The organism is Pseudomonas sp. NFPP24 (assembly GCF_900112095.1).
Classification (GTDB): Bacteria; Pseudomonadota; Gammaproteobacteria; order Pseudomonadales; family Pseudomonadaceae; genus Aquipseudomonas; species Aquipseudomonas extremorientalis.
The window spans coordinates 57,531-111,920 of sequence record NZ_FOKD01000015.1; the positions used below are offsets into that span (position 1 = coordinate 57,531).

Sequence of the window (54,390 nt, forward strand, 5' to 3'; positions counted from 1 at the left end):
GCCGATAGGGCGATCAGACTGAACAGGGCGGCGGATGGAGCGAGCTTGGAAAGACGCATGGCAAACCTCAATGTTTTATTGTCTGCACGCGCGTGGCTCCCGAGCTGGTGCAGAGCAATATCCGTATAAGGTGTGTGCTCGGTTGCGGCAAAATATTATTTGGTCAAATTTTGAGCTTCAATATCCAGTGTCAATAAATGTGAATTCTTTCACGTTGTTCGTCGGCTGCGCGCCATTGGGGTATGCCTCCTGTGATTACAGGATTTCAGACCTGGCGATGCGCTGGTCTTTCACCTCACCTGCATACGCGTGAAGCCTTTCCTGTTGCGCTGCCAGCAACGCGCAGATCTTCATCAGCGCCACGGCCTCATCCGGCGTCCGACCGCTGGCGGCTAAAGCCGTCAATTCAACCACCGACCAGCCAATCACAGCGGCGGCGTCCTCCAGGTCGTAGAACAATTCCTGCTGTGCCGTTCTGGGGCCGTCGAGCCCCTGGATCAGTTCTTTCATTTATTGCCCCTCCCACTTCAGGTCAAACCCCATGATATCCATCCCGATCTCCGCCAGATCGGTCTTGAATGGAATTTCTCCCATCAAACGCCTGATGTGTCACAACGTCCAGCCCAGCCCCAATGCCTTGTGCAGCGAAGCAAAATCCTTGAGCAGTTCCGCATCCCCGGAAATCCGGCTCTCCTGGGCCTGGTAGCGGGTGCGCTCCGCATCCAGCCAATCCAGGGTGCTGGCGGTGCCCGCACGGTAGCGTTGGCGGGTCAGGTCTGCCGCACGCACTGCCGAGGCTTCCACGCTGCGCAACAGCATCACGTTCTGGCGTTGATGGCCGTACCGCGCCAGGGCCACATCGGCGTCGCGCAGCGCACTCAGTACCACACTTTTGTACTGCGCGAGCGCTTCGGCGCGACCGGCTTCGGCACCTTTGACGCTGGCGGCCACGCGGCCGAAGTCCAGCGCGTTCCAGGTCAGGCGCGGCAGGATCAGCCAGGTACCGTTGTCCTTGCGGGCGAGGTGGCCGGGGTCACCGGCGGAGAATGACAGGTCGCCCATCAGGCTGAGCTTGGGAAACCAGTCGGCAGTTTTCTCGCCGATCTGCGCGTTGCTGGAGGCCAGTTTGCGTTCGGCGACGCGGATGTCTGGGCGGGCCTTGAGCAGGGCGGCGGGGTCTGCCACGGGTACCACACCGGGGATGGCGGGCAGGGCTTTGGCGGTGACGAGGCGGCCATCCAGTTCGCCGGGCTCTCGGCCGCAGAGCAGGCCGAGTTGATCCAGGGATTCAACGATGGCGGCTTGCAACGGCAGGCGCTGGGCCTGGGTGTTTTCTGCCTGGGTGAGGACTTGTTCCAGTTGCAGCTGTGAGGCCACGCCACGGCTGCGACGTTGCTGGGTCAGGTCGAGAGCCTGGTTTTCGATGTCGACACTCGCGTCTACCAACGCCAGGCGTGCCTGTTGGTCGCGCAGGTCGGTGTAGGCCTGCACCACTTCGGCGGCCAGTTGCACCTGGGCGTCGGCCAGTTGCGCCTGGGCAGCGTCGGCTTCGGCTTGCGCGGCTTCGACGGCGCGACGTGTGCCGCCGAACAGGTCGGCCTCCCAACTGGCATCGAAGCCGGCCAGGTAGAGCGTCAACGGCCCGCGACCGGCACCGCCGCCACCCAGTGCGGAGGTGTCGGGCGAGCGCAGTTTGAGCATCGCGGCGTCACCGGTGACCTTGGGCAGGGCGTCGGCCCGCGCACCGCTGAGGCTGGCGCGGGAGTGTTTCAAGCGGGCCTGGGCGGTGGCGATGTCGGGGCTGTTGTTCAGCGCCATCTCGACCAGCTCATTGAGCTGCGGGTCATTCAACGTTCGCCACCACTGCGCCACAGCCGGGGCGCTTGGCGCTTGGCGGTCGGCATGGGGCAAATGCCCGGCGGCCAGGGTTTTCGGCGCGGCGTCGGGTGCGCCTGAGTAGTCCGGGCCTACGGTGCAGGCCGACAGCAGGCCAACGGTCAGGAGCAGAGGAAACGAGCGAGCAATCATGGCTGTACCGTGCGCTTTTTCAGGATGAAGATCAGGGGCAGGCACGCCAGCATTGCGAGTCCCAATACGTAGAACGAATCGTTATAGGCCATCACCGAGGCTTGGCGGGCGATGTCGTTGGCTAGTTGGGCCATGGCTTGCAACGAGGCGGTGGAGGCGTCGCCGGTTTGTGCCAGGTAGCTGGCGGTGTTGCTGGCCATGTGGTCCTGGGTCAATTGGCTGTTGGCCAGGATGCCTTCGCGCAGCCGGTCGTCATGGAAGTGGCTGCGCCGGTCCATCAACACGCCGAGCAACGCCAGGCCAATGGTGCCGCCGAGGTTGCGCGACATGTTGTAGAGTCCGGCCGCGTCGCCGGCGTCCTTGGTCTCGACCGAACGCATGGACAGTTGGCTGAGGGGCATCATCACCAGGATCTGCCCGAAGCCGCGCAGCAACTGCGACCACACAAAATCATGGCCGACGCTGTCGGCGGTCAACAGGGTGTCTACAAAGCAACTGGCCCAGTACAGCAGCAGGCCGGCGCCGACCATCCAGCGCAGGTCGTAGCGGCCGAGCATTCGCGGCAGGATCGGCATCAGCAAAAATGCCGGAATCCCCGACAACAGCATGATCGCGCCGGACTGCTGCGCGTTGTAGCCGGACAGAATCCCGAGAAATTGCGGCACCAGATACGCCGTGCCATACAGCCCCGCACCCACCGCCGTACCGATCAGCAACACGCTGCCAAAGCTTTTGTTGAGCACCAGTGGCAGGCGCAGGATCGGCGTACTGGAGCGCAATTGCCCCACGGCAATCAGGAAAAAACCAGTGACCGTGGCAATGCTCAGCCACACGATCAGCAGCGAGTCGAACCAGTGCTCGCGCTGGCCTTCTTCCAGCACCACGGTCAGCGAACTCAAGCCCATGGCCAGGCCCAGAATGCCCAGCCAATCGGCGCTGATAAAGCGCTGCAGGTTCATGCGCTCGCTGGGCAGGCCGGTGATCAGCAGGGTGATCAGCGCGATGCTGATGGGCAGGTTGAGAAAGAAGCACCAGCGCCAGTTGATGTTCTCCGTCAGCCAGCCGCCGATCACCGGGCCGAGCAAGGGGCCGAGGATCACGGTCATGCCGAACATCGTGGTGCCGATGGCCAGTTGGTGGGGCGGCAGGCGCGTGCGCACGATGGTCTGCGCGGTCGGGATCATCGCGCCGCCGGCGAAGCCCTGGCCGATGCGTCCGGCGATCATCGCGCCAAGGCTGGTGGACAAGCCGCAGAACATCGAGAACAGGGTGAAGGTGAGTGCGGTGCCGATCAGAAACCGGCGCAGGCCGAAGACTCGGGTCAGCCAGGCCGCGAGCGGGATCATCACGATTTCCGACATCAGGTAGCCGGTGGCGATCCAGGTGCCTTCGGTGCCGGTGGCGCCGATCTGGCCCTGGATCTGCGGCAGCGCCGAGTTGGTGATCGACACATCCAGGGTCGCCAGCAGGGCGCCCAGTGCGCCGGCGGCGACGGCAATCCAGTCGGTCAGCGAGGCGTTGCGCGGTTTCTCGGCGGCCACCCCGGCCATGCTCGCCTCAGCCATGGTTCGCGTCTGCGGTGTGGGTGTGGGTGTGGGTGTCGACTTCCACGGTGGCCGACAGGCCTGGCATCAATGCGGCACGCAGGTCATCCGGTATGTCCAGGGCAATGCGCACCGGTACCCGTTGCACGATCTTGGTGAAGTTACCGGTGGCATTCGACGGCGGCAGCAGGGCGAACTGCGCGCCGGTGCCGGGCGCCAGGCTGTCGATGTGGCCTTGCAGGTCGCGGCCGGGCAGGGCGTCGACGTGCACGGTGACGGTCTGGCCGGGGCGCATGCCACCGATCTGGGTTTCCTTGTAGTTGGCGGTGAGGTAGATCGCGCTGATCGGCACCACGGTCAGCAAACGCGTACCAGGTTGCACGTACTGCCCCACGCGTACGCCACGGTCAGCCACACGGCCGTCCAGCGGGCTGCGGATGACCGCGTCGTCGACGTCCAGTTGGCTTTGCGCCTCGCTGGCCTTGGCGACGCCCAGTTGCGCCTGGGCCTGCTTGAGCTGGGCCTGCAACGTGCCGTAGCGAGTCTGGCTGGACCGCAGCGCCGCCTGTTTGGCCGCCACGGTGCTGCGGGCCTGTGCCAGTTGGTTGTTCAGTTGGGCCAGGCGCTCTTCCGGTTCGGCGCCCGAGCGGGCCAGCGGCGCGTAGCGGGCGACTTCGGTCTGCGCATGCCGGGCATCGGCCTCGGCGCCCTGCAATTGGGCGCGGGCTTCGGCGATGGTGGAATCCTGTTGCACCAGGTCGGCCTGGGCCTTGGCAAAGTCGGCATTGCGTGCGGCGATGGTCGCGGAGGCTTCGTCGCTCACGGCCTGGTACTTGCGCGCATCCAGGCGCACCAGCACGTCGCCACGCTTGACGTTCTGGTTGTCGCTCACCAGAACGTCGGCCACGTAGCCGTTGATCTTTGGTGCCACGCTGATGCTGTCGGCTTGCAGGTAGGCGTCGTCGGTGGTCTCGATAAACCGCCCGGTGATCCACCACCAGGCGCCCCATGACACGCCCGCCAGCACGGCGACGCCGGCCACGCTGAGCAGGATGCGCCGGGCCTTGCCACGTTGACCGTTGCCGGTTTCTTCAGGCATGACCTGAGGGGAGGGAGGTGCAGCCGACATCGAGGTCACTCCAGATTTATAACGAGTGGAATAAATTCCTTTTTTCGCGAATTTTTGTCAACTGGTATATTTTGGTCCGGTATTCGAAGGGAGCTGCACATGGCACGACACAAACCTGCCGCCGAGGGTGGTTACCAGCGCGGCGAAGAAACCCGCGCCCGCATTATCGAGGCGGCTGTCGAGGTATTCGGCGCGCGTGGCTACGATGGGGCGTCCACGCGTGATATCGCCACGGCTGCCGGCGTCAACGCACCTGCGATCCAGTACTACTTCGATGGCAAGGAAGGCGTGTACCTGGCGTGCGTCGAGCACTTGATCACGCTGCTGTGGCGCAAGATGTCGCCGCCGGTGGAGGCGGCGGAAAGCGTGCTGGCCGATGCCGATTCCGGCGACAACGCGCTGATCGACGCCTCGCTGGGCATCCTGGGCACCGTGGTTTCAACCATCCAGGACAGCCCGCAAACCACGGCCTGGCGTGCGTTCATGGATCGCCACCAGGCCGGCTTGTGCCCGCAAAGCGCAACGATGGCTTTCGAGGAGCGTTTCAAGGCGCGTATTGCGCGGGTCATCCGCCAACTGATCGCACGCGTGGCCGGCCTGGCGCTGGAGGATGAGCGCACAGTGATCCATTCCATGGCGCTGTTTACCCAGGGCCTGGCGTTCCGCATCCAGAAGCCCAAGCTGCTGGAGGCGTTGCAGTGGAGCGAAGTGAACCAGAAGGAAATGGAACAGGTGCGGGAGGTGGTGCTGATGCAGGCGCGGTTCACTTTGGAAGGGCTGGCCCGGCACCGGGACCAGCACGCCTCCCGTTAATCGGCGGTTGCCGCCTACTTGCCGCCTGTCACGTCCAGAAAGGTCCCGGTGATGAACGACGCTTCCTTACCGGCCAGCCACAGGATAGCGCGGGCCACCTCTTCGGGTTCGCCGCCACGGCCCATGGGAATGCTGTCCTTGACCCGATCCACACGCCCCGGTTCGCCGCCGCTGGCGTGCATGTCGGTGTAGATATGCCCAGGCCGTACGCAGTTGACGCGTATGCCTTCGCGCGCGACTTCCTTGGACAGCCCGGTGGTGAATGTCTCCAGGGCACCCTTGGAGGCAGCGTAATCGACATACTCGTTGGGGCTGCCTAGCCGGGCGGAGGCGGAGGACACGTTGATCACGCTGCCACCCGTGCCATTGTGGCGCAGCGACATGCGTTTCACCGCGTGCTGCGCGCACAGCATCGGGCCGATGGCATTGATCGCGAAGATGCGCTGCATGCGGGCAAAGTCGAGGTCTTCAAAGCGTGACTGCAGGGCAATGATCGCGGCGTTGTTGACCAGCACATCGATACGGCCAAACGTCTGGTCAATGGCTGCGAACAGCTGCGCGACCTGAGCAGGGTCCGCACTGTCGGCGCGGATGGCCAAGGCACGGTGCCCCAACGCTTGCACATCCGCCACCACGCCGAGCGCCGCCGCCTCGTTGCTGACGTAGCTGATCGCGACATCGTAGCCTTGCGCCGCTGCAAGGCGCGCGGTTGCCGCGCCGACACCGCGGCTGCCGCCGGTAATCAGAATCAGCGGTGTCGAAGACACAGTACTCATTGCTTGGACCTCCTTTGAGGGGTTAAGGATCAGCCTATCAGCATCGTGCCGGTCGCAATGACCACGCACGCCAGGACTTTGCGGACAGTCAGCGACTCGCCCAAAAACAAATAACCGATCAAGGCCGCGAACAGCACGCTGGTTTCGCGCAGGGCCGAAACGGCGCCCATCGGCGCGTGGGACATGGCGTAAATGACGATGCCGTAGGCCAGGAGGGACACAAGCCCCCCGATCAAGGCCGTGATGACGCCGGGGCGTGGTGCGAAGAGGCTGCGTGTATCGCGCAGGCCGATGTACACCAGGGGCATCAATACGCCCCAGAGCGCACACATCCATACGGTGTAGGCCATCGGTGCGCCGGACAGCCTCGCGCCAATACCGTCCGTGACGCTGTAGGCCGCGATGAAAAAACCCGTGCCCAGGGCGTAGGGCAGGCTGGGCACCGCCCGTCTGCGCTGTCTGAAGGCTAGAGAAATAATGCCGCCGGATACCAGCACGATGCCGATCAGAGCGCTCGTGCTGAGCGTTTCACCGGCAAACACCAAGGCGCAAAGCGTGATCAGAATGGGCGAGGAACCGCGTGCGATCGGGTACGTCTGCCCCAGGTCGCCCACCTTGTAGCTTCGCACCAGGAACAGGTTATAGCCCACGTGCAACACGCCAGACAGCACGGCGTAGGGCCAACTGGCTGGCGCGGGAGGGGCGAGAAACACGGCGATGACACTGCTGGCGATGGCGACCGCCACGCACATCATGGTCATTGACCACAGCCGGTCGGCGCCGACACGCAACAATGCGTTCCAGCTGGCATGCAAGAGGGCGGCGAAGAGGATGAGTAGAACGATGGGTAAAGGCATGCGCCATGGTAAACACCACAAGGGCGTGTTTAACAGCGAAGTCCTTTCATCCTGTCATGAATGAATGTTCATGCATCACTGATAATTTTGCTGTGCCTGCATCGACTCGGCCAACAGCCAGTTACGAAAGCTGATGATGTGTGGCTGGGTTTCGATCCCTTTGGGGCAGACAAAGTAGTAGCCGACCGGCGACGCGAACGGCAGCTCAAACAGCCTGATCAGGCGGCCGTCGTTGATTTCAGCTTCAACATGGCCGCTTCGCGCCAGCGCAATACCTTGGCCCAGCAGCGCCGCCTCGATGGTCATGTTGGTGTCAGCGAACCTGACGCTTTCCTTGAGGGGTGCAATGCTGACGCCGATATGCTCGAACCAGGCGTCCCACTTGGGCACCAGGTCTGCGCCGTCGCGCGTCAGCAACGGGTAACGCAGCAGCTCAGCGGGCTCGTGGGGCGCGCCGAAACGGTTGAGCAGATCCGGGCTCGCCACCGGGAAGATCTGCTCGCGGAGCATGAATTCCGAGTGCAGGCCGGGATAATTGCCGTTGCCCAGCCGGATGGCCACATCCGGGTCTGAGCTGGAGAACTTGATGGCCTTGTCGCTGGTCTCCAGCGTGATCAGGATTTCCGGATGTTGCTGCGACAGGCTGGGCAACCTGGGCAGCAGCCATTTCAAGGCAAACGAATACGTGGTGCTGACCTTAAGGCGAACCCGGCCTTTTTGTTCCCGCAAGTCAGCCAGGGTGGCCTCAAGGTTCATGAAAAACTCGCGCACGATGGGCGCCAGTGCGGCCCCGGCCGGAGTCAGCCGCAACGCCTTGCCGCGCTGGAACAGCTGCAGGCCCCACAGGTCTTCGAGGTGCTTGAGTTGGTGGCTGACGGCGCTCTGGGTCACATGCAACTCTTCTGAAGCCGATGTGAACGTCGCATGCCGGGTCGCTACTTCGAAAGCTCGCAGCGTGGCGGTGGGCGGTAGATCTCTCATGACTGGGTCCGGGTCGGGTGCTGGCGATTAATCGGCATGAATACAGGTTCATGGTAATGGATTGGCAGGCTTTCACAGAAGCCGCAGACCATGGCCTTGTGAATTGTTGTGAAGCACAGATTAATGGCCCATTGCCCATGCTAACGTCTGCTCCTGGCTATCGTCAGCACGACGATTTCATTCGTACCATCAGGGGAGCAGCGCCGATGTCTACCACCGTAACGCCCGCCGGCAGCGGGGCAAACACGCCTAAAGCGTCACCGTCGGTGTTCGATGACAAGTTGAACATCGCCAAGTCCAGCAAAGTGATTGCCGACTACATGCGCCAGACCGGCAAGTCGGCCATTACCAAGCAGGAACTGACCCAACTGGCCAACAACGCCTCGGGCAAGGTGCCGGCCGAAGTCTGCGATGCGGCCAAGTACATGGAGCGTCATCCTGACGTCTTCACTGCCATCGAAACCCACGATGTGCCGGGCGCCGATAACCTCTCCGGCGTGTGGAACTTCGATTGGGCCGCCAACGGTGGATTGAACGGTACGTCGACCGACGCGATTGCGAAGATGCAAGACACGTTCGATTTCGCGATTGCCAAGTCTGCGCAGATCACCGAGATTTCCACGGGTAAAAAAGCCGAGCTGGATTCGACCAAACAACGGCCGCAGAACTAAAACAGTGCGTTGTACTGTCCCTTGCCAACGGGTTACACGATAGCCCAGGCAAAGAAAAGCCCGCGTGGGGAGCGCGGGCTAAAGGGATGTTCATTAGGAGCTGAGGCCACCCTAGGCGCTTGTCTGTGAAAGGTTTGTGAAAACCACGGCAAAAAAGTGTATGCCTCAATCCCGCCATGGCTGTACGGGGCAGGGCGGTCGATAACCCTCTACTGTCGCAGGCATACCACTGCCGTTTGGATGCCGCGTCATGTTCATGTCTACCAGCCTGTTGTCCGCCTTTGTGCTGTTTGCCTTCGTGTCCTCGATCACGCCCGGGCCCAATAACACCATGCTGCTCGCCTCGGGGGTGAACTTCGGCTTTCGCCGCTCGATGCCCCATGCATTGGGGATCAGCATCGGTTTCATGCTGCTGGTGATTTCGGTGGGGCTGGGGCTGGGCGAAGTGTTCAAGGTGTTCCCGTGGGCCTACACGGTGTTGCGCTACGTGGGGGCTGCGTACTTGCTGTACCTGGCGTGGAAGATCGCGACGGCGGACGGCATGTCCGACAGCCCTGATGAACAGGGCAAACCCATGACTTTCCTCGGCGCGGCGGCGTTCCAGTGGGTGAACCCCAAGGCCTGGATCATGGCGCTGGGCGCAATCACCACCTACACGCCGGCCGAAGGTTACGTCACCAATGTGCTGGTGATCGCGCTGGTGTTCGCCGTGGTCAACCTGCCCAGTGTGTGTGTATGGGTCGGATGTGGCAGCGGCTTGCGCAACGTGCTGCGTGAGCCGCGCTGGTTGCGCCTGTTCAACTGGACGATGGCCGGGTTGCTGATGCTGTCGCTGTACCCGATGCTGTTTGCCGGCTGAGCGTCAGACCGGCGAGATGGTCGCGAGCAGGCCGATGCCGATGGTCAGTACCAAAAAGCCGAACAGGAAAAGTGCCATCTTGGTCATAAGGCCTCCGAAGGGAAGGGAGTGGGGATGGGGCCATTGTCCGCCCAGACGGCGTTTCGATACAGACGCAGATAGCAAAGAAAAAACCGTATCAGATGCGCTTGCCGCTGTTCAGCCGGGGGCTTTCAGCGCGTGTGGCTGTTTCAGGATCAGCGCCGGACATCAAACGATAAGTACGCTGTGGCGAGCGGGCTTGTCCCGCGTTGGCCTGTGAAACAGCCCCAAAACCAGCGGCCAGAGAGTGCCTGACTCAGCGCATTCCTCAATCCAGGCTCGCTTCGCAACCCAACGCGGGACAAGCCCGCTCGCCACAGCTACAGTGTTCGCCCTTAATGGCCGGTTTTTCAAAGACCTCAACAATAAGAGTGGGCCAACCCTCGATGCAAAGACGTCAATTCAGCGGTGGCATGAAAGGCAAGAACCTGCGCTACCTCAACGAAACCCAACAGCCGGCGTCGGTCACCTGCGTCGGCTTCCTGTTGCTTGAACATTTCTCCCTGCCGGCGTTCACCCAGACCCTCGACACCTTCGTTACCGCCAACCTGCTGCGCCCCGACCTGTTCGCCTCACGCACCTTCGGCTGTGAGGATGGCGAAGTCATCAGCGACCTGGGCCTGGTGATACGCCCCGATGCGCGCCTGGATGCCGGAGCATTGCACGACTTGGACCTGCTGGTGATCTGTGGCGGTTTCCGTACCGAACTCAAGGCCGGCGTAGCCTTCATCCAGTTGCTGCACACCGCCGCCGAACAGGGCATCAGCCTTGCGGGGCTGTGGAACGGCGCCTGGTTCCTCGGCCGTGCCGGCCTGTTGCAAGGCTATCGCTGCGCCATCCACCCCGAACACCGTCCGGCGCTGGCGGAAGTCTCCAAGGCGACCCACGTCACCAGCGAACCCTACGTGATCGACCGCGACCGCCTCACCGCTTCCAGCCCGTCCGGGGCCTTCCATATGGCGCTGGACTGGATCAAGGGCCTGCATGACAAGGCACTCGTCGAAGGCATCGAAGACATCCTGGCCTTCGAAGAGTCCCGCTACCGCCGCATCAAACCCACCGAAAACGTCAGCGTCAGTGCGCCGTTGCGTGAAGTGGTGAAACTGATGGACGCCAACCTCGAAGAACCTTTGGAGCTGGACCAACTGGCGGTCTACGCCGGCCGCTCGCGGCGCCAGTTGGAGCGCTTGTTCAAGGAACAACTGGGCACCACCCCGCAGCGGTACTACATGGAACTGCGCGTGACCGAGGCGCGGCGGCTGTTGCAGCACACCGAGTTGTCGCAGGTGGAGGTGCTGGTGGCATGTGGGTTCGTGTCGCCGAGCCATTTCAGCAAGTGCTATAGCTCGTACTTCGGATATCGCCCCTCGAAGGAGAAGCGGTTGGTCAAGTAAAGTGCTGACTGACTCACTCTCTTTCAAGGATGACAAATGTCTCTCACGCTTTTGGATCGTTACCGCGGCAGCCTGCTGGGCTTGGCCTGTGGCGACGCAGTGGGTACCACTGTTGAATTCATGCCTCGCGGCACATTCACACCGGTCACCGACATGGTTGGAGGAGGACCGTTCAACCTGAAAGCGGGCCAATGGACGGACGACACCTCGATGGCGTTGTGCCTTGCGGAAAGCTTGTTGCGTAAAGGTGGTTTTGATGCAGCTGATCAGATGGGGCGATACCTGAACTGGTGGAAGTGGGGCTACCTGAGCTCTACCGGTGACTGCTTTGATATAGGCATGACCGTGCGCACGGCGCTCACGGCGTTTGAGTCGCAAGGTGATCCCTTTGCAGGTTCAACAGAGCCTTTTTCCGCAGGCAACGGTTCGATGATGCGCCTCGCGCCGCTGGTGCTGTTTTACTTTCCAAACCTGAAAAGCGTTGATGACTTTTCCCGAGAAAGCTCCCGTACGACTCACGGAGCCCAAGAGGCAATCGAGTGTTGCGTGGTGTTGGCGAGAGCCATCGGTATCGCGTTGAGTGGAGCAACAAAGGTGCACCTGTTGAATATCTCTTGCGCGGGTCTTTCTGCGCCCAAAGTCGTCGCGATTGCCCAGGGGGAGTATTGCAACAAGACCCGTGCGCAGATAACGGGTTCCGGTTACGCCGTGGCGTCATTGGAGGCGGCGCTGTGGTGCGTAAAACATACTGACAGCTTCGCCGACGCTGTGTTGGCTGCCGCGAACCTGGGTGACGACGCTGACACTACTGCCGCCATCGTTGGTCAGTTGGCGGGTGCATATTACGGCGTGCAAGGCATCCCGACGGGTTGGCTGGACAAGCTTTGTATGCGTGATGAAATTGAGGAAATGGCTGACGCACTCTACAGCACGGCTGCTCAAACCCCATGATTAAGCCCCCCGCTTGTGTGACCAGCGGACTAGCTGTGGCGAGCGGGCTTGCCCCGCGTTGGGCTGCGCAGCAGCCCTAAAAACGAACACCGCGTGCTGTCTGACAGGCCGCGGTGTTTTCTATTGGGGCCGCTGCGCAGCCCAACGCGGGGCAAGCCCGCTCGCCACAACAGGCAACTCACCGCAAAAAACGCGTTGGTCAGAATCGGTCCAGACGATAAGGCGTGAATAACGGAGTTTGACCCTTGCTCGCCAACTCCCCAATCATCTCCGCCGTCACCGCCGCCTGCGTCAACCCCAGATGCTGGTGCCCGAACGCAAGCAGCACCTTCCCGTCACACACCCGGTCAATCACCGGCAACGAGTCCGGCAGCGACGGCCGAAACCCCATCCACGGTGTCGCACCCTCTGCGCTGAGGTCATCGTGAAACAACCCCTTGCTCAACCGATGCAACTGCCAGGCACGCTGCATATTCGCCGGGCGGTCAAGGCCGGCGAATTCCACTGTACCGGCCAGGCGCAGGCCGTCGGTCATGGGGGTCATGATGAATTTTCGTTCCAGGGAAGTGACGGCAAACGGCAGGCGATGCGGCTCGTGGGGCAGCATCAGGTGATAGCCGCGTTCCGTGTCCAGCGGGACTTTTTTGCCGGTCAGGGCAGCGGTCAATCTGGCTGAGTGGGCGCCGCAGGCAATCAGCACCTGGCGTGCGCTCAGGGGGCCCTGAGCGGTGGTGAGGGAGACGCCGTGTTGGTCAAGCCGCCCATCCAGTACCTGGCGCTTGAGGAACTGCACGCCACTGGCCTTGGCGGCCTCGACCAGTTCGCACACCACCTGGAACGGGTCGAGGAAGTGCCCGGTGCCCGGAAAAAACAACCCGCCCTGGATGTGCTCGCTCAACTGCGGCGCAGCCTGGCGTATGGCATCGGCGGTCCAGAACGTCACGGGCACCTGCTGCGCTTGCATGCGCTGCTGCAAGGCCCGGAGCGCGTCGCGTGAGTCCGCTCGTTCGTACACCAACAATGACCCGTCTTCACGCAGCAGGTGCGCACGTCCGATGCTGGTCAGCAGGCGCTGCCAGGCGCCCAGGCTGCCTTCGTTAAGCGCACGAATACCCGCGACGGTACGCTGATAGCGCGCCGGACGCAGGTTCAACAGCAGCCGCGCAAACCAGGGCAGGGCGCGCGGCAGGTATTTCCAATCCAGGCGCAGCGGGCCCATGGGGTCCAGCAGCATGCCGGGCAAGCGCTTGAGGATCGACACGTCGGCAATCGGGAACACCTGTTCGGTCGCCAGGTGCCCGGCGTTGCCATAGGACGCGCCCATGCCGGGTTCCTGTTGATCGACCACCACCACGTGCCGGCCCTGACGCGCCAGTTGCAGGGCGCAGGCGACGCCGATAATGCCGGCGCCGACTACGACGATATCGGGATCGGACATGGCCTATGCCTCTCTCTGGCCGTCAAGCAAACGCCGCAGCCGCAACGGATTGCCCTGTTGGAGCGCATCCGGCAACAACGCGTCGGGGAAGTCCTGATAGCACACGGGGCGCAAGAACCGCTGGATGGCCGCCGTGCCCACCGAAGTGCTGCGCGAATCCGAGGTGGCGGGGAAGGCGCCGCCGTGGACCATGGCGTCACACACCTCAACGCCAGTCGGCCAGCCATTGACCAGCAGGCGGCCAGCCTTGCGCTCCAGCACTGGCAGCAGGGCCCTGGCGCTTGGCACATCGTCGTCATCCATGTGCAGCGTGGCGGTGAGTTGGCCTTCGAGATGTTCGGATACCCGGCGCACTTCTTCGTTATTCGCGCACACCACAACCAATGAAGCCGCACCGAAGACTTCGGCTTGCAGGTGTTCGTTGCTCAAGAACGCAGTTGCCTGGGTCACGAACAGGTGGGCCTGGCCCTGGTTGGGACCTTCAGTCGCCGAACCCTGTGCGACGACCTCGGCGTGTCCCGTCAGTGTGTCTATGCCTGACGTGTAGGCACTGGCGATGCCGGGTGTCAGCATTGTTTGCGCCGCACAGTTCGGCAGTAACCCACTGGCGGCACTGATGAAGCGATCCAGGGCAGGCCCTTGTACTGCAATCACTAACCCTGGGTTGGTACAGAACTGCCCCGCGCCCTGGGTCAACGACGCCACAAAACCCTGGGCCAATGCTTCAGCCCTGGCTGCCAACGCTGCCGGAAACAGGTACACCGGGTTGATCGAACTCATCTCCGCGTAGACCGGAATAGGCTCCGGCCGTGCCTGCGCTGCCTGGATCAACGCAAGGCCACCGCTGCGCGAGCCGGTAAACCCGACGGCCTTGATGCGCGGATCGGTCACCAACGCAATGCCCACCTCACGGCCCGAACCGTACAACAGTGAAAACACACCTTCCGGCAGACCGCACGCCTTGACCGCCTGCGCCACCGCACGCCCCACCAGTTCACTGGTGCCCGGGTGCGCGCCGTGGGCTTTGACGACGACCGGGCAACCGGCAGCCAGCGCAGAGGCGGTGTCCCCACCGGCCACGGAAAACGCCAGTGGAAAGTTGCTGGCGCCAAACACCGCGACCGGGCCCACCGCTATATGGCGTTGGCGCAGGTCTGGGCGAGGCAGGGGTTGGCGTTGCGGTTGTGCGTGATCGACCCGCACATCCAGCCATTCCCCGGCACGCACGGTGCGGGCGAAGGTGCGCAGTTGGCCGCAGGTGCGCCCTCGTTCGCCCTGGATGCGGGGGCGAGGCAGGCCGGTTTCGGCGACGGCGCGGTCGATCAACTCATCGCCCAGGGCCTCGATGTGCGCGGCGATGGTCTCAAGGAATGTGGCGCGCACTTCCAAAGAGGTTTCGCGATAGACATCGAATGCCGCCCACGCCAAGGCGCAGGCCTGCGCGACATGCTCACCGTTGCCGCCGAGGTAGGCCGGTTCCAAGGCGGAATCGGTGGCGGGGTTGATCGCCTGGATTGCTTCGCGATTGCCGGCAGTGGCGTGCTGACCGATCAGCATCTTGCCCGTCAGAGTCATGGGGATTTCCTGGATAAAAGAAGGTTGGCCGCTGCGAGCGTCGCAGCGGCGCGCGAAGGGTCAGGCGACGTTCTGTTCCGCCGACCAGTTGGCGTACCACTGGCGGAACAGGGCGTACTGGTGCTCTGCGTAACGACGCTGGGCATCGCTGAGGGCGTCGGTTTCGTTGAAGTGCAGGGCGTAGCCTTGGTCACCGTTCAGCACCATCAAGTGCTTGTAATACAGCACCAGGTCGCAGCCCTCGTCGAAGGACGACAGCACCGCCAGCGCGGCCTCCAGCTCACGCGCCTGGCGACGGGCCTTGGCATCGCCCTTGGCAGCTTTTTTACTCAGGGCCACCAGTTGCAGCACTTCCCGAGGCAGCGCGTTGCCGATGCCGGTGATGGCGCCGGTGGCATTGCAGTTGACGAAACCGTGCACCACCTGGGTGTCGACACCCACCATGAGGGTCACGTTGTCGTCCTGGGAGGTGATGTGTTCGGCGGCGTAGCGCAGGTCGGCACCGCCGCCGAATTCCTTGAAACCGATCAGATTCGGGTGCTCGCGGCGCAGTTCGAAGAACAGCTCGGCGCGGGTCGCGAAGCCGTAGTAGGGGCTGTTGTAGATCACCGCCGGCAGGTTGGGCGCGGCCTTGAGGATCGCCGAGAAGTGCGCCTTTTGTGCAGTGGCGGAGGCACCCCGGGACAGCACACGCGGAATCACCATCAAGCCATGGGCACCGACCTTGGCGGCGTGGGCCGCATGGGCCACGGCTTCACGGCTGTTCACCGCGCCGGTGCCGACGATGGTCGGCACACCGGCCGCCACCAGCCGTGCCACGCCTTCCTGGCGTTCGGCTTCGGTGAGCAACGGCCAGTCACCCATGGAGCCGCAGTACACCACGGCGCTCATGCCGATATCGATCAGCTCGCGGCCCTTGGCGACCAGGGCGTCGAAGTCCGGCTTGCGTTCCGCGGTGCACGGGGTCATCAGGGCAGGGATGCAGCCGGTGAAGATGTTGTCGCTCATTTTTATCACTCCAGTTTCCAGTCGGGGGAGGGCTCAGATGCCCCAGGCAAAAGGGTCTTGCGGGTCGATCAGCAAGGTGCTGTCGGCGGTCATGTGGGCACGGCCGGTGATGAAGGGGCGCACGCGTTCGCCGTCCCATTCGTAGCGACCTTCGAATTGGCTGCCGGTAATGCTGGCTTGCACCCAGGTTTCGCCGGGCGCGAGTTTTTCATCGGCGGCCAGGCAGGCCAGCTTGGCGCTGGTGCCGGTGCCGCAGGGCGAGCGGTCGTAGGCTTTGCCGGGGCACATCACGAAATTGCGGCTGTCGGCGTGGTCGTCGTCGGCGAACAGTTCGACGTGGTCGATCAGTGCACCGTCGGCGCCGTGGATGCCCTGGTCTTCAAGGGCCTTGAGCATTGCCCAGGTGTAGTCGGTGAGGGCGTCGACGTTGTCCATCTGCAGGCGCTGGCCATGCTCCGACACCAGGAAAAACCAGTTGCCGCCCCAGGCGATATCGCCATGGACTATGCCGTGACCGGGCACGAGCACTGCGATCTGCTCGCGATAGCGGTAGGCAGGAACATTGCGCAAGGTCACCGCGCCGTCTTCATGCAGGGTAGCCGCGACCGGCCCGACGGGGGTATCGATCGTGTGCACGCCTGGCGCGATGCGACCCAAGTGATGCAGGGACGCGACCAGGCCAATGGTGCCGTGGCCACACATGCCCAGGTAGCCAGCGTTGTTGAAGAAGATCACTCCGCAGATGGCGCCCGGCGTGACCGGCGCGCAGTACAGCGCACCGACCAGCACATCATTGCCACGTGGCTCCAGGATGCAGGCGCGGCGCCATTGGTCGTGCTCGGTGCGCAGGTGGTGCAGCTGATCGGCAATCGTGACGCCCTCCAGCGCCGGAAAACCGCTCATGACCAGCCGCGTCGGTTCGCCGCCGGTGTGGGAGTCGATCACATGCAGTCGCTTCATAAAACGCTCCTGAATCAGTAGGTCGCGGGCATCAGCGGGGCGCGAGGCTCGTCAACCGCTTCGCTTTCATCGGCTTCGTGTTCCAGCCGAACCAAGTGAGCTGGCACGCCAGTGGCGGCGCCCCAGTAGTAAATGCCGAGTGCGCAAGCCGCGACCACAATGGTGTCGAGCGGATGGCCGATCGCACCGATGCCACCAAAACTGCCGAGTTTGGACAGCAGGATGGTCACTGCGTAGAAGCCGATCAGCCAGGCAGACGAGCGCACCTGTTGCTTGAGGTTGAGGTGCGCGGTCGGTACCCAGCGCGCGCACAGCAGGTACACCACGAACATCAGGATTTGCAGGCCGAGCAGCCAGGACACCGTGCCCCAGCCGGACCAGTACACGATCAGCGCAGCGATGATGAACGACAGCGGACCGAGCACGGCCATGCCCTTGACCCGGAACGGCCGCGTCATCTGCGGTGCGTTACGGCGCAGTGCGGCGACGGTCACCGGGGCCACTGCGTAGCTGAGGATCAACGCGGCGGACACCACATTGATCAACGCTTCCCAGGACGGGAATGGCAGGGTCCAGAACACCGACAAGCCAAACGTCAGCCACAGCGCCGGACGCGGAATGCCGGACTTCTCATCGATGCGCGTGAAAATCTTGAAGAACGTGCCGGTCTGCGCCCAGCCATACACCACCCGCGGCGTGGCGTTCATGTAGATGTTGCCGCAGCCGCTGGGGGAGATCACCGCATCCGCCACCACCAGGTAGGCCAGCCAGCCCACGCCCAGTGCCAGGGCGATATCCCGGTAAGGCAGTGCCAGTTCCTTACTGATCCCGGCCCAGCCGTTGGCAAGCATCTGCGTGGGTACGCCACCGAGGAATGCGGTTTGCAGCAGCACGTAGATGGCAGTCGACAGCAACACCGAAAGAATCAACGCAATCGGAATCGTGCGCTGCGGGTTCTTCACTTCACTGGCCACCGAGATGATCGGAGTGAGCCCCAGGTAGGCAAAAATCACCCCGCCGGCCGACACCGCCATCTCAATCCCGGACAGGCCGAACGGCGCGAAGCCCTGCACCTGAAAGTTCGCCGGTTTGAAGAAGGTGAACAGCACACCGATCACCAGCAACGGCACGATGAACTTGAACACGCTGACCAGGTTATTGGCGATGGCGAAGGTTTTCACACTGCGGTAATTGAGCGCGAAAAAAACACAGAGCAGGGCGAACTGCACCAGCCAACCGAGGGTGGTCGGGTCGCTGGAACCGACCTTGGTCAGCTCGGGAAACCAGGCCGCCGCGTATTGGCGAGAGGCGACCACTTCGATGGCGACCAGGCTGGAAAACGCGATCAGCGTGATAAAGCCCATCAGGTAGCCCAGCAACGGGCCATGGGAGTAGACCGGATAGCGCACCACGCCACCGGCGCGGGGGAGTGCGGCGCCCAACTCGCAATACACAATGCCCAGCAGCAACACCGCGAACCCGCCAATGAGCCAGGAGATGATCCCCGCCGGGCCGGCAATGGCCGACACATGACTGGCTGCGAACAACCAACCCGAACCGAAGATGGCCCCCAGCCCGATAAAAGTGAGGTCCATCAATGAAAGTTGTTTCTTGAACTTGCCTTGACCTGACATAGCGTCGCCTTTTTGTGAGTTATTGGATAGGCATGCAGTGGCCATACAGTGAACTCACAGCCGGCGGCGCGATTGATGTTTTTTGCCGACATCGATGACGAAATCGGCACAGTTTTCGTGGCTCGACAGGGCGCCGGGCATCGGGCAATCTGCGTGCGTCGAGGCACTCAACGGGGATCGAAAGTCATGTTGCAGACTGCGTTTGCGGCCCTGTGCCAAGGGAATGAGGCGCATCGGCCCCACAGCATCGAGCAGCTCCTGGCCGGCGTGGTGCAGCTCCTGCCGATGCTGGATGTGATCCCCAACGCGGCGATTTTCATCAAGGACACCCAGGCCCGCTATGTCCTCGCCAACCGCACCCTGGTGCACCGCTGCGGCCTCAAGCAGCTGCAACCGCTGCTGGGCAAGACCAGCGCACAAGTGTTCCCCGCACAACTGGGGCCGGGTTACACCGAGCAGGACCGACGCGTGCTGGAACAGGGCTTTGTGCTGGAAGACCAGCTCGAACTGCACCTGTATGGCACCCGTGAACCCGGCTGGTGCCTGACCCACAAGTGGCCGCTGTACAACCACATGGGCGCGATCATCGGCCTGGCCGGCATCTCGGTCGACCTGCAAACCGCCAGCGAAAGTCACCCCGCCTACCAACGCCTGGCCGCCGTGGACGCGCATATCCGCACGCACTTCAACCGCCGCGTCACCCTCGGTGAGTTGACGCGCATCGCCGGGATTTCCGTGGCGCAGCTGGAGCGTTACTGCAAGCGCGTGTTCCACCTCACCCCCCGGCAAATGATCCAGAAAGTACGGCTGGAACACGCCCATCGGTTATTGCACAGCGACCTGCCGATCACTGAGGTCGCGCTGCAGTGCGGGTACACCGACCACAGCGCGTTCACTCGGCAGTTCAAGGCCTCGACGGGGTTTACGCCGAGGCAGTATCGGCAGGCGACGGCGCCCGCGGGCGAGCAATCCATCTAACGGCTCGCTATTTGGGATAGGTGCTTTGCGTTCAAGAAACAGGGCGGGACTGCTGGGTGGCAATAAGCTATTATGGCGCGCATTCGCACGGCACCGTTGATTGGAAAACAGGACGATTCAGTGACTCAAGGATTAGTTTGCAGGTTCAAACGCAGTTTCAATGCCTTTCTTAAATCCTGGAAAGCCGATAAGGCAATTCCCGAAAGTGAAGGCGCTTTTGAACCACTGACGCCTGCATTGCTTGAGGGCGGCCAGGCAGATCGCTATGAGAGTGTGTTTCTGCACGCGCTGCGAAATGACCAAGTTCGTAATATTGCGCTTACCGGCGGGTACGGTGCAGGCAAGAGTAGTGTCATCAGAACCTTTTTTGATCGCCACCCAGAGTACAAGCATGTTCTGGTTTCACTAGCGACCTTCACGAAGGAAAGTCCGGTAGGGGACAAAGCAGAAGCCGATCTGATGTTGCGCATTGAAGAAACAATCGTCCAGCAACTGTTGTATGCCGTTCCTGCGGGAAAACTGCCGAAAACGCGATTGAAACGCATCGTACAAGCCTCCAATTCCAGTATCACGCTGCACACGGTGTTCTTCGCATTGCTGATCGTCAGCGTTCTGCGGATATACCTTCCCTCTGTCAACATGCTCCCGAAAATCGACCCGGCTTGGCTTGTTCCAGCACTCATGCGCTTACCCGACTGGATCGCTCTGATTTTTGCGGGTGCGTCGAGCCTGTACATTCTTCATTCTGTGTTGAAGTACCTTTCGCTCTTCAGCATTGATGGGCTGACGCTCAAAGGCGGAAAGCTGGAAGCGACTCATCATGGGTCCGTACTGCACAAGTACGTCGACGAAATCATCTACTGTTTTGAACGCAGCGATATCGACGTGGTGGTGATTGAGGATCTCGATCGGTTCGGTATCCAGGATGTGTTTTTCCGGTTGCGGGAAATCAATTTCACGATCAGGCAGTCCCCGCAAATCAGACGTCCCGTGTATTTCATCTATGCAATCCGCGATGAGTTGTTCTCAGTGGGTGAGAAGACCAAGTTCTTCGACCTGGTCATTCCTGTGATTCCCGTCGTCAGCTCGGAAAACTCCGGAGAAAAGATGATGGACTTGTTGAAAGCAGAGCGCTTTAAATCCGTGATAGGGCGCCTTGATCGCGGGTTGATCGAGACGGTGTGCGACTACATTGATGAGATGAGGTTAATCAAGAACATTGTCAATGAGTTTGACATCTTCTCCAGCCTGCTCGGCGGTCGTGGCGTGATTCTTGACGCAAACAAGCTGTTTGCGATGGTGGTCGTGCGCAACTTGTACCCGGAAGCGTTTGCCGAACTGATCAAGCGCAGCGGGGATATCTACTCGATATTCACCGCGTTTCCTGCGTGGCGAGCTGAGCAAGTACGTAGTATCGAAGTCGATATCGATTACCTCCAGGACCGCAACGCGGACATGGCACCAGAGCTTCTAGAGCGGGAAATCGAACCGCTCAGAACTAAGCATGTACTGACCAAGCGAATGACGTTCAAAGTTGCCGCAAGTCAAGCGTACGGCGATGTCGTAGCCCAGAAGCTGACTGGACTTGAAGCCGTGATTGATTTGATGCGTGATGGTTTTTTCGATACCGATTACCACGATTACCTGAGCTTCTTTTATGAAGGCGCGCTGACGCAAGATGACAAGAATCTGATCCTGGCCTTACGCCGAGGCGAGTCTCCGCAGGTAATGACTGTCGTCAACGATCCTGCGAGGGTGCTTGGCAAACTTGAGCATGATTCCCTGGAAGAAGGGCGCGGTCTGATCTCAGGATTGGTCGAGTACCTCTGCAGTCAACGCAGCGCTTCGGATGAAGGGCCCCACGCGGGAAAACTCGCTACGATCCTTAACGCGGCGCCTCAATGCATGGACCGTTTTGCCGAGATGGTCGATTCACTTTTGCCGAGCTCACATGCAACCGCCCTGATTCAGTCTATCTACGAGATAGATCCCACGCTTTTAGAACGACTGGTGATATCTGTGCAGAGCGGGCCAAGGCAGGCCTTGCTCTGCGCGATCTTCAGCAGCTTGACTCCTGAGCAGGTCGCTGTGCTGGAAGAAGGCGACAGGGGCGTTCTGCACAGTGTTCAAGGATTGCCGGAAGTTGCCGATTTGGTTCCGCTTCTTGCACAGGGCGAAGGTGCCTGGAAGTGGTTGCATGAACAACCTGTGCTGTTTCATAACCTCAGCGATACAACCCGCGCAGATGACCTCAAGCAGTTAGTGAGTCTGGGGTTTGTCGAACCTCGACTGAATATGCTTCGCCTGATTTGTTCAACGTTTGAAACAGCGTCAGGCAATGACGAACTGATCACCTACCGCCGACTATTGGCCCTGGAATTGGGCGGTATAGACAAGCTGTTGGATCACGCCCCGCATATACTCATCAAGGAGTTGCTCAGCCAGAGCGTTGTGTTGGATGAATCCGCTGAGTCGCTGACAAAATTGCTTACCGCAGGGGCAGACAAGCCTGATCAGGTTGCTTCATTGCTTGAATACACGAAGTGTCAATTGATAGCACTTGAAAGCACGCCCGAAGCTATCTGGTCGCTTTTATTAGATGCTGAAAGGATCAGTGACAAATCTCAGGCAGTCTGGACGTATTTTCGAGCTATCCCTCCATCCAGCAACTTTCGCCGAAGTATTTTCGCACCGCTCAATGATAAGTTCAGTAAAAAGCCCGAAAAGGGGATTTTGACCACTTTCCTTGAGCGTCATGCAGAAGTCCTGGCCGACACGCTATGGACTCTTCATCCCGAGCACCATCACGAACTACAACGATACTTGCTTCAGGACAAAGTACTACGCAATGACACGCTCAAGCTGTTGCTGTCTACCACTACCCTGAAATCGATTGATATCTTGAACAACGTCCCCGACGTGCGCTGGGGAATGCTTGTTGCTTCCACCTTCCTGCCTTACACGGAGGAAATTAGTAGCATTGTCAAAATGAACGCCAGCCCGCCTGAAGCTGAACGTTTTGAGCGACGTAACCTTGAATTCGATGCAACGAATAGCGCCCATACGCCTCATATGACTACGACCGGTGTTATCGATACCTGATACCTCCGCGTCGGGCTCATTCACGACAACAGGTAACAGGCTTATGACCGCGGCTGAAAACAACCATGTGAACTGGCTGGTGGACCAATCGATGCTGCACGCGGCCCGCCAGCGCGCCAAGCTCTATTCGGGCCAGGGCCGGTTGTGGCAGCAGCCTTACGCGCAGACCCGGCCCCGGGACGCTTCGGCGCTGTCGTCGGTATGGTTTACCGCGTACCCGGCATCAATCGTGACCCGCGAAGGCGGCACGGTGCTGGAGGCGCTGGGGGATGAGGCGCTGTGGCATGCTTTGTCGAAAATCGGCATCCAGGGCATCCATAACGGCCCGCTGAAAAAATCCGGCGGCCTGAACGGCATGCAGCACACGCCGACCATCGACGGCAATTTCGACCGCATCAGTTTCGAGATCGACCCGCAGCTGGGCACCGAGGCGCAGTTGCAGGCGTTGACGCGCATGGCGGCGGCGCACAATGCGGTGGTCATCGACGATGTGATCCCGTCCCATACCGGCAAGGGTGCGGACTTCCGCCTGGCCGAGATGGCCTACGAGGACTATCCCGGCCTGTACCACATGGTGGAAATCCGCGAAGAAGACTGGTCGTTGCTGCCCGACGTTGCCGAAGGGCGCGATGCGCAGAACCTCAGCCCGGCGCAGGTCGACGCCTTGCGCGACAAACACTACATCGTCGGCCAGTTGCAGCGGGTGATCTTCTTCGAGCCCGGCGTCAAGGAAACCGACTGGAGCGCCACGGACGTGGTGCTGGGCGTGGATGGCAAGCCGCGTCGCTGGGTGTACCTGCATTACTTCAAGGAAGGCCAGCCATCGCTGAACTGGCTGGACCCGACCTTTGCCGCGCAGCAGATGATCATCGGCGACGCTTTGCATGCCATCGATGTGATGGGCGCGAAGATCCTGCGCCTGGACGCCAACGGTTTCCTCGGCGTGGAGCGCAAGCTGGACGGTACGGCCTGGTCCGAAAGCCATCCGCTGTCGATCACCGGCAACCAGTTGCTGGGCGGGGCGATTCGCAAGGCGGGCGGTTTCAGTTTCCAGGAGTTGAACCTCACCGTGGATGACATTGCGTCCATGTCCCACGGCGGTGCCGACCTGTCCTATGACTTCATCACCCGTCCCGCTTACCAGCACGCGTTGCTGATGGGCGATGCCGAGTTTCTGCGCCTGATGCTGCGCGAAATGCACCGCCAGGGCATCGACCCCGGCTCACTGATCCACGCGTTGCAGAACCACGATGAGCTGACCCTGGAACTGGTGCACTTCTGGACTTTGCATGCCCATGACACGTTCCTGTACCAGGGCCAGACCTTTCCCGGGAATATCCTGCGCGAGCATATCCGTGAGCAGATGTATGAGCGATTGACGGGCGAGCAGGCACCGTACAACCTCAAGTTCGTCACCAACGGTGTGTCCTGCACCACCGCCAGCATCATCACGGCGGCATTGGGCATCCGAGACCTGGACGCCATCACCCAAGCGGATATCCAGCAGATTCGCCAGATCCATTTGCTGCTGGTGATGTACAACGCCATGCAGCCGGGGGTGTTTGCCTTGTCGGGCTGGGACCTGGTGGGTGCGCTGCCGCTGGCGGCCGAAGAGGTCGAACACTTGATGCAGGACGGCGATACGCGCTGGATTCATCGCGGTGCTTATGACCTGGTGGATTTGAACCCGGACGCCGAATTGTCCGCAGGCCAGATGCCGCGCTCGAAAAGCCTGTATGGCAGCCTCAATAGCCAATTGCAGGACCCCGAGTCGTTTGCCTCGCAGCTGCAAAAAATCCTCGCGGTGCGCCGTGCCTACGACATCGCCGCCAGCCGCCAGATCCAGGTGCCGGAAGTGGAAAACCCAGGGCTGCTGGTGATGGTCCACGAGTTGCCCGCCGGCAAAGGCATCCAAATCACCGCGTTGAACTTCGGTGCCACGCCCATCACCGAAATCCTGCATTTACCGGATATTGGCGCGGGCATGGTGGTGGACATCATCAATGAGCGGGTCGAGGGTGACTTGACGGCGCAGGGCGAGTTTACGATTACGCTGGATGCCTATGAGGGCCTGGCGCTGCGGGTGGTGAGCAACTCGCCCGTGTAATGGCGGGAGCGAGCTGATTCAGGAGAGCTGCGGCATGATCAGCTCCGCCGGCTGGCGGGTGTGAGACATAGCGCCGGAAGTACCACTGGGTCTGTTCGCGGTCATTCGGCGCGGGCAGGGCGCATTCGATCGAGGACGTGGACCGTGGCAACGTCTTAGTCTCAAATTGTTACGAACCAATGACGTCAAACTGCCGGATTGCGGCGGGAGAGGGGGACAACCAGGCGTTTTGCCATTCCACATTCATAAAACCGTAACAAGATTGTTGCAGAGTTCCACAGCCCGTAATTCACAAGGATTTTCCTGAATGAAACGTCTGATGAAGTCTGCTGCACTCGCCGTTGCGGTTTCTCTCAGTGCCACCTCGGTGTTTGCTGCCGAGAGCATCCGCCTGACCGGTTCCGGTGCGAGTTTCCCAGCGCCGATCTACCTCACCTGGTTCAAGGATTTCAGCAAGAAGAGCGAGGGCGTCACCGTTGACTACCAGTCCAAGGGTAGCGGTGCGGGTGTACAGGACTTCCTGAATAAAACCGTCGATTTCGCCGCCAGCGACTCGGCCATGAAAGACGAAGACATCGCCAAGGTGGCCGAAGGCGTGCAACTGCTGCCGATGACGGCGGGTGAAATCGTGCTGGCGTTCAACTTGCCGGGCAATCCTAAAGAGCTCAAGTTGCCGCGCGACGTCTACTCCAACATCTTCCTGGGCAAGATCACCAAGTGGAACGATCCGAAGATCGCTGCCGCCAACCCAGGCCTGAAACTGCCGGATCTGCCGATCACTGTGGTCGTGCGTGCAGACTCCAGCGGCACCACTGCGGTATTCACCAAGCACTTGGCAGCGATCAACCCTGAGTTCCAGAAAGACCTGGGCGAAGGCAACACCGTCAACTGGCCTGCCAGTGACAAGTTCATCAAATCGCCGAAGAACGACGGCGTGACCGCCACCGTGCGCCAGACCCCGGGTGCCATCGGTTACATCGAATACGGCTTCGCCAAACTGGCCAAGGTTGACTTTGCCCAGTTGCAGAACAAGGCCGGCAAATACGTGGTACCGAACGCCGAAAGCGGCGCCGAAGCCCTGGCTGCGGTGAAAATGCCGGAAAGCCTGGTGGCCTGGCTGCCGGATCCGGATGGCGCCAAGTCCTACCCGATCACTTCCTACACCTGGATGATCTTCCGCAAGGACAACGGCAACCCAGCCAAAGCCAAAGCCATGCGTGAAATGGTCGAGTACAGCCTGACCGAAGGTCAGAAAATCGCCGACTCGATGGGCTACATCCCACTGCCTCCATCGGTTGTCGATCAAGTGCGCAAAGCTTCCGCCAACATCCAGTAAGGCTCGCCACGCCACTCCCGGCATGGGCCGTCAGCCATGTCGGGAGCGATCCCCCCTTGTTCCGGAATCAACCAATGAACAAACCCTTTGTCGTACCGGTTAACCCGGATTCTGCGTGCCAGCCACCCTCTACGAAGGATTTCCTGGTTGACCGTACCTTCCGTGCGCTTGCACGCATAGGCGTGGTGTTGGTGCTGGCGCTGGTGTTCGCGCTGGTCTTCGAAGTAGGGCGCAAGGCACTTCCCGGCATGGAAAAGCACGGTTTCGACGTGCTGTTCGGCAGTGTCTGGGACGTTAACCAAGGCAAGTACGGCATTCTGCCAGCTATTTGGGGCACGCTTTACAGCGCCCTTATTGCGTTGCTGATCGCGGGTTTTTTCGGTGTCAGCATGGCGATTTTTCTCACCCAGGATTTCCTGCCGGCAAAACTGGCAGCGGTGTTTCGCACCATCGTCGAATTGCTTGCCGCCATCCCCAGCGTGGTCTACGGCCTGTGGGGCATTTATGTGGTTATCCCGGCCATCCGCCCGCTCACTGCGTGGCTCAACAGCGAACTCGGCTGGATTCCTTTTTTCGGCACGTCCCTCAGCGGGCCTGGCCTGTTACCGGCTGCATTGGTGCTGGCGATCATGATCCTGCCGACCATCGCCGCCGTTTCCCAGGACGCCCTCACCGCAGTGCCTATGAAAACCAAGCAAGCGGCCTACGGCATGGGCACTACCCACTGGGAAGCGATTCTCAAGGTGATGGTGCCGTCCGCTGCGACCGGTATTTTCGGTTCCCTGGTGCTCGGCCTGGGTCGTGCCCTGGGTGAAACCATGGCCCTGGCCATGCTGGTCGGTAACGCCAACAACATTTCGCTGTCGCTGTTTGCGCCGGCCAACACCCTGGCGGCCCTGTTGGCGCTGAACTTCCCCGAAGCCGGCCCCAACGAGATCGAAGTGTTGATGTACGCCGCGCTGGTGCTGATGTTCATCACGCTGCTGGTGAACATCATCGGTTCGATGATCATGGTCTACGCCCAGCGGGGGACTAAATAATGACTGACCTTTCTACGCCTATGACGGCGATGCCGAGCCTGCAGCGTCGGTTCGAAGGCCGTGCCCTGCGCAGTCTGGTGCTGACCACCCTGGTGTGGTTCGGCGCGCTGCTGGCCAGCGTGCCGCTGATTTCCGTGCTCTACATGCTGATCACCCGTGGCGGTGCGCGCCTGAGCCTGGAAGTGTTCACCGAATTGCCACCTACCGGTTTCGAGACTGGCGGCGGTTTTGGCAATGCCATGGCCGGCACCTTCGTGATGGTCGGTATTGCCGCCGCCATCGCGGTGCCGGTCGGCATCCTGGCGGCGATTTTCCTGGCGGAACTGGGGCCGGACAGCAAGCTGGCAAACGCCTCGCGCTTTGCCGCCAAAATGCTGACCGGCTTGCCATCGATCCTGGCCGGTGTGTTCGCCTACGCTCTGGTGGTGATGACTACCGGCACATACTCGGCCCCGGCCGGTGGCGTGGCGCTGGCCGTGCTGATGCTGCCGATCGTGGTACTCACGGCTGAAGAGTCGATGAAGATGGTGCCCAAGATCATGAAGGACGCCGCCTACGGCATGGGCTGCACCCGCTCGCAGGTGATCTGGAAAATCGTCTTGCCCACCGGCATGCCCGCGATCCTCACGGGCGTCATGCTCGCCGTGGCCCGCGCCGCCGGCGAAACCGCACCGCTGTTGTTCACCGCGCTGTTCAGCAACTACTGGATCTACCACGACGGCAGCCTGGCAGTGATGAATCCGACGGCGTCCCTGGCCGTGCTGATTTACAACTTCTCCGGCATGCCGTTCGACAACCAGCTCGAACTTGCCTGGGCGGCTTCGTTGGTGCTGGTGATGATCGTGCTGGTCGTGAATATCGTGAGCCGTATTTTCGGCAAGCCCAAGTACTAAGAACGGGAGCATCTGAATTTTGAACATGTCAACTGCGCAAGTAGCCGCTCCGTTTATCACCCAGTCGCCTGTGGTCATGGACTGCAAGCTGGACAAGATTTTCTACGGCAACTTCATGGCGGTGCGTGACAGCCATGTGCCGATCGAGAAAAACAAGATCACCGGCTTCATCGGCCCGTCCGGATGCGGCAAATCCACGGTGCTGCGTAGTCTCAACCGCATGAACGACCTGGTGAAGGGCTTCCGTTTCGAAGGCCACGTGCACTTCCTCGGCCAGGACGTGTACGGCAAGGGCGTTGACCCGGTAGTCGTGCGCCGTTACATCGGCATGGTGTTCCAGCAGCCGAACCCGTTTTCGATGAGCATTTTCGACAATGTGGCCTTTGGCCTGCGCCTGAACCGCTACAAAGGCGACCTCGGCGACCGCGTCAAACACGCCCTGCAAGGCGCTGCGCTGTGGGATGAGGTCAAGGACAAGCTCAAGGTCAGCGGCCTCTCGCTGTCCGGCGGCCAGCAGCAACGCCTGTGCATCGCCCGCGCCATCGCCACCGAGCCGGAAGTGCTGTTGCTGGACGAACCGTGCTCGGCACTCGACCCCATCGCCACACGCCGTGTCGAAGAACTGATGGTCGAGTTGAAAAAGGACTACACCATCGCGCTGGTCACCCACAACATGCAGCAGGCGATTCGTGTGGCCGATACCACTGCGTTTTTCTCGGTGGACATCTCCCAGGGCACCCGTACCGGTTACCTGGTGGAAATGGGCGCGACCACGCAGATCTTCGAAAACCCGCGCGAACAAATGACCGGGGACTACATCAGCGGCAAGTTCAGCTGACCCGCCATTCTCCGTTTTCAGGATTGCCAATGACTGCAACACGTCGTCTTGATTTGCTCGCCATCGAACGCGCCCTGCGTGAGGTCCAGAGCCGTTTTGCCCAGCTCAGCCGGGACTTTACCGAGCCACGCGACCCCCTGACGGACGAAGTGTTGCAGAATGTGCTTGAAGGCTACGCCTTGATTGACGACTATGTTGCGCGCGGTGTGGATCTGTTCGACCTTCAGCAGTTGAACCTGATGCTGGAGATCAATGCCACCGTGCTGTGCGGCACAGACCCGGGACGCCGGCGTGAATACGCCCAGCACCTGGCGGCCACCGAAGTGCACTTTTTCAATAATGTCGAAGGTGGCATCAAGGACTTGTACAACTGGTACTGCAAGCACCACAGCGAGTCGGTGTGGAAGCGGGCCGCCGGGGTGTATGTGCGAGTGCTCAGCAAGCCGCAGTTGTTCATTGAAGGCAACCACCGCAGTGGCTCGCTGATCGTCAGCTACCTGTTGATGCGCGAGGGGTTGCCACCGTTTGTGCTGACGCTGGACAACGCCGAGGGCTATTTCAACCCGTCCTCGGTCATACGTAACTCCGCCAAGCATGGCGTCATGGCTTTGTACGAATTGCCGAAGATCAAGAAAAAATATGCCGCGTTCCTGGAAGACAAGGCCCCTGATCCAATGGAGTTTTTCCTGAGCGACACACCTGTGCCTGTGTATCAGGGAAATCAATGATGGGAAGGTACCCCGTGCTCGACACAATCAAGCAGGTGTTCAAGCGTCAACGCGTCCGTATCTCATTCGATATCGATGACACGCTGGCCTGCCAGCTGCACCACAGCGCGACCGAACACAGCCGCTTGCCGGCGTGTGTGCACCGTTGGCTGGGTGAGCCGCTGCGCAGCGGCACCCGGTCCCTGACCCGCGAGCTGCGCCGCCAGGGCTGCAGTGTGTGGGTCTACACCTCGTCGGGTCGTACGCCGTCCTACATCCGTCGTTGGTTGCTGCTGTACGGCATTCATGTGGACGGCGTCGTCAACAGCGTGCGACACAACCAGGCTCTCACCGAGCGTGGGCTGACGAGCACACCGTCGAAATTCCCACCGGCCTTCGACATCGACCTGCACGTCGATGACTCCGAGGGTGTGCAGCTTGAAGGTGTCGACCATGGTTTTCGCGTGGTGGTCGTCGACCCGGAAGACGAGCAGTGGGCGCAACGCGTGTTGGATGCGGTCGCGCAGGTCCGGGCGCAGCTTGCACGCCAGCAACCGCAGCGCCACAAGGTGCCGGTGCAGGCTTATCCGGGGTTGACGCTGAACGGTTGAGCGCAATAACGGGCATCAAGCAAAAGGGGCAACTGATTGATCAGTCGCCCCTTTTTTCTACTTGGCGCTCAATGCGTCCAGGAACTCGGTATGCCGTAACGCCTGGGAAAACATCGGCAGGGTGAAGTTCTCGGCAGCCTTTTGCTGTTCTTCGGTGAATGTCGCCGTGCAATCGGTCAGGGTCACGACGTTGTAGCCTTTTTCATAGCCTGAGCGCACGGTGCCCTCGACACAGCAGTTGGTCAGGAACCCTGCCACTACCAGGTTGTGGATGCCGTTGTTGCGCAGCACCAAGTCCAGTCCCGTGGTTGCAAACCCATCCAGCCCGCGCTTGCCCTCCACGAGGATGTCGCTGGTTTCACGGGGAATCGCATCGGTGATTTCGGCTCCCCAACTGCCTGTGCGAAACGCGCCGCCGTCGGCAACGCCTTTGAGAATCCCATAGTCACGCGTGGTCAGTTCGGGATAGCCATCGGCGAACTGGATTGGCAGGTGAATGATCCTTACGCCCGACTTGCGTGCCTGTTGCACCGTGGTTGCGGTGTTGGCCAGCATGTCGGACTGCTGCATGACGTCTTTGACGGCGTCATGAAACACGCCCCCTGGCGTGGTGAAGTCGTTCTGGAACTCGATCAGGACAAGGGCTGTGGCGTTTGGATTCATGTCGGGTCTCCGATAGGGTTGATGATAGAGGGGCGGCGTGTCGCTTCAGCATAGACACCTCTGGCGCGTTATCCCGCAACCACCGGTTTGACCCTGGTTTTATATTTCGCCATTCGTCTAATGCCGGGCACTCCAGACGCCGTGCCGTCTCTGAACAATAAGCGCGGATAACCCGAGCCTACAAATGGAGAACCCGTATGGACATCAATGAAAACGCCCCAGGGAATATTTCACAACAGGACGTGACCCGCGGCACAGACAACGAGACCGGGCATGATCCAAGGCATGACGAGGATAATATCCCGCTCCCGCCAGACGACGAGGCACCGCTTGAAGAGGATATGTCTGACGTGGATGCTGCCGATTCAGTCGCGCGGGAACACCCCGACAATTGATGAGCCTCCCGGCACAAAAAATCCCTACCTTTGCGTAGGGATTTTTGTTGGGCCGGTCGGCTGCTGATCAGTAGAGGGTGCGAGGCAGGCTACACATCGTTCCCGTCTGGAGATTGGCAAGCGTTGATTTGCACAGGGAAAGTACCGTCAGGCCAGGGGGGCTCTGAGGATGGAAACGAAAAAACCCGACCTGGGGCGGGTTTTAAAAGGCTTCATGGACGTTACTGGCTGCCCATGGAGCAAGAGATGGTGCCCGAACCCGGAATCGAACCGGGACGCCCTTACGAGCGGGGGATTTTAAGTCCGCTAGGTATTTCCAATAAATCAAAAGGTTAGCGATTATTCTGCACCGCTATGCATTGGTGTTACCTCCCTTGTAGCCCTTTGTTTTCAAGGGGGTAAAAATGATTGCGGTGCAAAATTCACTTGGTTGGAGTGACCTTTTTGCCGATCCTTTTCCTGATGTAGTTCTCGGTCATTACCACAGTGGTGTGCCCAAGTTGGTCGCGCGCCTGGAGAATGTCACCACTCGATTCGGCCTTGTCAGTACCCGCCTTAGCGCGCAGATCGCGCATCTGAAAATCTCCTTTCTCAACACCGGCCGCTTCTCGGGCCGCGTCAAACCTCCCGCGCAACATGCTCTTGGTCATTGGCTGTCCGTTATCCATAACGATGAGCCGGCTTGTTCGAATCTTATGCCCGTCCTTTCTCGCCAGGATTCGATCAATCACGACCTTTAGCTGTCCAGTAATCTCAATCCTCCTTTTCGCATTGGTTTTGCCCTGCATGACGGCCAGCCGGTTGTCGCGGATGTCGCGCTCATCCATTTTCAGGGTGTCGGCGATCCTCTGACCCGTCAGGTAGAACAGGTCCAGAGCATCCCTTAACGGTTGCTCGGCGTGTTGGTAGACGAGAGCGAACATCTCGTCCTCAATGTACTGGTCGCGGCCGGCCTCCTTATGTCCTTTGACGCCGGCGCACGGGTTGGCCAAGGCGGTATAGCCGCTGCGTCGGGCAAAGTTCCATATGGCGCTGAGCAGCGCCTTCTCCCGGTTGGCGCGCACTGGGGCTGTCTTGCCCCGCTGTCGGAGGTATTGCACGACGTGCTGCGGCTCAATCGCCTCCAGAGGCGCCGGCGGATCATCGAAGAACTTCAGCAGTTGCTTCAGCTCCCGGGCGTTATCCTTCTGTGTTGCCGGGCTCTTGGTGGGTACTACCTCGCCCATGTAGATGTTTGCGACATAGGCAAATGTCAGCACCGCCTGCACCATGGCAGACGAGGCGCGACTCTTTTCCAGCTTCGCGTATTCGACAATCGCCAGCCCATAGTCGCTGCCCAGGGCGATCTCCTTCCTTGGAGAGCCGCCGATGTCGTAGTAGTAATAGATGATCCCGCTGCGCTGCTTGCGCTTCCTGAGGCGGGTAACGCTGTCAGGGTTTGTTGGTTTCCTTCCCATTTAACTCACCAGCCGTGGCTGCCACTTTGGTTTCTCTGCTGATACAGCAATCGCCTCGCCGGTAAGGGACGACGCGATGACGCATGGCCATCCGCTGCGCTTGATGGTGTGGCGAATGCCGTTCCTTTTGAGCACCTGAATCTGGCCAGCTTTGGTTCTGGCACCGGTGAGCGTGCAGACGTCTTCGTGCGACAGGAAGTGAATTCCGTCCATACCTACCTCTTGCCGGCCGTGGGCCGCGCTGTCTTGATGATTTGAATGGCCAGGCCGAAGGTGATCAGCAGCCAGGCGCAGGTACCGGTGAATGCGTAGAGCAACGCCTCGGTGGTGCCGGTGCCAACTAGGTCGGGGCCTATCCAGATGAACCAGGTGCAAGTTCCGCCCAGGTACAGCAAAGCGCCCAGCAAAAGCAGGGTCAGTTTCATAGCGAACATAGGGTGTCCTTGCCGCGCTGGGCGGCAGAAGGTGGGTTAGCGGGTGGCCTTGGAGATTGCGTTCCTGGCTTGCGAGATCACCGCGAGTTCTCGCTCATGCTCCGGGGTTGTGTGCTTCAACTCGTTTGCCAGCATGGTCCAGCGCTCGACTGCAAGGGTCAGGGCCGCGACCAACTCTTCGAACCCAGCACGCTCCTCTCTGGCTATCTGCCAGAAATGCTGCGCCCAGTGATCGGCCAGCGGCGGGTTGGAGTTTTGGGCGCCCAGAGCCAGGGCTCCGACAATCATGTCGCACAGGTCGCGCTTGTAGGCGTTGTCGCCGTCAATGCTCAGGCCGTTTCGGCGCAGAGCGTCCAGGGCGTTGTTCAAGTTCGACTCGGGCGACGGCAGCACCAGGTCAAAGTCCTTCTTGCCGGGGCGGCAAGCCACCACCAGCAGTTCGCAACCAAGCGGCAGGTGCTGAGCCATATCCGAGATGGCTTCGATAGCGGCGTCTCGGAATGCATTCTTTTCTTCGGGCATAGGAATACCTCGCCCGCCGCTCACCGGCAGGCATGTAGGGGGATTGGGGTTAGGGAAGTGTGCTGCCGATTTGAGCTGCTACGACGGTGACTGCTCGGCGGAGCGCGCCGGCTCGTCCAGCATCATCGGTCCAGCCGATGTTCTCGCCGAAGCCTCGGCGCTCGACAATCACGTACTGCAGGTTGGTGAACCAGAGCACGCTAAGCTGGAGGCTTGTCGCCAAGCGCAGTGCATCGCCGTCATTCGTCAGCGGGGACCAGACGACATCCAGACCTGACTTTTTATCGACGATCCATATCTCGCCGGAAGGGCAGTGGCGATTCTCTTCAAGCTCAATGCCGACCGCTTTGGCTGCCAGGTCCAAGAGCTCGCGGTCATTCATGGCCTGGGCCCTCTGTAGATGAACACGTAGGCGAACCAGATGGTGGCGATCATGGCGTCACCCGCTTGCGTACCCACACGCACATAGGGCCGTCGTCGGTATCGTGAATCGAGAAGATGAACCAGCCTTCGCCAGGAGGATTGGTGGGGTTCCAGGCTGCACAGTCGGCGATACCTTCAGCAAGCCAAGACGCCTGGACATCTTCTGACGCGTCGTATTCGAATTCAAGTTCGCGCACTTCCAGGCCGCGCGAGTCAAACCAGGCGTATGGGATCAACTCGTCTTCGGTGGATGGCCAGGCCGGGTGGGTCCAGTAGCCATGTTCGTCACGCTCAACGGGCAGCGGCTGGATCAAAACAGTTTCCTCAGGCATGACTTCGTCCTTGCCGCTGTAGCGGCTGACTTTTAAGGGGAAGGGGGCATATTTTTCAAAGAAAGCATGGCAAAATGCCATTTTTTTGAGAGGGAGTTCAAATGACGGTCATAAAAATCGGTGATAAATTACTTGTCGAATCGTGTCGGCTTATAGTTCCCGAGGGTGATGAGGCGAGAATTGAATTTTCTTTGCCCGATTCGGATCTTCCTCTGAGCGTAACAATTAAGTTTGTTACAGAGGAATCGGACGATTCGAAAGGATCCATTACGGTCAAAGGTAAAGCTCAAGATGCAGTGATAACTTTTTGTAATTGGAATTCTGTCCTTGGTGCGACTATGCAAAAGCAATTATCTTTTGCGGAGTCCCAAGATGGAGATGAAGTGTATTTCATAGCTTCCGCAAAAAAGGCTGGAAAAGTTTATTGTCTGGATATTCAGTTTCTGCTGAAGTATGCAGATGTGAGCGCTGAAGAGATGGCCATCGAAAGTTCGGAGGTGCCAGCGCATGAATAATCCAACAGGTAAGCAACCTAGACAGAAGCGGATAGATGTTTTCGAAGTTCATAGCAACGTTTCCGCGGAGGTCGTAGAAATTACTACAGAAAAACTGGAACTCATTTTGCGGCAGTATGTAGACTGTCTAAGCGGGAAAAATTCTTGGCAGGCTCCCTTAGGTATTTGCTTGACCATAATACTGGTGCTGCTTACATCGAATTTCAATGCTAGGTTCGGGCTATCTCCAGATACCTGGGTGGCGATTTTTGTCATTTCATTTATAATCTCTTTAGTATGGTTGGTGGTTTGTATCGTTCGCCTTCGGAAGGTGATTAGTGTTGATGATCTGATGGCAAAGGTTAAAAATAAAATTTAATTTGTAGAGTTTTGTTGAGCTTCTCTGGTTTTACATTGAGCCAGCCATCACTAGTTGCTAAGTTAAATAGGTATCTTCCGACATTCTGTCGTAGCTAATATGGGGTGTGCTAGGAGCCGCCGGAGTGATCCGGCGGTGTATTTGCGTGTTGCTGCTTGCGCGGGGAGTAGTGCTTATCGCGTTGAAGACGTCCAAATCTAGACCAAGCACACCGGTCATGTAACTACTGAGTCAGATGCGCTTCATGCGGCCTCCGCGACTGGCTGGCGAAACACCGGAAGGGCGCCGGCCTGCTCGCGCATTGCCTTCATGCCTTCCGCGTCGTAACTCCAAATGTTGCTGTCACCGAACCGCTCAGGCCCGAGGTAACCAGGGTGCATTGGCTCCCTGGTGCGGATGTAATCCCGGAACCCTTCAACGAGCGACCGAAGCGTGCCGCCATGGCTGAAGCCTCGCCACCGGCCACCCCAGGTTGTTTTGTGCGTGAAGATCCGCCGCGCGCTGTAGTCGTCGATGAACCAGACCTTGCCGCGCTGATCCACTTCCATGCTGGCGTAGCGATCAGCGACCTGGTTGAAGAAGAAGCGCCGGCCGTGGGTGCCGATGATCCGGATCACCTGATTGACCTGCTCGGCTCGCTGTTACTTCAGGGTGAGTTTGTTTTCTGTAGGCATGGGGAGTCCTTCCACAGTCATGTGGCAATCTATGAAGAAAGGAGGGCAAGCGACCAGCTCAACTGCCTGCTGAACGCGCGTGCGCATGGCATGATGTAAAAAATCGATGCGCATTCTAGGAGTTAATTGTGGAACAACGGGATAAAGACATTGCATCGGTGACTGAGGTCTTAGGAAAACCTGCTGGGTTTGATATTTCTGAACCAGCCGTCAGGGTTAGAAAAAGCCTGATGGCTGCGTCTATCGCCTTGCTTTGTCTGGTTCTTGCTAAGATCGAGCCAAGCGACACATTTACGATATTCGGGGTAGCATTTAAGGGGGTGACCGCAGACAAAATCGTAATTGGCGACATTTTAGTTCTGATATATTCTTTGATTCATTTTATAAGTTACGTTGGTGAGTTGTTACTTGAATATCGGGTTCGTGTTACTGGTGCAAAATTGGCATTTCAAACCGGCGCCAGAGCAGGTAGTCAATATGTAGATTATCCAGATGACCCCAAGCAAACAAGCCTATTAAATTGGTGGAAAACCTACACGCGCCGTTTGATCGTAGTTGAAGAGCTCGCGGATAAGGTCAACACAGACCTTGAAGAAATCAAGCGCCGTATAGAAAACATGGGCGAAAGAAGCAGCTCACCTGAGATAGCTGGAACATCCCATCTGATGGGGCAGGTTAACGCAAATCTAATTAATCTCACTAATGACCTTAAAACGAATAGAGAGATTTTGTTGAGCCCACGAATAGAGGTTTCATTGCAGCGGTATGAAGCTTGGCACAAGAATCTTATTTCTTGGCAAGGTCTCCGAGTTGTAATTCTTGAGGTCGTGCTCCCGATTTTATTAGGGATGATTTCACTCGTTTTTGCGCTGAATTATCTGAACACTCAGTGACCCTTCTCAAACTATTAGTTACGTTGATTTGATGACTATTTTCGTACATGCGGCAGAATAGTTTCGCATCTCATGGGTGGCCAAACTGCGACTGCTTGATCACGCCGCCCGAACGAGTCGTTGCCGGGCCATGCCCGGGCGGTGGAGTGTGGTTTATGCTGCGGCTTTCAGCGCTTCGATGATTCGTTGGCCGGCGAGTGGCGGTACCGCGTTGCCCGCCATGTGCATAGTCAACCGGTGGTTGTCTGGTCGAAGGGTGTCAGCCGGGAAAGATATGGCGGCCAAGGCCTCGCTCGCCGAGAGCATCCGCATGCGGTCTTCGTTGACCAGGGCCCATCGATCCAGGGTGGTGATCGTGCCTATCGGCCGGTTGATGTCGCGCCCGGTCAGCCCCGAACCGTTTCCGAAGTAGGGCATGATGAATTGATCACCGAAGCGTTCCCGACCGTTTCGCACCCTATCGAGGGTGGCCTGAGCCCGGCCGGGCTTCTCGATCGGGGACCATCGGCCGGAGTCGAAGTTGAGGAAGCTTGCGGCGGGCACATGTCGGTGTCGGTGCAGCTCGAGCATCAGTGGCGCCTTGCTGCGGGTCAGGACCAAGAACAGTCGCACCCGATGTTGTGGCACCCCCAAGTCGGCGCAGTCCACGACGTGCGGTGCGACCTGATAGCCCAGCGCCTGCACCGCCGCGACCCAGGCCGGGTACAGCGCCCAGTCGATGAACTCTTCGACATTCTCCACCAGTCCTGCTTCAGGCCGGTGAAACTCTAGCGCCGATACCACTGCCCAGGCCGTCGAGCGTGAAGAGTCGTGCTGCGGGTTGCCGGACTTCTTGCCGCGGGCTTTCGGGTGTCCCTGGCAGCATGGAGAAGCCAACAGCAGGTCGTGCGCTGGGACCCTCTCCCATTGCGCTTGGTGCAAGTCCTGGCAGACATGCTCGGTACCAGTATGGTTGGCTGCATGCCACTTTACGGCCTCTGGCCAGTGGTTAGCAGCCCATAGAACTTGGACGCCTGCGGCGCGCGCGCCAGTGCTCCATCCGCCTAGACCGGAGAATAGGTCGATTGCTGTAGTCATAAGATAGCTCGCATTGACCATTGATGGCCTGATAGCATCAGTCAGTCGTTTAGGATGAGTATTGTATGAAGGACAAACTTATTTGGTTTGCTTGTGTGCTGTTATTTTTGGCAGGTGTTGTGTGGAGTAAATTGAGTTTTCCAAGTGACTTCTACAAAGTCGAAAATATTCATGATCTATTTGACATGATGGGGGTGGCCGCAACGATTGCCGCTGTATCGGTCGCATATGTTGGACTGAATTCATGGAGGCGGCAGGGTAAGGCGACCGCCGATCACGAGCTTGCTCGTAAGTTAATTGTGGTGTTACGCATTTATCAAGACGAAATGATAAAGAACTGGGTGTACGCAGCGAACGCTGTAGGGAAAATCGAAAATAATAGTTGGATTGGAGATGGGGGCGAGATAACTATTTGGTAGGTGTTTATGAGGAGCAGTTGAAGAAAGCAAAGGAAGCAGTGGCTGCGCTTGAACCATTTAGAGTTGAATGCGCAGAGTTATGGGGTGTTGAGCTCGAAGCCAAATTTCTAGATTTATATGATCTTGATTCTTTGTTTTGCGATCTCATCGATTCATCTGTTAGCTTAATCATATACGGTACATTTGATGATCGCTCAGAAGAAAACTCCTTAAGGACATTGGAGCGGTGGCAGCACCTCCGTAGCCAGGGTTTTACTGACATTGAATCAGTCAAGTCCAGAGTGTCAAAAATGATTCAGCCACTAAAGAATAAAGCTAAAGAAAAACTTTTTGGATAATAAAGTGGCACATGATCGTTGGCGGGATGAAACCTAATCTAGACGTCGCTCTCGCCAGGGTGGCGTGATTGGGTGAAGTGGGGTATTTTTTGAAGTTCGTGTAAAGCAGGTTGGAGGGATCTAGCTGTGAGTGATTATGAATTGTTGGATGTTGAGATATTTTTTGATGAGCGACGTGGGGAGAACAGGGCGCGGCCATTGCCGGGTCAAAAGTATCCGCCCTCTATGGTGGTTGAATGCGCAAAAAGTTTCAGGGCGTCCAGCCGTGTCGGCTCGAAATTTCGGCTGAAAGTTAAGCAGAAGCAACAAAAAACACTCGATTGCCGATTTCATTTGTACTCGTACTATCGATGGCGAGTTGAACCGCTGGATTGACGCCTTAGCGCAATAGGTGAGGGCGGGTCAGGCGGCTGACTGCTCGGCGATGAATTGGTCTCAGGCTGCTTTATCGCCTTGGGCTACGTACCAATTCAGTTCCTCGCCTTCTTCCTTGTCAGTACCGAGCCGCCGTACTGGGCACCGGGGAAAGTGAACAGCCCTTTGTTGCCGCACCATGGATAACCACCGGTGAACTCGGTGAAAGTTACACCGGGGCGCTCTGCCGCCACCCGAGCCTTGAACTCTTCAAATCTGACATTGCGTGCCGCGACCTCGGCTTCGTGTCCGGACTTACAGTCCACACAGCAGTAGACCACGCGACCATCGAACACCAGGTCCAGTGCAATATCAGTTTCGGTCTCTTCATCCCAATAGCTGGCATAACTGTCGCACCTGGCCCCGCAATGGTTGCAGCCGAACCACCAGCCGGCGTCGATGTAAGCCTTCGCCGGGATAAAGCGCTGGCGCGCATACTGGTCGGCCCAATGAGCGCGTCGGCAGGACACTGCGCCGAAGTCCGTGCCAATCTCGTCCGCACCCTGGCGTCGAGCCGCTGCGTTCGACGTGGCGAACTGGATGTTGGATTCTTCTGGGTCGTTGGTCTCTACGGAGTAGGCCAGCACCTTACGCGATGCCGGATCGACTTTTGGCTTGCTCATGGAGTATCTCCAGTCAGGCGCCGCCCTCCGTGACCGGTGGTGGCAATTTGGTTTGGGTTGGGGTTGAATGCTGCGCTCATCCATAAGGAACTGGAGATTGGCATGTGGAAAGGGCAAGTGTTGCGAGTATTAGGATTAGCTCTGGTTATCTCTGTCACCAGTGGCTGTATCTCTTACACCGAAAAAGCAGCTGAAGGATTACCGGATTCTGACGTTGCGCGTATCGGCCTAACCGACAAGTCACTGTTCATTGCCACAATTGATGGTCAGAAAACCAATTTCGCGCTCGGCACCCAAACGGAATATCGACTAGCTCCCGGCAGACATCGACTGGAACTGAGGAAGTGGATCGGCACCACTCCTTCTTTGGAGCGGAAGATTCGGGATGTTGATTTTGTTGCTGGTCGCACGTACAAGCTCACCAACCCTCCTGCAAACACTTGGTGGGACATAATCATTGTCGACACAAGCACCGGGGAGCGCGTTGATCAGCACGTCTCGCCCAAGTGATTGTCAGGCTGCCACGCCTGGTGGCAATTGGTTTAGGTTGGGGTATTACGGGTGACCGGCACGGAGCCGGATCAAGGAGAAGCAGATGATCACCGTGGTCAATGAAGACGAGCTAAAGACAATCCAGCTTCGCAAGTACGACGATGTCCTGGCTGTTCGTCCAGGAGAGCGGGAATACGGCGTTGAGATCTGGAGAGCCCGAAGGATCGCGACTATCTACGACAAGGACACTGAGGCCAAAGTCAGCATTCTTGAGCAGCTACTGGTAGAAGTTGAAGACCCTGATGATGAAGCGGTGATCAATCGCCTGAAGGACTATTGCCAAAAGGCTTGGTTCAGCTGACGTTTCTGATCAAGCAGCGTTGCGCCTGTGCAGCATATGCTGGCGCGCGGCTTCAAATTCGCTGCCGAGGATTTCGGCAGCGCCCTCGATCTTTTCGTTGCCGCCCTCCAGCCGAAGGCCAAGGTTCAGGTACACGACTCCATCCACCTCGAAGAACACGCCGCCGCACATCCAGAGTGCGCCCGGGTTCAGGCCGATCGCCTCCCAGGTTTCGTCCATATCGATGCTGGCAGGGCAATGTTCCTTCCACAGGGCCGACAGGCGCTCATGCTCGGCGGCCAGGGCGGCGCGTGCTTCCTTCGGCGTCCCTTTCGCAGGCTTGGCGCTGGAGCGGAGCGCGCGGTACCCGTATTGGTCGGGACGGCACCAGTGCACATCCAGATCACGGCTTGCACTGAGCTTCACGCCGCCAACGTAGCTCCGGCTGCCGGAGCGCATTGGCGAAGTCTCGCCGCCGAACACCTGACCCAGTTTGGCGCGCTGCGCGTTCCAGGCCGCTCGCTTGGTGTCCCAGGCGTTCACCGCGGCAACCACGCCGGGGGCGGTGGTCTTGTACATGTAGTTGCTCATGGATTATCTCCAGTCAGGCGCCGCCCTCCGGAGTCCGGTGGTGGCAATTTGGTTTGGGGTGGAGTATTAATGCCGAAATTTTTGAAGGATCAAAACTATGCGTATTTGGATTGGCTCACTGATGTTGCTCACCTCTGCTGTAGCGCTCGGTGATGAGGCATAGCTGAAGCAGTGGGAAAAGATGGATCGCTGCTCCAACGCAGCTTTTATCGTGGTAAATATCTTGGAAGAAAGCGCAGACACCTCCAAGCAGGCGCTAGCTCTGCATGGCGCGGTAGAAGGACTCAAAACCAACACAAAATTGAAAGAAACGACGCCTACTAAAAACGAAGTCGTTGGTGCCTATAACTTTGCGCTTCGGATCTCTGATGAGATGCCTCGTCCCTTCGCAAAGCGTGAGCATGATTGGCTCATTGCTCAGGCCGCTACTGCATGCACTTTATGGGTTCCAAGTGTTAGCGCTCAGTAATTAAATCTAGTGGATGGCCGGCGCTCATTTATCGATCGAGCCACTGACCTGATCATGCCGCTAGATCAAATTTACGGCCTTTCCAGTCCCTGCGGCGCCCTCCGGTTACCGGATGCAGCGAGTAGGGTGGGTTATTCGTCGCCGTCGTCTTCGGCGTTCATTTGGAGCGATTCTGCAAAGCCTGCTTGCCGTAATTTGCGCGCCACGTTTTGCGGTATGTCTATTCCGTGGCGCTTAATTTCGAGCATCCGGGCAGATGCTTCACCTCCCAGCGAGTGAGCGTGTGCGATCAGCCGCCAGATGGTCTTGCGTTCTTTCGTCTCGCCCAGTTCGGTAGTGAGCGCTTCCAGTCGGTCGCGCATCCCCTGACGGAAGTAATGCCGGATGATGTCAGAGGCGCCTTTGATCCTCGGCGGCGCCGGCGGGAGATCCTCGGCCCGGCCATTCAGCACCAGCAGTTGTACCGCCTCGCTGACTTCCTCGATCTCATGCCAGCACATCAACTCGTCGAGCATCTGCCGGTTGCCGTACGAGACTGTGTGCCGCAATTCCTGCTCTCCCAGTTCCTGCCGTTTCTCGGCATGCTTGGCCGAGCGTTCTTTCTGCGGTACTGCTGCCATGGCCTACCTCTTATTCGGTACGGTATTGATGGGTTGCAGCTGATTCAGTTGTCGTCCTCGCCCAATATCTGGGTCCGGACGACGCGGCGCAGTGCTACTTGATGGCGGAGTTGTCTATCGTTTTGATGAGCGCGCCGCTGAAGTCTCGGTAAATGTTGAGCTGCGCGTTATCGGATTTACGAGTCACCAAAACATCTATGTCGTTGATCGAGTCGCCATTGACGTCCGATTGCACGGATACCGCGATCGGGAGGAGAGAGTTGTCGCTTGAGAACGGCACATATGAAACTGCGCCGGTCGCAGTAATTACCTTCACTCCCACAGCCCCGGAGTCTTTGTCCTGGTACAGGTTGTAGGTTTTACCTTGATACATATCAGTGTCATACATCACATAGTCTCCTGTCGGAGCGGCTGCGTGCGTAATCATAATGCCGTCGATATCGGCGCCGTCTGTACCGGGAATGGTGCTGGGGTTGCTGCTGGTATCGACCACCTTCACATAAGGGTAGGAGAGCGCGGTGTCGACTTGACCGTCAATGTTAAAGCCCACCCATGAGCCGGAACCGCCCGATGCTTTTGCAGTAGTAGTCGGTACGAGCTTTGTGTAGGAAACACCGTTGGCTGAAATGTAGACGTCGAATGAGTCCCACCAACCCGCCTCATAGACGTAAATATCGATCGCTGGAGTTCCATCAGCTTTGAGTGGATTCGGGCCGACTTTGAAAACAGCATTTCCCAGCTTGCCGAGGGACAGATAGTTTCCGTTGGGAGCACCAAGGGCGTTACTTTGAATCGCCCCGTCGCCATATCCGCCGCTGCCGGGGTTGTACTCCACAACAGACGTTACGAAACCGACAGCTGTGCCAGGGGATTCCGGATATGTTGAATATGTCTCTGCATTTGCGGCGACGGATGCTAGGCATGCGAGTGCCATGATGATCTTTTTCATGTTGATTCCTTTCAAGTTTGGTTGGTTGTCGTTTCGGGTGAAGCGTTTTAAGAGATGATTTGTCGTTGTGATCCTCCAAAGCTGCGTTGCGGGGTGCGGGTTATGCGGCGCATGAGGTGCTGCCACGCCGCGCTTTGGGATAGTCGATGCCGTGGGCGGCTATGATCCGCTCAAAGGCCTTGTTGCCAATCGCCAGCTTCCCGCAGCACTGGCGCCGAGTGATGCCCAACTCAAGGAAGGCACGGATGCGTTCGGCGAGCTTGGCGTCGCGCGCTTCGTCAACTTCCTTGCGCACCAGGTTCCGCGCGCCTCCCCGGGTTGGGGCTTTGAACGTGATGTCGTACCGGGCGGCGTAGTTGTAGATAAGCCGTCGACTTACACCAAGTTCGGCCGCCACCTCGGTCTGGGTGAGGGTTAGGCCCAACTGGCGTATCTGCTCAGCCATCTTGAGCCGGTCCTGTGATCGGATGTCGGTTTTGTCGAGGGGCAGGGGAGCCGCCTCAACACGCCGCCGAACGAATGGCTTCGGCGCCGGCGGCATCTGGTTGCTGTAGGTGATGGGTTTGGGCTTGTAGCCGATCGGCTCGGCCACTTCGATCTTGCCGCCAGCCGCCACAAACTCAGCGACCTGGGCGGCAAGTTCTTCATGTGCAGGGCGCAGGCGCTCTACTTCGTTATGGTGGTTGCTGATCATGCTGCCGCCTTGCCGAGTGTCACCCCGGCCATGCTGAAGGTTGACCCCTGCGCTGCGACCATTGCGTCGAGCACATCCCAGTTGACCAGAAGCAGCGTAATCGGCGCCTGACCATATGCTACGGCCTTCACCAGTGCCTCGAAGTCCGTCACGCTGGCCTGCAGCGCTACCTGATCGACCACGTGGCTCGTTACTGGCTTTGTAGCCTGGGCGACGGGTGCCGCTGCCTGAACAGGCGCGGCGCGGACTGGCTCGGGCGCCGCCACTTTCTCCGCGACTGGCTCTGGCTTGATGGCTGCCAGTCGCCGGGCTTCCTGCTCTTCGGCGATGCGCTTCGCGTCGGCCTTTTCCTGCTCCGCCTTCTGGTGTTCGGAGATGCGGAATTTGATCAGCGTCACCAGGTCATCGTTGGCTTTGGTTACCAGCTGCTGCACATCGCTAAACAGGAAGGCGTGATCAACAGCGAGCTCCGCCAGACTGGTCAGGTTCAAGCGAATGCTATCCGCCGCCTGACTCGCGTCGATCTTTGCCCGGGCCAGTTCGGTATCAACTGCGTCCTGAAGGCTGGCGATGGTGCGCTTGTTCTTCATGGCGCCGGCGAAGTCGACGTGCACATTAGGCAGCGCCACCTGGCCCAAGGTCCTGTTGATCCCGGCGATGTGTTCCGCAAGCGCTAGCTCTGCCTTTTGCTTGATGGTGGTCTTTACCAGCAGTTCCTGGGCCTTCACCAGCTTGTCGACTTTCAGGCGAGTCTCGCGAGCATGGGCACTGATGCGATCCAGCGACGAAAACAGCTCGTCGATGCTTTGGGTCTGCGACAGGGCCTGTTTCTTGGCGACCGACACGGCCTCTTCAACATCTCCGCACCATTTGACCGCCTTCTTGGCGTCGGCGAAGTCTTGGTCGGTGGAGAGCGTGGTTTTCACCGAGTCGATGACGGCCAGCGCCGAATCTTCAAACACCTTCAGGTTGCTGGCGGTAACCATGCCGGTCAGCTCGATGCGCAGGGCTGGCAGCTCGTCAGGTGCCTTGCCGACGACGATTGAAGGCGCGTCGGCCAGCTCGAAGTTGGCCAGGTCTGCCTCGAACTGTTTCCAGCCCTCGATCAACTGGGCTGCGCGCCCGGCCACCGGCCGGTACTCCATGTGCACGAAGTTCTCCGGCGTTCCGTCCGGGCAAACAAAGATGACCCGCTCAGCGCCGCTCACCAGCAGTTGCTGCTCAAGCTGCCAATAGTAGTGCGGAGCCAGATCGCCAGCTTTCACCTGGGCCACGACTGACTCATTCCACAGTTTGTGCTCGAACAATGTCTCACCACCAACGTGCCAGACGGAGTCGAGCGCATGGAGTATCTCCAGCGCCTGCTCGACAAGATCGACAGGTTCGAATTCTTGATTGCGGGCCTGATTGGGGCCGTTGTTGCGAGCTGGTGGCACAAAGACGACTTGTCCGACTGGCGCGCCTGAATGGTGTTCTTGGTTACGGGTGTGGCCTGCTCGCTGTATCTGACGAGCATGGTCAGCGCCTACCTGAATGTCACCGAGCCAAAGATCGTCGCCGGGATTGGCTTTCTCCTGGGCACGTTCGGCGGTTCTCTCCTGGCAGCAATCAACCGAGCCATCAAAGCCGCTGACCTCTGGGCGGTCATTCGCCAGCGGTTCGGGGGAGGCAATCCACCATGAATCTTGAACTGATCAACTCCATCGCCTGCGGCCTTATCGCGCTGTGGGCTGCCTGGTGCGTACTGAGCGGGAAGGTGAGGGACGGCATCCTCGGGAAGCTGATCTACTCGACGATCGCCATCAGCGGCTTCGTCGTAATGGCGCGCAGCCAGAACATCTTCTTCGGTCCGACCAGTGCTGGCCTGACGCTGCACGTCGCCCTGGCCCTGGCCGGTGCCCGCCACATCTTCATGGTCACGTACTGGCAGCGGGTGACGGTCTGGCTGTGCCGGACGCTGAACTGCGAGCACTGCTTGAACTGTGACAACCCGCCAGGTGGAATAGAGCGCAGGGACAAGTAATTCGCGCCACGTTTTCGAATGCGCCAAATCGTGTTGAACGATGGCTGAAGTCAGTGGCTTTTTCTCTCTATATTTTCGAAAAGTGACTTGAGATTGGAAGGGTCTAGGCAGTCAGGTGCTATCGTCTGCGACTGCTTGAAATAGCCCTGGACTTTCGGGTTCGCAAAATCGCCCTTAAGAGCCAACAGGTAATACCCGTCGGCGCGAAACTTTTCCAGGCTCAGAGAAACAGGTTCGAAGAAGTCCCTCATAGTGGTCAAGGGTAGTTGACGGTTGGCTTCCGTTTTCAGTGAATCTTTGAAGCAGTACGAGCGTATCGCCGGCAATGGATAGTGGTCAGAGTACAGATCTGGTCGCTCTAGGGCATTGGCTAGCTGGCTATACTTGCGAAGAAATTCGGGGTCATCGAACTTGAATCGCAGGAACGCCTCGTCACAGTCGCGCAACAGCATTATCGCTCCGGCAACCAGGCCTTGATCCGCAGCGCTCTGGTAAAGCGCGCAGGCTTCTACATGCATAGCCTTATGGCCATTTAAAAAGGTTGCCGCGCGACTCTCTTGCATATTCGCCAACATGAAAGTAGCTACACCGTGCCCCCCGGCGCTAGCTTTACGCAGTTCATCCTCATAGGTCTCAAGTCCTTTCGTTGCCTCCTGTATTGATTGGCTCAGTGTGAGCTTGTCAGTTTTACCCTGCTGTTCGTTTTCAACCAGCTGATCAGCTCGTTGCTGTATGTCATCAGCTAACAGCATTGCGTGTTCAAAGACAGCTTCGGTTTCGGGGGATGGCGCAGCCTGTACCTCAGCACACAGAGCTATGCTGAAAAGCAGGACTGAAAGACGAAGTTTCAAAGGCGTTTCTTCCGTGATTGCAGTTGTTCGAGTCGCCATTACTGTAATGGATTCAATCAGGGTGGGGTAGCTCACGTGCTTGACCGTCACTCCGGTATGAGTCGGAGTTATGGTGAGGTTTCCGATTGGTGCAGAGTTTCATTGCAGAGGGTCATGCATGAGCAACGTCATCCGCCTGCGCCACGCGCTTCCGATGAGCCCGGAAATCAACAAGGCCCTGACTGATCTGGATAGCGCCATTGCCAAGGCGATCGAGGCTGCCAAGGCTTCCGGGCTGCCCCAGGGCTTGATCGTCGCAGATCTGCACGGCCATGCCCACGCACAGACACACCAAGTGGTGACCGAATAACTGGCAAGTCGCAGTTGTTCAGGCCGAGACTTAACAGCCATCAGGTTAGGGTTTTACGCTGGGGGAAAGGCAAGATCTGAGCGATTGCTGATGCTTTTCAAGTTGAATCATGGCCTCTTCCCGGCGCTCGCCCTGCAAAGCATGTGTCCATGGCGGATTGACCGCCAGTTTTTCTTCAATGTCAGCAATTACACGCTGTATTGCCAAGCACGGGTCATTCGCTTTTACGCGGTTGCCCAATTGAGAGTTGAGATTCTTGTACTCCCCAAGCAGATTCGTTAGCTGAGTCAACTGCTGGTTCGCGGCATTTAGGTCTGAGTCGGACCTGTTCAACTTAAGCTCTAGGTCATGCGCTTTGGCCTGCAGTTGATCGGATTTCTCCGAAAGGGTTTTCTTCTCAACCTGTAGCTCAGCGATTAGCTTGGCTTGCACCTCGACGGTCGATTGAATCTTTCCAATGCCAACTAATTTTTCGGCGCCGTAACCGACAAGATGAAAAAGCGGTACAGCGGCTATCAGGCCTGCTCCGAAAGTAGCGATAGCTCTCAGGAGCATTCGAGGTTTTTTTTCAAGGTGATTGAGCTGTTGTGTCGGGGCTACTTTCTTCATCAGGTAATGCGAATCTCGCTAGTCCAACCCATTCATCACGCGACTAAATCACAAATATGGGCGGATCGTTGATCGGGAAAAAGTGCCGCAGGTGAGTGCGGCACAGCTGGCTCAGTTCACCTTCAGGGCCTCTTGAATCTGGTCAGCATATTCGCTGAGCTTATTCATCTCGTCTGCGACGATATTACAGTCAGCAGGGGTATTTGAAACCTTGGCTTGAATGAGAGCGAGAGCGGCAATTACGGCCAGGCTACGCTTGTCTTCAGCGGATTTTGAGCGAAGGTTGTAGTTGGATAGCTCCGTAAATAGCTGCGACATGTTTGATCTCTATATGTGAATTTGATCCCCACCAATACCGGCATCCAGCCACCATTTCAAGTCCTGCCCAAGCGAGGCACCAAAGTCTCAAGACCTGTTGGAAATAGCCGTAGAGGTAGAGTTTAAGCAGGTCGCCGGGATGGTACGACGGGCGTCCGGTTGCTTTTGGAACGGCTTTGTCGAACCCAAGTTGCTCAAGGTCCAGCAGAGAAATATAGGCTTCGATCACCCGAACCAGATGGTCTTCGGGAATGAGTTCGTCCAGTGAGACTGGAAACTGAGTGCCTTGAGTACGGTCTTCACCTTGGATATAGCGCATAAGAAAAATGCCCGTATCTTGCGATACGGGCATTTTTCTTAAACCGGGCGGCAGATTGCTAGGTTTTTACACAGCCTGCTGGGGCGGGTTTTAAAAGGCTTCATGGACGTTACTGGCTGCCCATGGAGCAAGAGATGGTGCCCGAACCCGGAATCGAACCGGGACGCCCTTACGAGCGGGGGATTTTAAGTCCCATGCGTCTACCAGTTTCGCCATTCGGGCGGTAGCGCGGTGTAGCAGGGTTGGGAATATATAGATCCAGACGCTTGGATGCAAGGTCGCAGAGGGGCTTTATTGCATTCGTTGATGGGCGAAAAAGCTTGCCAGATCATTGATCTAGAAAGGTTTTCGGCAGCGCCCCGGAGGATGTCGTCGGCCCGCGCTGTTGACCCTGGCATCAAAAGCCGACACGACATGCGGTCGTCCATTGCGGTATTCGGGGTGTAAGGTAAAGCCTGCAACGCTGGCAACATCTCAGGTAGACGAGGTGATTATGAGCACTCCAATGCTGAACAAGCTGCACATCAATGGGTACGACGTGGTACGGGTAAACTATGGACCCTGGCGGGTGTGCACGCCCCAGGACCGGTTGGCGTCCTTCAATTCCCGTGAGCAGGCACTGGCGTATGCTGCCACGCTGCCCGGGTATCGTGCCCGCACCAGGCCGATGGCCAGGTAGATCGATGCTTGCTGCCGAACTCAGTCGATCAGCGCCAGTAAATCCGTAGTGCCCACATCCAGCCCCGCCTGGGACAGCAGCGTGGTGGTCTGGCCCCGGTGATGGGTCTGGTGGTTGAAGAAATGCACCAGCAGGCTGAAGAAGGGTTTGTCGGCTGTCACCCCGCGCATGTTGCTGTAGTGCAGGCGCTGATTCAGGTCGGGCTCGCGCACGGTGTGGGCCCAGTCGATGATCAGCTGGTCCAGCCAGGCGCGGTGGGTGGCCAGTTCGCGGATATCGGCAAATGCCAACTGCCTCAGGTCGACCGGTGCGACAATCGCCTCCAGCGGCGCCAGCGCCGTGTAGCCGGCTGGATGCCCGGCAAACCGCTTGAGCCACACAGTGTCGCCCAGCGCCACATGGTTGAGCGTGCCGAGGATCGAGCCGAAAAACGCCTGGCGATCCATCAATAACTCGGCGTCCGACAGCGTACTGGCCGCGTCGTAGAGCTTGCGGTTCATCCACTGGTTGTAGTTCGCCATCAATGCGATGTGTTCAATCCGGTTCACGTGGGTGTTCTCTCGAAGACGCGGTGACGGGATGATAAGCCGTGCCCGCCCGGCGGTCATGGTGTTCCGGCAAGGCCGGGCTATGGTTGTCAGACGCCAACACTGTGCCCTGGGAGGGTAGCACCATGAACACCAGCGACTTACTGGAACAACTCTTGCGCGCCGGGCAAGGTGGCAGTGCTTCCACTGGCGGCCTCGGCGGGCTGCTGGGCGGTTTACTGAAAGGCTCCAGCACCGGCAACGCTTCCACCGGTGGCGGCCTGGGTGATCTATTGGGCGGCCTTGGCGGCATGCTGGGCGGTACCACGGGCGCTCGTCCTGCCCAAGGGCGTTCCGGGGGAATGAATTACGCGGCGCTCGCGTCCCTGGGCATGGCCGCATTCCAGGCCTATCAGGCCTGGCAACGCCAGCAGGCCAACGCGCCACAGCAAGCCTTCCAGACGGTGGACCAGCTCGACGGTCCCGCCGCCGAAGCCCACAGCCACGCGGTACTGCGTGCCTTGATCGCGGCGGCCAAGGCAGACGGGCGCATCGATGAGCAAGAGCAGCAGTTGATTTCCAATGAACTGGGCCGGCATACCGACGACCCGCAACTGCAACAATGGCTCGACGCTGAGGTGGCCAAGCCGCTGGATGCGGCGGATTTCGCCGAGTTTGCCAGCGACCCGGCGGTGGCAGCCGAGGTGTACCTGGCCAGTGTGATGCTGGTGGACGATCAGCAGGACGCCGAACGCAATTACCTGGACGACCTGGCAGGGCAGTTGCAAATCGACCCGCAATTGCAACTGCACCTGGAACAACAGGCCAAGGCCTAGAAGCGCAGTGTGGCGCCGGTAGTCAGCCATTGCGCCCGATCCCCGATCAGGCTGCGACCGACCACCAGGTCCACGTCGACGAATTCGCCCAAATGCAGCCGGGGCCCGGCCTGCCAGGCCTGGTCACCGCCTTCCTGGCCGTAGCGCTCGGCGATCAGCGTCAACAACGGTGCCACCTGATACTCGAAACCGGTGCCCCAGGTCAGGCGGTGTTGCTGGTCACCATCGTTGTAGGCATGGGACCAGCCGGCATTCAGGTTCAGCCGCAGGGGCGTCAGCGGTTGCCAGGTCAACGGGATATTGAAGTCTGCGCCATCAAACCCGTGTTGACGACCCAGGGCCAAATGCACGCCGGTGGACAGGGCCAGCTCCAGGCCCAGATCCTCCCGCGACCATACCTGGGCCTTGAGCTGCGGGTTCACCTGGGTTTCGCCCTTGTCTGTGCTGGTTGCACGCGACAGGGCAGCACCCCATTGCACCGACGGCAGCGCGGCGAAGGTACAGGCCGGTGACAGCGTTTCTGTATGCGTACTGCCGTCGTGGCGGTCAGCGGTGTACCAGGCGTCGACGTTGCATTCGCCCGGCGCGTTGATCGCGCCATCGTCGACCACATAGGAACCGCCGGCTGCGTTGGCTTTTGACAGCAAGGCAATCGTCAACAGGATGCCCAGTGTCAGGCCGATAAAGATCAAATTGCGCTGCAATGCGCGGCGTTTGGCCGGTGGCAGCAGCAGTAACGTGTGGCGTGCGCCGCGGTAGTGACGCGCACGGTATTTGGCAAACCCGTCCTGGCGGGCTGGGGTGTGTTTTTTGTGCATGATGCACCTCACATGAATTCAGCTTTCTACGGTCAGTACCGAAATGCCGCTGGCCTTGGCCTGGCACACCAGCTCGCTGGTGTCGTCCCCGCCGGGCAGGGCGATGACCACATCGGGGCGGCTGTCGGTCAGCATGAAATGGTTGCGCTGGCGTTCCGCCTGTTTGCCGTGGCGTTGCCAGTTGGGCGGGTAGCGCACCACGTCGATGCCCAGTTCCCGCGCCCATTCCTCGACGTCACTGCCAAGGAATTGGTTGCCGCCGTGGATCAATACCTGCACCGGACGCAGGCGGTGGTAAGCGTCCAGCACCTGGCGGGACATTTTGGTGTCGGCGTAATGACGACCTGCACAGATCAAGACGCGCATAGGGTGTTTCCTTGTAGTGCACGGTGGCGGCCGGGCGACCGCCACCGTTTAAACGGCGGGGAAGATCAGTACCACTGCTTGAAGCGGCGGATGTAGATCGTCTTCATCAGTTGGGCCACGCAGCAGTAGCTGAGCAGGGTGCCCACCAGCCATGGGAAGTAGGCCATCGGCAACGGTTGCAGGCCCACCAGGGTGCCCAGCGGCGAGAACGGCACGTAGATCCCCAGTACGATCACCACGCAGGTCATCATCAACACCGGCCACGCGGCGGTGCTCTGGAAGAAAGGGATCTTGCGGGTGCGCAACATGTGCACCACCAGGGTTTGCGAGAGCAGGCCCTCGATGAACCAGCCGGACTGGAACAGGGTCTGCATCTCGACGCTGTTGGCGGCGAACACGTACCACATCAGCGCAAAGGTGGTGATGTCGAAGATCGACGAAGTCGGCCCGATCCAGATCATGAAGCGGCCGATGTTTTTCGCATCCCACTTGCGCGGCTTGGCTAGGTATTCCTTGTCCATCTTGTCCCACGGCAGCGCCAGCTGGGAGATGTCGTACATCAGGTTCTGCAGCAGCAGGTGGATCGACAGCATCGGCAGGAACGGAATGAATGCACTGGCGACCAGCACCGAGAACACGTTGCCGAAGTTGGAGCTGGCGGTCATGTTCAGGTACTTCATGATATTGCCGAAGGTTTCGCGGCCCTTGAGCACACCTTCTTCCAGCACCATCAGGCTCTTTTCCAGCAGGATGATATCGGCTGATTCCTTGGCAATATCGGTGGCGGTGTCGACCGAGATCCCCACGTCGGCATCACGCAGCGCCGGTGCATCGTTGATCCCGTCACCGAGGAAGCCTACGGTGTGGCCGTTGGCTTGCAGCGCCTTGAGCACCCGGGATTTCTGCAGCGGTGTCAGCTTGGCAAACACGGTACGTTCTTCCACGCGGCGCAGCAGCGTCGCGTCGTCCATCGCTTCGATTTCGGTGCCCAGCAACGGCTGGCCTGGATCGAGGCCGACCTGGCGGCAGATCTTGCTGGTGACCACGGCGTTATCGCCGGTGAGCACTTTGATCGCCACGCCAATCTGTTGCAGCGCGGCAATCGCAGGGCCGGCGGTTTCCTTCGGTGGATCAAGGAAGGTCAGGAAGCCCTGGATCACCAGGTTGCGCTCATCGGCCGTGGTGTACTGCTGACGCGCCAGGGATTTAGGGATGTGACGGGTCGCCACTACCAGCACGCGGAAACCGTCCTCGTTGTAGTCGTTGGCGATCGCCAGCAGCTCCTCGCGGCGACGATCATCCAGTGGCACCGCAGCGCCGGCTTCCATCACATGCGTGGAAATGCTCAGCATCTCTTCCACGGCGCCTTTGCACACCAGCAGTTGATCGTCGGCGGCATCCTTGACCACGATCGACAGGCGACGGCGGACGAAGTCGAACGGCAACTCATCGACTTTGCTGTAGGCAAACGGCACCTGGAACTTCGGATTACGTTCCGAGAACTCCACCACCGCCTGGTCCATCAGGTTTTTCATGCCGCTCTGGTGATGGCTGTTGAGCCAGGCCAGGGACAGCACGGCGTCGTCACGTTGGCCGAAGGCGTTGACGTGGTGTTCGAGAATGATCTTGTCCTGGGTCAGGGTGCCGGTCTTGTCGGTGCACAGCACATCCATCGAACCGAAGTTCTGGATCGCGTTGAGGCGCTTGACCACCACTTTGCGCTTGGCCATGGCCGTGGCGCCCTTGGCCAGGTTGGCGCTGACGATCATCGGCAGCATTTCCGGGGTGAGGCCTACGGCAACTGCCAGGGCAAACAGGAACGCATCCCCCCAATCACCCTTGGAGAAACCATTGAGCAGGAACACGATCGGCACCATCACCAGCATGAAGCGGATCAGCAACCAACTGACGCTGTTCACGCCGCGGTCGAACGCGGTTTGCACCCGCGAGCCGACAATCGCCTTGGCCAGGGAGCCAAAGTAGGTGCGTGCCCCGGTGGCCACGACGACAGCTTGTGCCCGACCGCTGACCACGTTGGTGCCCATGAAGCAGATGTTGGGCAGGTCCAGCAGGTTGCCCTGGTCGGCGGCCATGGCGCTGGCGGATTTCTGTGTGACCTCGCCGAGGGTGTCGTACTTTTCCACCGGCAAGGCTTCGCCGGTCAGCACCGCCTGGCTGATGAACAGGTCACGGGACTCGATCAGGCGGATATCGGCCGGGATCATGTCGCCGGCCGACAGCTGCACGATATCGCCGGCCACCAGCTCGCGCATCGGCACTTCACGCAGGGTCGGTTGCGAGCCCACTTGCTCACGGCGCAGTACGGTGGCCGTGGTGCGGACCATGGCCTTGAGGGCTTCGGCGGATTTGGCCGAGCGATGTTCCTGCCAGAAGCGCAGCAGGCTGCTGAGCAATACCATGGTCATGATGATGATGACTTTGGTCGGGTCGGCGTCTTCGCCTTCCTGCATCGGCAGCCAGCAGTCAGTGAAGAAGCTGATGCCGCCCAGGGTCAGCAGCACATAGATGAATGGGTTGTTCAGTGCCTGCAGGAACTGCACGATGGCGTGAGGCGGCTTGTCATGGGCGACTTCATTGTAGCCTTCGCGTTGCAGGCGCGCCTGGGCGTCCAGCTCGGTGAGGCCGTCCTTGGTGGCGCGGACGTTGGCCAAGGTGGCCGACAATCCGTTCT

60 protein-coding genes, 1 tRNA gene and 4 pseudogenes (2 of these 65 running past the window's edge) are annotated in these 54,390 nt (G+C 59.1%); 28 read left to right on the forward strand and 37 right to left on the reverse strand.

Annotated elements, in window-relative coordinates:
* From BM026_RS25745 to BM026_RS25765, 5 genes are all read right to left on the reverse strand, one after another.
* Positions 1–59, reverse strand: partial view of a DUF1090 family protein gene (locus BM026_RS25745; protein WP_071488186.1) — the beginning only. It extends 328 nt beyond the left edge of the window; only the first 59 of its 387 coding nucleotides appear in the window; it begins with the start codon at positions 57–59; the stop codon falls past the left edge of the window.
* A 196-nt stretch (positions 60–255) separates the two neighbouring features.
* Positions 256–510 carry a hypothetical protein gene (locus tag BM026_RS25750; RefSeq protein ID WP_093121067.1) on the reverse strand — a complete coding sequence of 85 codons (255 nt, stop codon included), beginning with the start codon at positions 508–510 and terminating at the stop codon, positions 256–258.
* A gap of 99 nt (positions 511–609) precedes the next feature.
* Entirely contained in the window at positions 610–2,028 is a 1,419-nt protein-coding gene (locus BM026_RS25755) for an efflux transporter outer membrane subunit (protein ID WP_093530521.1), read from the reverse strand.
* The gene (locus BM026_RS25760) at positions 2,025–3,593 is read right to left on the reverse strand and encodes a DHA2 family efflux MFS transporter permease subunit (protein WP_083351452.1); all 1,569 of its coding nucleotides are present in this window, start codon (positions 3,591–3,593) and stop codon (positions 2,025–2,027) included. Before BM026_RS25760 ends, BM026_RS25755 begins: the two co-directional genes overlap by 4 nt.
* Complete coding sequence (locus BM026_RS25765; protein WP_093530523.1) at positions 3,586–4,701, reverse strand: HlyD family secretion protein; 1,116 nt, start codon at positions 4,699–4,701, stop codon at positions 3,586–3,588. Before BM026_RS25765 ends, BM026_RS25760 begins: the two co-directional genes overlap by 8 nt.
* Before the next feature lie 99 nt (positions 4,702–4,800).
* Here BM026_RS25765 and BM026_RS25770 point away from each other — a divergent pair, with 99 nt between their 5' ends.
* Positions 4,801–5,514: a CerR family C-terminal domain-containing protein gene (locus BM026_RS25770; RefSeq protein WP_093530525.1), complete on the forward strand. Its 714-nt coding sequence runs from the start codon at positions 4,801–4,803 to the stop codon at positions 5,512–5,514.
* Positions 5,515–5,528: 14 nt separating this feature from the next.
* Here the strand turns inward: BM026_RS25770 and BM026_RS25775 are convergent, their stop codons facing one another.
* The 3 genes from BM026_RS25775 to gcvA all read right to left on the reverse strand — a co-directional run bounded on the left by BM026_RS25775 (position 5,529) and on the right by gcvA (position 8,128).
* Positions 5,529–6,290: an SDR family oxidoreductase gene (locus BM026_RS25775; RefSeq protein WP_092243834.1), complete on the reverse strand. Its 762-nt coding sequence runs from the start codon at positions 6,288–6,290 to the stop codon at positions 5,529–5,531.
* Between the two features lie 29 nt (positions 6,291–6,319).
* Positions 6,320–7,147, reverse strand: a complete 828-nt coding sequence (locus BM026_RS25780) for a DMT family transporter (RefSeq protein ID WP_093530527.1) — start codon at positions 7,145–7,147, stop codon at positions 6,320–6,322.
* Positions 7,148–7,222: 75 nt separating this feature from the next.
* Entirely contained in the window at positions 7,223–8,128 is a 906-nt protein-coding gene (gene gcvA / locus BM026_RS25785; RefSeq protein WP_092243828.1) for a transcriptional regulator GcvA, read from the reverse strand.
* 206 nt (positions 8,129–8,334) lie between these two features.
* On the opposite strand from gcvA, the gene BM026_RS25790 reads away from it, so the two are divergent.
* From BM026_RS25790 to BM026_RS25805, 4 genes are all read left to right on the forward strand, one after another.
* Positions 8,335–8,799: a hypothetical protein gene (locus BM026_RS25790; protein ID WP_092243825.1), complete on the forward strand. Its 465-nt coding sequence runs from the start codon at positions 8,335–8,337 to the stop codon at positions 8,797–8,799.
* 250 nt (positions 8,800–9,049) lie between these two features.
* Positions 9,050–9,658 (forward strand): LysE family translocator, encoded by a 609-nt coding sequence (locus BM026_RS25795; protein WP_093530529.1) that lies wholly within the window; start codon positions 9,050–9,052, stop codon positions 9,656–9,658.
* A gap of 467 nt (positions 9,659–10,125) precedes the next feature.
* On the forward strand, positions 10,126–11,133 hold the full coding sequence (locus tag BM026_RS25800; protein ID WP_093530531.1) for a GlxA family transcriptional regulator: 1,008 nt from the start codon (positions 10,126–10,128) through the stop codon (positions 11,131–11,133).
* Between the two features lie 36 nt (positions 11,134–11,169).
* Positions 11,170–12,084 (forward strand): ADP-ribosylglycohydrolase family protein, encoded by a 915-nt coding sequence (locus BM026_RS25805; protein ID WP_093513302.1) that lies wholly within the window; start codon positions 11,170–11,172, stop codon positions 12,082–12,084.
* Between the two features lie 199 nt (positions 12,085–12,283).
* Here BM026_RS25805 and BM026_RS25810 read toward each other — a convergent pair whose 3' ends face one another.
* The 5 genes from BM026_RS25810 to BM026_RS25830 are packed head-to-tail and all read right to left on the reverse strand — an operon-like array spanning position 12,284 to position 18,699.
* Entirely contained in the window at positions 12,284–13,522 is a 1,239-nt protein-coding gene (locus BM026_RS25810; RefSeq protein ID WP_093530533.1) for an NAD(P)/FAD-dependent oxidoreductase, read from the reverse strand.
* A 3-nt stretch (positions 13,523–13,525) separates the two neighbouring features.
* Positions 13,526–15,097 (reverse strand): aldehyde dehydrogenase (NADP(+)), encoded by a 1,572-nt coding sequence (locus tag BM026_RS25815; protein ID WP_093530535.1) that lies wholly within the window; start codon positions 15,095–15,097, stop codon positions 13,526–13,528.
* A gap of 60 nt (positions 15,098–15,157) precedes the next feature.
* Entirely contained in the window at positions 15,158–16,105 is a 948-nt protein-coding gene (locus BM026_RS25820; protein ID WP_093121057.1) for a dihydrodipicolinate synthase family protein, read from the reverse strand.
* A 33-nt stretch (positions 16,106–16,138) separates the two neighbouring features.
* The gene (locus BM026_RS25825; RefSeq protein ID WP_093513299.1) at positions 16,139–17,065 is read right to left on the reverse strand and encodes a 4-hydroxyproline epimerase; all 927 of its coding nucleotides are present in this window, start codon (positions 17,063–17,065) and stop codon (positions 16,139–16,141) included.
* A gap of 14 nt (positions 17,066–17,079) precedes the next feature.
* Positions 17,080–18,699, reverse strand: a complete 1,620-nt coding sequence (locus BM026_RS25830; RefSeq protein WP_093530537.1) for an APC family permease — start codon at positions 18,697–18,699, stop codon at positions 17,080–17,082.
* A gap of 186 nt (positions 18,700–18,885) precedes the next feature.
* Here BM026_RS25830 and BM026_RS25835 point away from each other — a divergent pair, with 186 nt between their 5' ends.
* The 3 genes from BM026_RS25835 (at position 18,886) to treS (ending at position 24,886) form a co-directional block, all read left to right on the forward strand.
* Complete coding sequence (locus tag BM026_RS25835) at positions 18,886–19,677, forward strand: AraC family transcriptional regulator (protein WP_093513298.1); 792 nt, start codon at positions 18,886–18,888, stop codon at positions 19,675–19,677.
* 72 nt (positions 19,678–19,749) lie between these two features.
* Positions 19,750–22,779 carry a YobI family P-loop NTPase gene (locus tag BM026_RS25845; protein WP_093513297.1) on the forward strand — a complete coding sequence of 1,010 codons (3,030 nt, stop codon included), beginning with the start codon at positions 19,750–19,752 and terminating at the stop codon, positions 22,777–22,779.
* Between the two features lie 43 nt (positions 22,780–22,822).
* Complete coding sequence (treS, locus tag BM026_RS25850; protein ID WP_093513296.1) at positions 22,823–24,886, forward strand: maltose alpha-D-glucosyltransferase; 2,064 nt, start codon at positions 22,823–22,825, stop codon at positions 24,884–24,886.
* Positions 24,887–24,929: 43 nt separating this feature from the next.
* Here the strand turns inward: treS and BM026_RS29025 are convergent.
* Positions 24,930–25,037: pseudogene (locus BM026_RS29025) on the reverse strand (hypothetical protein); the annotation flags it as partial.
* Between the two features lie 156 nt (positions 25,038–25,193).
* Here BM026_RS29025 and pstS point away from each other — a divergent pair.
* The 6 genes from pstS to BM026_RS25885 all read left to right on the forward strand — a co-directional run bounded on the left by pstS (position 25,194) and on the right by BM026_RS25885 (position 30,311).
* On the forward strand, positions 25,194–26,222 hold the full coding sequence (gene pstS / locus BM026_RS25860; RefSeq protein WP_092243793.1) for a phosphate ABC transporter substrate-binding protein PstS: 1,029 nt from the start codon (positions 25,194–25,196) through the stop codon (positions 26,220–26,222).
* A gap of 74 nt (positions 26,223–26,296) precedes the next feature.
* Positions 26,297–27,262 (forward strand): phosphate ABC transporter permease subunit PstC, encoded by a 966-nt coding sequence (pstC, locus tag BM026_RS25865; protein ID WP_092243790.1) that lies wholly within the window; start codon positions 26,297–26,299, stop codon positions 27,260–27,262.
* The gene (pstA, locus tag BM026_RS25870; protein WP_058427836.1) at positions 27,262–28,155 is read left to right on the forward strand and encodes a phosphate ABC transporter permease PstA; all 894 of its coding nucleotides are present in this window, start codon (positions 27,262–27,264) and stop codon (positions 28,153–28,155) included. Before pstC ends, pstA begins: the two co-directional genes overlap by 1 nt.
* Before the next feature lie 76 nt (positions 28,156–28,231).
* The gene (pstB, locus tag BM026_RS25875; RefSeq protein WP_217649954.1) at positions 28,232–28,993 is read left to right on the forward strand and encodes a phosphate ABC transporter ATP-binding protein PstB; all 762 of its coding nucleotides are present in this window, start codon (positions 28,232–28,234) and stop codon (positions 28,991–28,993) included.
* A 29-nt stretch (positions 28,994–29,022) separates the two neighbouring features.
* Positions 29,023–29,721 (forward strand): hypothetical protein, encoded by a 699-nt coding sequence (locus BM026_RS25880; RefSeq protein WP_093513294.1) that lies wholly within the window; start codon positions 29,023–29,025, stop codon positions 29,719–29,721.
* Positions 29,721–30,311 carry a hypothetical protein gene (locus tag BM026_RS25885; RefSeq protein ID WP_092243784.1) on the forward strand — a complete coding sequence of 197 codons (591 nt, stop codon included), beginning with the start codon at positions 29,721–29,723 and terminating at the stop codon, positions 30,309–30,311. Before BM026_RS25880 ends, BM026_RS25885 begins: the two co-directional genes overlap by 1 nt.
* Positions 30,312–30,368: 57 nt before the next feature.
* On the opposite strand, the gene BM026_RS25890 is transcribed toward BM026_RS25885, so the two are convergent.
* On the reverse strand, positions 30,369–30,974 hold the full coding sequence (locus tag BM026_RS25890) for a cysteine hydrolase family protein (RefSeq protein ID WP_093530546.1): 606 nt from the start codon (positions 30,972–30,974) through the stop codon (positions 30,369–30,371).
* Positions 30,975–31,171: 197 nt separating this feature from the next.
* On the opposite strand from BM026_RS25890, the gene BM026_RS25895 reads away from it, so the two are divergent.
* A complete protein-coding gene (locus tag BM026_RS25895; RefSeq protein ID WP_071488211.1) occupies positions 31,172–31,369 on the forward strand; it encodes a hypothetical protein in 198 nt (65 codons plus the stop codon).
* A 422-nt stretch (positions 31,370–31,791) separates the two neighbouring features.
* On the opposite strand, the gene xerC is transcribed toward BM026_RS25895, so the two are convergent.
* From xerC to BM026_RS25925, 6 genes are read right to left on the reverse strand one after another with little or no spacing between them, the layout of a single operon-like run.
* Positions 31,792–32,826 (reverse strand): site-specific integrase, encoded by a 1,035-nt coding sequence (gene xerC / locus BM026_RS25900; protein ID WP_093530548.1) that lies wholly within the window; start codon positions 32,824–32,826, stop codon positions 31,792–31,794.
* The gene (locus BM026_RS25905; RefSeq protein ID WP_093513291.1) at positions 32,827–33,039 is read right to left on the reverse strand and encodes a DUF4224 domain-containing protein; all 213 of its coding nucleotides are present in this window, start codon (positions 33,037–33,039) and stop codon (positions 32,827–32,829) included. It lies immediately after the preceding gene.
* Positions 33,040–33,041: 2 nt separating this feature from the next.
* Positions 33,042–33,260, reverse strand: coding sequence for a hypothetical protein (locus BM026_RS25910; RefSeq protein WP_093530550.1), 219 nt, complete (start codon positions 33,258–33,260; stop codon positions 33,042–33,044).
* A 36-nt stretch (positions 33,261–33,296) separates the two neighbouring features.
* On the reverse strand, positions 33,297–33,782 hold the full coding sequence (locus tag BM026_RS25915; RefSeq protein ID WP_093530552.1) for a hypothetical protein: 486 nt from the start codon (positions 33,780–33,782) through the stop codon (positions 33,297–33,299).
* Between the two features lie 49 nt (positions 33,783–33,831).
* Entirely contained in the window at positions 33,832–34,164 is a 333-nt protein-coding gene (locus BM026_RS25920; protein WP_093530554.1) for a hypothetical protein, read from the reverse strand.
* A 49-nt stretch (positions 34,165–34,213) separates the two neighbouring features.
* Positions 34,214–34,537, reverse strand: a complete 324-nt coding sequence (locus tag BM026_RS25925) for a hypothetical protein (protein WP_093530602.1) — start codon at positions 34,535–34,537, stop codon at positions 34,214–34,216.
* A gap of 101 nt (positions 34,538–34,638) precedes the next feature.
* Between BM026_RS25925 and BM026_RS25930 the strand changes: the two genes are divergently transcribed.
* Positions 34,639–35,052, forward strand: coding sequence for a DUF6864 domain-containing function (locus tag BM026_RS25930; protein ID WP_093530556.1), 414 nt, complete (start codon positions 34,639–34,641; stop codon positions 35,050–35,052).
* A complete protein-coding gene (locus BM026_RS29030; RefSeq protein WP_139217578.1) occupies positions 35,045–35,410 on the forward strand; it encodes a hypothetical protein in 366 nt (121 codons plus the stop codon). Before BM026_RS25930 ends, BM026_RS29030 begins: the two co-directional genes overlap by 8 nt.
* Before the next feature lie 242 nt (positions 35,411–35,652).
* Here BM026_RS29030 and BM026_RS25935 read toward each other — a convergent pair whose 3' ends face one another.
* Positions 35,653–36,027, reverse strand: a complete 375-nt coding sequence (locus BM026_RS25935) for a hypothetical protein (protein ID WP_256575554.1) — start codon at positions 36,025–36,027, stop codon at positions 35,653–35,655.
* A 185-nt stretch (positions 36,028–36,212) separates the two neighbouring features.
* On the opposite strand from BM026_RS25935, the gene BM026_RS25940 reads away from it, so the two are divergent.
* Positions 36,213–36,977 carry a hypothetical protein gene (locus tag BM026_RS25940; protein WP_093530558.1) on the forward strand — a complete coding sequence of 255 codons (765 nt, stop codon included), beginning with the start codon at positions 36,213–36,215 and terminating at the stop codon, positions 36,975–36,977.
* Positions 36,978–37,130: 153 nt separating this feature from the next.
* On the opposite strand, the gene BM026_RS25945 is transcribed toward BM026_RS25940, so the two are convergent.
* Entirely contained in the window at positions 37,131–38,054 is a 924-nt protein-coding gene (locus tag BM026_RS25945) for a DNA cytosine methyltransferase (protein ID WP_093530560.1), read from the reverse strand.
* A gap of 65 nt (positions 38,055–38,119) precedes the next feature.
* Here BM026_RS25945 and BM026_RS25950 point away from each other — a divergent pair, with 65 nt between their 5' ends.
* Together BM026_RS25950 and BM026_RS29035 are read left to right on the forward strand one after the other, a co-directional pair.
* Positions 38,120–38,473, forward strand: coding sequence for a hypothetical protein (locus tag BM026_RS25950; protein WP_093530562.1), 354 nt, complete (start codon positions 38,120–38,122; stop codon positions 38,471–38,473).
* Positions 38,474–38,490: 17 nt separating this feature from the next.
* Positions 38,491–38,811 (forward strand): hypothetical protein, encoded by a 321-nt coding sequence (locus BM026_RS29035; protein ID WP_139217579.1) that lies wholly within the window; start codon positions 38,491–38,493, stop codon positions 38,809–38,811.
* Positions 38,812–39,281: 470 nt separating this feature from the next.
* Here the strand turns inward: BM026_RS29035 and BM026_RS25955 are convergent, their stop codons facing one another.
* Positions 39,282–39,848, reverse strand: coding sequence for a hypothetical protein (locus BM026_RS25955; RefSeq protein ID WP_256575555.1), 567 nt, complete (start codon positions 39,846–39,848; stop codon positions 39,282–39,284).
* A 102-nt stretch (positions 39,849–39,950) separates the two neighbouring features.
* On the opposite strand from BM026_RS25955, the gene BM026_RS25960 reads away from it, so the two are divergent.
* On the forward strand, positions 39,951–40,358 hold the full coding sequence (locus BM026_RS25960; protein ID WP_139217580.1) for a hypothetical protein: 408 nt from the start codon (positions 39,951–39,953) through the stop codon (positions 40,356–40,358).
* A gap of 85 nt (positions 40,359–40,443) precedes the next feature.
* Complete coding sequence (locus tag BM026_RS25965) at positions 40,444–40,701, forward strand: hypothetical protein (RefSeq protein ID WP_093530564.1); 258 nt, start codon at positions 40,444–40,446, stop codon at positions 40,699–40,701.
* Positions 40,702–40,710: 9 nt separating this feature from the next.
* On the opposite strand, the gene BM026_RS25970 is transcribed toward BM026_RS25965, so the two are convergent.
* Positions 40,711–41,271, reverse strand: a complete 561-nt coding sequence (locus BM026_RS25970; protein ID WP_093530566.1) for a hypothetical protein — start codon at positions 41,269–41,271, stop codon at positions 40,711–40,713.
* Between the two features lie 181 nt (positions 41,272–41,452).
* Here BM026_RS25970 and BM026_RS25975 point away from each other — a divergent pair, with 181 nt between their 5' ends.
* Positions 41,453–41,740: a hypothetical protein gene (locus BM026_RS25975; protein WP_256575556.1), complete on the forward strand. Its 288-nt coding sequence runs from the start codon at positions 41,453–41,455 to the stop codon at positions 41,738–41,740.
* Between the two features lie 131 nt (positions 41,741–41,871).
* Here BM026_RS25975 and BM026_RS25980 read toward each other — a convergent pair whose 3' ends face one another.
* The 4 genes and pseudogenes from BM026_RS25980 to BM026_RS25995 form a co-directional block, all read right to left on the reverse strand.
* Positions 41,872–42,360: a hypothetical protein gene (locus tag BM026_RS25980; protein WP_093530568.1), complete on the reverse strand. Its 489-nt coding sequence runs from the start codon at positions 42,358–42,360 to the stop codon at positions 41,872–41,874.
* A 94-nt stretch (positions 42,361–42,454) separates the two neighbouring features.
* Positions 42,455–43,309: a hypothetical protein gene (locus tag BM026_RS25985; protein ID WP_093513274.1), complete on the reverse strand. Its 855-nt coding sequence runs from the start codon at positions 43,307–43,309 to the stop codon at positions 42,455–42,457.
* Between the two features lie 100 nt (positions 43,310–43,409).
* Positions 43,410–44,003 (reverse strand): hypothetical protein, encoded by a 594-nt coding sequence (locus BM026_RS25990; protein WP_093530570.1) that lies wholly within the window; start codon positions 44,001–44,003, stop codon positions 43,410–43,412.
* A pseudogene (locus BM026_RS25995) lies at positions 44,000–45,319 on the reverse strand (Heme peroxidase); the annotation flags it as partial. The gene BM026_RS25990 and the pseudogene BM026_RS25995, both read right to left, overlap by 4 nt.
* A 27-nt stretch (positions 45,320–45,346) precedes the next feature.
* On the opposite strand from BM026_RS25995, the pseudogene BM026_RS26000 reads away from it, so the two are divergent.
* A pseudogene (locus BM026_RS26000) lies at positions 45,347–45,685 on the forward strand (MFS transporter).
* Complete coding sequence (locus BM026_RS26005; RefSeq protein ID WP_093121048.1) at positions 45,682–46,026, forward strand: hypothetical protein; 345 nt, start codon at positions 45,682–45,684, stop codon at positions 46,024–46,026. The pseudogene BM026_RS26000 and the gene BM026_RS26005 overlap by 4 nt, the downstream one beginning before the upstream one ends.
* A 50-nt stretch (positions 46,027–46,076) precedes the next feature.
* On the opposite strand, the gene BM026_RS26010 is transcribed toward BM026_RS26005, so the two are convergent.
* Positions 46,077–46,952: a hypothetical protein gene (locus BM026_RS26010; protein WP_139212858.1), complete on the reverse strand. Its 876-nt coding sequence runs from the start codon at positions 46,950–46,952 to the stop codon at positions 46,077–46,079.
* Positions 46,953–47,034: 82 nt separating this feature from the next.
* Between BM026_RS26010 and BM026_RS26015 the strand changes: the two genes are divergently transcribed.
* The gene (locus BM026_RS26015) at positions 47,035–47,226 is read left to right on the forward strand and encodes a hypothetical protein (RefSeq protein WP_093513272.1); all 192 of its coding nucleotides are present in this window, start codon (positions 47,035–47,037) and stop codon (positions 47,224–47,226) included.
* Between the two features lie 45 nt (positions 47,227–47,271).
* On the opposite strand, the gene BM026_RS26020 is transcribed toward BM026_RS26015, so the two are convergent.
* The 3 genes and pseudogenes from BM026_RS26020 to BM026_RS26030 form a co-directional block, all read right to left on the reverse strand.
* Complete coding sequence (locus BM026_RS26020) at positions 47,272–47,835, reverse strand: hypothetical protein (RefSeq protein WP_139217581.1); 564 nt, start codon at positions 47,833–47,835, stop codon at positions 47,272–47,274.
* A 409-nt stretch (positions 47,836–48,244) separates the two neighbouring features.
* A pseudogene (locus BM026_RS26025) lies at positions 48,245–48,472 on the reverse strand (transposase); the annotation flags it as partial.
* A gap of 135 nt (positions 48,473–48,607) precedes the next feature.
* Positions 48,608–48,694: transfer RNA gene (locus BM026_RS26030), tRNA-Leu, on the reverse strand.
* A 271-nt stretch (positions 48,695–48,965) separates the two neighbouring features.
* Here BM026_RS26030 and BM026_RS26035 point away from each other — a divergent pair.
* Positions 48,966–49,151 carry a DUF2188 domain-containing protein gene (locus BM026_RS26035; RefSeq protein WP_093513270.1) on the forward strand — a complete coding sequence of 62 codons (186 nt, stop codon included), beginning with the start codon at positions 48,966–48,968 and terminating at the stop codon, positions 49,149–49,151.
* Positions 49,152–49,171: 20 nt separating this feature from the next.
* Here the strand turns inward: BM026_RS26035 and BM026_RS26040 are convergent, their stop codons facing one another.
* Positions 49,172–49,699 carry a DinB family protein gene (locus tag BM026_RS26040; RefSeq protein WP_093530572.1) on the reverse strand — a complete coding sequence of 176 codons (528 nt, stop codon included), beginning with the start codon at positions 49,697–49,699 and terminating at the stop codon, positions 49,172–49,174.
* 125 nt (positions 49,700–49,824) lie between these two features.
* Between BM026_RS26040 and BM026_RS26045 the strand changes: the two genes are divergently transcribed.
* Positions 49,825–50,514 carry a tellurite resistance TerB family protein gene (locus BM026_RS26045; protein ID WP_093121045.1) on the forward strand — a complete coding sequence of 230 codons (690 nt, stop codon included), beginning with the start codon at positions 49,825–49,827 and terminating at the stop codon, positions 50,512–50,514.
* Here BM026_RS26045 and BM026_RS26050 read toward each other — a convergent pair.
* The 3 genes from BM026_RS26050 to mgtA form a co-directional block, all read right to left on the reverse strand.
* The gene (locus BM026_RS26050) at positions 50,511–51,332 is read right to left on the reverse strand and encodes a hypothetical protein (protein WP_093530574.1); all 822 of its coding nucleotides are present in this window, start codon (positions 51,330–51,332) and stop codon (positions 50,511–50,513) included. The two genes, BM026_RS26045 and BM026_RS26050, sit on opposite strands and share 4 nt — an antisense overlap.
* 18 nt (positions 51,333–51,350) lie before the next feature.
* A complete protein-coding gene (locus BM026_RS26055) occupies positions 51,351–51,698 on the reverse strand; it encodes a DUF2493 domain-containing protein (RefSeq protein WP_025999705.1) in 348 nt (115 codons plus the stop codon).
* A 65-nt stretch (positions 51,699–51,763) separates the two neighbouring features.
* Positions 51,764–54,390, reverse strand: partial view of a magnesium-translocating P-type ATPase gene (gene mgtA / locus BM026_RS26060; RefSeq protein WP_092243754.1) — the 3' portion only. It continues 88 nt past the right edge of the window; only the last 2,627 of its 2,715 coding nucleotides appear in the window; its start codon lies beyond the right edge, outside the window — the gene reads right to left on this strand; it ends in the stop codon at positions 51,764–51,766.

Excerpts from the sequence above, each read along its gene's own strand:
- BM026_RS25750 (WP_093121067.1), bottom strand. The coding sequence starts at position 510 with ATGAAAGAACTGATCCAGGGGCTCGACGGCCCCAGAACGGCACAGCAG.
- BM026_RS25755 (WP_093530521.1), bottom strand. The coding sequence starts at position 2,028 with ATGATTGCTCGCTCGTTTCCTCTGCTCCTGACCGTTGGCCTGCTGTCG.
- BM026_RS25760 (WP_083351452.1), bottom strand. The coding sequence starts at position 3,593 with ATGGCTGAGGCGAGCATGGCCGGGGTGGCCGCCGAGAAACCGCGCAAC.
- BM026_RS25765 (WP_093530523.1), bottom strand. The coding sequence starts at position 4,701 with ATGTCGGCTGCACCTCCCTCCCCTCAGGTCATGCCTGAAGAAACCGGC.
- BM026_RS25770 (WP_093530525.1), top strand. The coding sequence starts at position 4,801 with ATGGCACGACACAAACCTGCCGCCGAGGGTGGTTACCAGCGCGGCGAA.
- BM026_RS25775 (WP_092243834.1), bottom strand. The coding sequence starts at position 6,290 with ATGAGTACTGTGTCTTCGACACCGCTGATTCTGATTACCGGCGGCAGC.
- BM026_RS25780 (WP_093530527.1), bottom strand. The coding sequence starts at position 7,147 with ATGCCTTTACCCATCGTTCTACTCATCCTCTTCGCCGCCCTCTTGCAT.
- gcvA (WP_092243828.1), bottom strand. The coding sequence starts at position 8,128 with ATGAGAGATCTACCGCCCACCGCCACGCTGCGAGCTTTCGAAGTAGCG.
- BM026_RS25790 (WP_092243825.1), top strand. The coding sequence starts at position 8,335 with ATGTCTACCACCGTAACGCCCGCCGGCAGCGGGGCAAACACGCCTAAA.
- BM026_RS25795 (WP_093530529.1), top strand. The coding sequence starts at position 9,050 with ATGTTCATGTCTACCAGCCTGTTGTCCGCCTTTGTGCTGTTTGCCTTC.
- BM026_RS25800 (WP_093530531.1), top strand. The coding sequence starts at position 10,126 with ATGCAAAGACGTCAATTCAGCGGTGGCATGAAAGGCAAGAACCTGCGC.
- BM026_RS25805 (WP_093513302.1), top strand. The coding sequence starts at position 11,170 with ATGTCTCTCACGCTTTTGGATCGTTACCGCGGCAGCCTGCTGGGCTTG.
- BM026_RS25810 (WP_093530533.1), bottom strand. The coding sequence starts at position 13,522 with ATGTCCGATCCCGATATCGTCGTAGTCGGCGCCGGCATTATCGGCGTC.
- BM026_RS25815 (WP_093530535.1), bottom strand. The coding sequence starts at position 15,097 with ATGACTCTGACGGGCAAGATGCTGATCGGTCAGCACGCCACTGCCGGC.
- BM026_RS25820 (WP_093121057.1), bottom strand. The coding sequence starts at position 16,105 with ATGAGCGACAACATCTTCACCGGCTGCATCCCTGCCCTGATGACCCCG.
- BM026_RS25825 (WP_093513299.1), bottom strand. The coding sequence starts at position 17,065 with ATGAAGCGACTGCATGTGATCGACTCCCACACCGGCGGCGAACCGACG.
- BM026_RS25830 (WP_093530537.1), bottom strand. The coding sequence starts at position 18,699 with ATGTCAGGTCAAGGCAAGTTCAAGAAACAACTTTCATTGATGGACCTC.
- BM026_RS25835 (WP_093513298.1), top strand. The coding sequence starts at position 18,886 with ATGTTGCAGACTGCGTTTGCGGCCCTGTGCCAAGGGAATGAGGCGCAT.
- BM026_RS25845 (WP_093513297.1), top strand. The coding sequence starts at position 19,750 with ATGGCGCGCATTCGCACGGCACCGTTGATTGGAAAACAGGACGATTCA.
- treS (WP_093513296.1), top strand. The coding sequence starts at position 22,823 with ATGACCGCGGCTGAAAACAACCATGTGAACTGGCTGGTGGACCAATCG.
- pstS (WP_092243793.1), top strand. The coding sequence starts at position 25,194 with ATGAAACGTCTGATGAAGTCTGCTGCACTCGCCGTTGCGGTTTCTCTC.
- pstC (WP_092243790.1), top strand. The coding sequence starts at position 26,297 with ATGAACAAACCCTTTGTCGTACCGGTTAACCCGGATTCTGCGTGCCAG.
- pstA (WP_058427836.1), top strand. The coding sequence starts at position 27,262 with ATGACTGACCTTTCTACGCCTATGACGGCGATGCCGAGCCTGCAGCGT.
- pstB (WP_217649954.1), top strand. The coding sequence starts at position 28,232 with ATGGACTGCAAGCTGGACAAGATTTTCTACGGCAACTTCATGGCGGTG.
- BM026_RS25880 (WP_093513294.1), top strand. The coding sequence starts at position 29,023 with ATGACTGCAACACGTCGTCTTGATTTGCTCGCCATCGAACGCGCCCTG.
- BM026_RS25885 (WP_092243784.1), top strand. The coding sequence starts at position 29,721 with ATGGGAAGGTACCCCGTGCTCGACACAATCAAGCAGGTGTTCAAGCGT.
- BM026_RS25890 (WP_093530546.1), bottom strand. The coding sequence starts at position 30,974 with ATGAATCCAAACGCCACAGCCCTTGTCCTGATCGAGTTCCAGAACGAC.
- BM026_RS25895 (WP_071488211.1), top strand. The coding sequence starts at position 31,172 with ATGGACATCAATGAAAACGCCCCAGGGAATATTTCACAACAGGACGTG.
- xerC (WP_093530548.1), bottom strand. The coding sequence starts at position 32,826 with ATGGGAAGGAAACCAACAAACCCTGACAGCGTTACCCGCCTCAGGAAG.
- BM026_RS25905 (WP_093513291.1), bottom strand. The coding sequence starts at position 33,039 with ATGGACGGAATTCACTTCCTGTCGCACGAAGACGTCTGCACGCTCACC.
- BM026_RS25910 (WP_093530550.1), bottom strand. The coding sequence starts at position 33,260 with ATGTTCGCTATGAAACTGACCCTGCTTTTGCTGGGCGCTTTGCTGTAC.
- BM026_RS25915 (WP_093530552.1), bottom strand. The coding sequence starts at position 33,782 with ATGCCCGAAGAAAAGAATGCATTCCGAGACGCCGCTATCGAAGCCATC.
- BM026_RS25920 (WP_093530554.1), bottom strand. The coding sequence starts at position 34,164 with ATGAATGACCGCGAGCTCTTGGACCTGGCAGCCAAAGCGGTCGGCATT.
- BM026_RS25925 (WP_093530602.1), bottom strand. The coding sequence starts at position 34,537 with ATGCCTGAGGAAACTGTTTTGATCCAGCCGCTGCCCGTTGAGCGTGAC.
- BM026_RS25930 (WP_093530556.1), top strand. The coding sequence starts at position 34,639 with ATGACGGTCATAAAAATCGGTGATAAATTACTTGTCGAATCGTGTCGG.
- BM026_RS29030 (WP_139217578.1), top strand. The coding sequence starts at position 35,045 with ATGAATAATCCAACAGGTAAGCAACCTAGACAGAAGCGGATAGATGTT.
- BM026_RS25945 (WP_093530560.1), bottom strand. The coding sequence starts at position 38,054 with ATGACTACAGCAATCGACCTATTCTCCGGTCTAGGCGGATGGAGCACT.
- BM026_RS25950 (WP_093530562.1), top strand. The coding sequence starts at position 38,120 with ATGAAGGACAAACTTATTTGGTTTGCTTGTGTGCTGTTATTTTTGGCA.
- BM026_RS25955 (WP_256575555.1), bottom strand. The coding sequence starts at position 39,848 with ATGAGCAAGCCAAAAGTCGATCCGGCATCGCGTAAGGTGCTGGCCTAC.
- BM026_RS25960 (WP_139217580.1), top strand. The coding sequence starts at position 39,951 with ATGTGGAAAGGGCAAGTGTTGCGAGTATTAGGATTAGCTCTGGTTATC.
- BM026_RS25965 (WP_093530564.1), top strand. The coding sequence starts at position 40,444 with ATGATCACCGTGGTCAATGAAGACGAGCTAAAGACAATCCAGCTTCGC.
- BM026_RS25970 (WP_093530566.1), bottom strand. The coding sequence starts at position 41,271 with ATGAGCAACTACATGTACAAGACCACCGCCCCCGGCGTGGTTGCCGCG.
- BM026_RS25975 (WP_256575556.1), top strand. The coding sequence starts at position 41,453 with ATGGATCGCTGCTCCAACGCAGCTTTTATCGTGGTAAATATCTTGGAA.
- BM026_RS25980 (WP_093530568.1), bottom strand. The coding sequence starts at position 42,360 with ATGGCAGCAGTACCGCAGAAAGAACGCTCGGCCAAGCATGCCGAGAAA.
- BM026_RS25985 (WP_093513274.1), bottom strand. The coding sequence starts at position 43,309 with ATGAAAAAGATCATCATGGCACTCGCATGCCTAGCATCCGTCGCCGCA.
- BM026_RS25990 (WP_093530570.1), bottom strand. The coding sequence starts at position 44,003 with ATGATCAGCAACCACCATAACGAAGTAGAGCGCCTGCGCCCTGCACAT.
- BM026_RS26005 (WP_093121048.1), top strand. The coding sequence starts at position 45,682 with ATGAATCTTGAACTGATCAACTCCATCGCCTGCGGCCTTATCGCGCTG.
- BM026_RS26015 (WP_093513272.1), top strand. The coding sequence starts at position 47,035 with ATGAGCAACGTCATCCGCCTGCGCCACGCGCTTCCGATGAGCCCGGAA.
- BM026_RS26020 (WP_139217581.1), bottom strand. The coding sequence starts at position 47,835 with ATGAAGAAAGTAGCCCCGACACAACAGCTCAATCACCTTGAAAAAAAA.
- BM026_RS26035 (WP_093513270.1), top strand. The coding sequence starts at position 48,966 with ATGAGCACTCCAATGCTGAACAAGCTGCACATCAATGGGTACGACGTG.
- BM026_RS26045 (WP_093121045.1), top strand. The coding sequence starts at position 49,825 with ATGAACACCAGCGACTTACTGGAACAACTCTTGCGCGCCGGGCAAGGT.
- BM026_RS26050 (WP_093530574.1), bottom strand. The coding sequence starts at position 51,332 with ATGCACAAAAAACACACCCCAGCCCGCCAGGACGGGTTTGCCAAATAC.
- BM026_RS26055 (WP_025999705.1), bottom strand. The coding sequence starts at position 51,698 with ATGCGCGTCTTGATCTGTGCAGGTCGTCATTACGCCGACACCAAAATG.